This window comes from Rothia mucilaginosa (genome assembly GCF_001061665.1).
Lineage (GTDB): Bacteria > Actinomycetota > Actinomycetes > Actinomycetales > Micrococcaceae > Rothia > Rothia mucilaginosa_A.
The window spans coordinates 1-57,671 of sequence record NZ_JVSP01000004.1 but is presented as its reverse complement, the minus strand read 5'-3'; the positions used below and the strand labels follow the sequence as shown (position 1 = coordinate 57,671).

Genomic DNA, 57,671 nt, shown 5'->3' with positions numbered 1-57,671 from the left:
GTCGCCAAGGTTCTGCTCGACGAAAGCACCAACGCAGAGACCGCCCGCAAGCGCGGCTCCAAGTACATTGTGGTGACTGCGGTGACCCCGACCCCGCTTGGCGAAGGCAAGACCGCGACCTCCGTCTCCCTCGCACAGGGCTTCGCACAGACCGGCCGCAAGGCTGCGCTGGCTCTGCGTCAGCCCGCAATGGGCCCGACCTTCGGCATCAAGGGCGGTGCCGCAGGTGGTGGCTACTCTCAGATTGTCCCCATGGAGAAGCTGAACCTGCACCTGACCGGCGACTTCCACGCCGTGACCGCGGCCCACAACCTGCTGGCCGCAATGATTGACAACCATCTGCACCACGGCAACGAGTTGCGCATCGACCCGCGCGCAATCGAGTGGCGCCGCGTTATCGACATGAACGACCGCTCCCTGCGCAACATCGTCGTGGGCCTGGGCGAGCGCATGGACGGTGTGGTCCGCGAGACCGGTTTCGACATCACCAGCGCCTCCGAAATCATGGTGATTCTCTCGCTGGCCACCTCCTTCAAGGATCTGCGCGAGCGTCTGGCCAAGATCGTGATTGGCCTGAACTACGACGGCGAGCCCGTCACCGCGGCCGACCTGAAGGCTGACGGCGCAATGTCCGTGATTCTGGCCGACGCCATCAACCCGAACCTGCTGCAGACCCTGGAGCACACCCCGGCCCTGATTCACGCCGGCCCCTTCGGCAACATCGCAACCGGTAACTCCTCCGTGGTTGCCGACTATGTGGGCCTGGAGTACTCCGACTACGTGATTACCGAGGCTGGCTTCGGCGCCGACATGGGTGCCGAGCGTTTCTTCAACGTCAAGTGCCGCGTCTCCGGTCTGAAGCCGGACGCCGCAGTGCTGGTCGTGACTGTGCGCTCCCTGAAGTCCCACTCCGGCCTGTACAAGATTGTTCCGGGCAAGCCCCTGCCCGAGGGCATGCTGCAGGAAAGCCCCTCCGATGTGGAGAAGGGCGCGGAGAACCTGAAGAAGCACATCGAGATTGTGCGCGACTTCGGTGTTCAGCCGGTCGTGGCCATTAACGCCTTCCCGACCGACTTCGAGTCCGAGCACGAGACGATTCGCCGTATCGCCGAGGAGGCCGGCGCTCGCGTGGCCATCCACCACGGTGTGGCCGAGGGCGGTAAGGGCACCATCGACCTGGCGAACGTTGTGGCCGAGGCCTGCGACGACGTTTCGGACCTGAAGTACACCTATGATCTTGAGGACTCCATCGAGACCAAGATCGAAAAGGTCGCGACCAAGGTCTACGGCGCGGACGGCATTTCGATTGCTCCGGCTGCCGCTAAGCAGCTCAAGCGCTTTGCGGAGCTGGGCTACTCGCACCTGCCCGTGGTCATTGCGAAGACCCACCTGTCCATCTCTTCGGATGCATCGCTGAAGGGTGCACCGACCGGTTGGACCCTGCCCGTGCGCGAGGTTCGCCTGGCTGCCGGTGCCGGCTACGTCTACGCAATCTGCGGCACCATGCGCACCATGCCGGGCCTGAGCAAGAGCCCCGCGGCTGAGCGCATCGGCTTCGACGAGAACGGCGTGATGGTCGGCCTGTCCTAAGACGGCTGTTTCAGCTAATCTGTAGCTGGTAGAGGCGGCGTTCCTTCCCTAGAGCGGGGGAGGGGCGCCGCCTTTCTGCGCGCCGTGTGCCGATATGGGGTCTGCCGGGTGGTGATCTAGCCCCGTCGGTGATGCTGATTCGTCGGTTGTTTTCGCCGCTCGTCGTCTGTGGAGAGCTCCGCTAGGTGGCTTGAAGACCACCCTCACTATGAGCTGGAGGGTTTATTTACGGGGTGATATACGGACTGTAAGGGGTTGCCATGAGGGGCCCTTTCGGGGTCTGTAAATCTTAAATTGGTCTGTATGTGTTATTTTTCCTCCTTGATATTCGCTTGAGCCTTATCTTTCATTAAACACCCTCTGGAGGTTGATTTTTAAGCGAGTTGTACACCTGCATTTTGTGAAAATACGATCTTGACTAGTATTTTTTCTTTTTTGTGAAAATTTTCGAGGTTGCACTTTTGGGGTCGCGGAAGAGCGGAGGGTGAGGCCCTCGTTCATAAAAGCATTAGCGAATGGGATGTTTTCGGGGGTGGAACGGACCAATAAGATTTTCTGTCGGAGGCCTTTGTGGGCTGTTCTGTGGCGGGCAATGCGAGGGGATGTGATCAAAACGAGGTGAAAAGTAGTTGCTTCAACTAGAAAGTTTCTTTAGGTTTAGGTTGATGTTCCGCGGAATATCAAGGGAAAACGGGGTATTTTACTTCCGCGCATGTCTCACTGAAGCCCACTGAGAAAGATGCATCCGAGTGCCAAATTAGAGCAAAGCCAAAAATTTTTTTCAGTGATATGGCCCACTTATTGGAGCTGAAAAATAAAATTGGTACGTATGGATATCCTAAAAAACGGGTGTAATTATTACAGAACGGTTACAGTGAGGCTTCGGTCACTTAAATTGGCACTCCGTACCAAAATGGCCCGCCGGACAGGGTGAAAAAACTCCGCTATGATGGATGCATCAAGTAATCGTGAGATTTCCAAAGTCCTCGGGTTGCTTGTGTTTGAGTGAGTGATAGATACCCCTGGGTGTCATGAGAAGCGACTGTGTATCGATGCACGGTCGCTTCTCTGTTTAACTTTTAAAATTCAAGCGGTGCCTCGGCTGGAACCTCATCCGAGCTGCACCCGTCCCGGGCAAAGGCTGTGCGTTCAAAGTCGAGCGCACCCAAGAAACCGCCGAGGCGCATCCCGCAGGGGAGTATCCCGACACCTCCTCAACCGGAACACCCTCTACACTGGAAGTATGACTACATACCCCGAATCCACCCTCATCTTCGAGAACCCCGAACTGACCGTGCGCGCCCTCAGTGTTTCCGAGATGGACAATAGCGTCTACCTCATCACCATGCGCGCCACGGGCGAACAGGTGCTCATCGACCCGGCCGCAGAAGCCGAGGAGCTCTACGCCTTCACCCTCGATGCACTACTTCAGGACTGCCCGCAGCTGGAACTCACCGATGCCGAGGACCGCCGCGTGCGCGTCATGGAGAAGGAAGAAGACTTTGATGCCCTCAAACCCCGCGCAATCGGCCTGACCGGCATCCTGGTTACCCACGGCCACTGGGACCACATTCGCGCCATTGCCGAGCTCGAGAAGCTCACTGGCGCAATCACCTCCGCCGGGGATGCCGATGCCGACGCCATTAAGGAGCAGGAGAACTTCGAAGTGGAGGAGCGCCTGCACGGTGGTGAGGTCTTCGATTTCTACCTCTCCGACACCGTGGTGCGCGCCCTGCATGTGCCCGGCCACACCCCCGGATCCATCGTCTACGTGCTCGAAACCGCGTGGGAGGACGGCACCCCCGCAACCCTGTTGTTCACCGGCGATGCGCTCTTCCCCGGCGGCGTGGGCAAAACCGACTCCCCGCAGCAATTCGGCGAACTCTTCTCCAACGTGCTCGAAAAGCTTTTCGGAGGCTTCGAGGACGATGCAATCGTGCTGCCCGGCCACGGTCGTTCCACGACCCTCGGTGACGAGCGCCCGCACCTGGAGGAGTGGGGTACCCGCGGCTGGTAGCCCGGCCCCGGCGCGCTCTCGCCGCCACGCGAATTTGGAATGTCTCTTCGTGCGTGCGCGATGCCCCTCCTTCCGCGCGTTTTTGCGGATACTTCGCGCTTGCCGTGCGGCTTCGCACTGCACCCTTACGCCCCGTACGCCGGCAACTTAATCCCGCCGGCTACGGGGCGCTAAGGTGTAGAATTTAAATTCGAAGATAAGACGAAAGGATTTTCGATGACACCCCGCCCGGCACACGGTAGCACCGCACTCAAAGCGAACGACCTAACCAGTATTCGTGTGCAGGGTGCCCGCGAAAACAACCTTAAGAACGTAGACCTGACCATCCCGCGCGATGCGATGGTCGTCTTCACGGGCCTCTCCGGCTCCGGCAAGTCCTCCCTCGCCTTTGACACCATCTTCGCCGAGGGTCAGCGCCGCTACGTCGAATCGCTCTCCTCCTACGCCCGCATGTTCCTAGGCCAGGTCGACAAGCCCGACGTCGACTTCATCGAGGGCCTCTCCCCGGCGGTGTCTATCGACCAGAAGTCCACCTCCAAGAACCCGCGCTCAACCGTCGGCACCATCACCGAAATCTACGACTACATGCGTCTGCTCTGGGCGCGCATCGGCCACCCGCACTGCCCCGAATGTGGCGAGGAAATCACCCAGCAGACCCCGCAGCAGATCGTGGACACTCTGCAGGAGTACCCCGAACGCACCCGCCTGCAGATTCTCGCGCCCGTCGTCAGCGCACGTAAGGGCGAATTTGTGGACCTCTTCAAGGACCTGCTCACCCAGGGCTATTCGCGTGCCCGCGTGGACGGCGAAACCGTGCAGCTCTCCGACCCGCCCAAGCTCGCCAAGCAGTACAAGCACACCATCGAGGTGGTCGTCGACCGCATCGTCATTAAGGACGGTATTCACCAGCGCCTGACCGACTCCATCGAAACCGCGCTCAAGCTCGCCGACGGCCGCGTGCTCATCGACTTCGTGGACCGTGAGCAGGACGACCCCGAACGCACCCGCTCCTTCAGTGAAAACCTCGCCTGCCCCAATAACCACCCGCTGCAGATTGACACGATCGAGCCGCGCGCCTTCTCCTTCAACTCGCCGTTCGGTGCGTGTAGCGCCTGCGACGGCATCGGCTCGCGCCTGGAAGTCGACACCGAACTGCTCGTACCCAACCCCGATCTAACCCTCGGCGAGGGCGCTATCGCCCCCTGGTCGCAGGGCAAAGCAACCACCGAATACTGGCTGCGCCTGCTCGCAGGCCTGGGGGAGGAGCTCGGCTTCGACCTGAACACCCCCTTCAAAGACCTGCCCGCCAAGACCCGCGCCGCCATTCTGGACGGCAAGGACTACAAGGTTGAGGTCTCCTACCGCAACCGATTCGGCCGTGAACGCCGCTACACCTCCGGATTCGAAGGCGTGAAGGCATACATCAAGCGCAAGCACGAAGAAACCGAATCGGACTTCGCCCGCGACCGCTACGAACAGTACATGCGCCAGGTCGCCTGCCCCTCCTGCGGTGGCGCGCGCCTGAACCCGACCATCCTCGGCGTGAAGGTCGGTGGCCAGTCCATCGCAGACATCACCGACCTGTCCCTGGCCGACGCGCTCGCCTTCGTGCGCGGCCTGCAGCTCAGCGCCCGCGAAGCCAAGATCGGCGAGCAGGTCCTCAAGGAAATCGACGCGCGCCTGCAGTTCCTGCTGGACGTGGGTCTGGACTATCTGACCCTCTCACGCTCCGCCGGTACGCTCTCCGGCGGTGAGGCCCAGCGCATCCGCCTGGCCACCCAGATTGGTTCGGGCCTGGTCGGTGTGCTCTACGTGCTCGACGAGCCCTCCATCGGCCTGCACCAGCGCGACAACCGCCGCCTCATCGAGACCCTGACCAAGCTGCGCGATATGGGCAACACGCTTATCGTGGTTGAGCACGACGAAGACACCATGCGCGAAGCCGACTGGATCGTGGACGTAGGACCCGGCGCCGGCGAGCACGGCGGCGAAATCGTGCACTCCGGCAGCTTCGAGGACCTGCTGAAGAACACCCGGTCCATCACCGGCGACTACATGGCTGGCCGCCGCAGCATTGAGGTGCCCGCCTCCCGCCGCCCCGTGGACAAGAAGCGACAGCTGATCGTGCGCGGCGCCCGCGAAAACAACCTCAAGAACGTGACTGTGTCCTTCCCGCTGGGCGTGTTCACCGCGGTGACCGGTGTGTCCGGCTCGGGCAAATCCACCCTCGTCAACGACATTCTGTACACCTCCCTGGCGAACAAGCTCAACGGCGCCAAGCAGGTGCCCGGCCGCCACAAGAGCATCGACGGCCTGGAACACCTGGACAAGGTCATTCACGTGGACCAGTCGCCCATCGGCCGCACCCCGCGCTCGAACCCCGCCACCTACACCGGCGTGTTCGACCACATTCGCAAGCTGTTCGCAGAGACCAGCGAAGCGAAGATGCGCGGCTACACCCCCGGCCGATTCTCCTTCAACGTCAAGGGTGGCCGCTGCGAGGACTGCTCCGGCGACGGCACCCTGAAGATTGAAATGAACTTCCTGCCGGACGTGTACGTGCCCTGCGAAACCTGCCACGGCAAGCGCTACAACCGCGAAACCCTCGAAGTGCACTACAAGGGCAAGACCATCGCCGACGTGCTCGAAATGCCCGTGGAAGAAGCCGCCGAGTTCTTTGCCGCGTTCACCCCGATTGCGCGCCACCTGAACACCCTCGTGGACGTGGGCCTGGGCTACATTCGCCTGGGCCAGCCCGCAACCACCCTCTCCGGCGGTGAAGCGCAGCGCGTGAAGCTCGCAACCGAACTGCAGAAGCGCTCCAACGGCCGCTCCATCTACGTGCTGGACGAGCCGACCACCGGCCTGCACTTTGAAGACATCCGCAAGCTGCTCGCCGTGCTGCAATCGCTGGTTGACAAGGGCAATAGCGTCATCACCATCGAGCACAACTTGGACGTCATCAAGTGCGCTGACTGGATTGTCGACATGGGTCCCGAAGGCGGTAGCGGCGGCGGCACCGTCATCGCCGAAGGTACCCCGGAGCACGTGGCGACCGTCAAAGGCTCGCACACCGGCGCCTTCCTGGCGGAAATTCTGAACTAGTCGAGAACTTGAACTAAAGGAAAGTTACGTGACCGACACTCAAGGAAACACATCTGCTCAAGGAGTTGCCCGAGGCGCTACGAGCTTTGGCGCGCGTCGGGGAGTCGTGAATCGCGGTGCCGTGACCACTCTGGACCGGGCGCGGCACATCCTGCACACCCAGCTTGAGGCGGACTTCTGCCAGGCGCCCGGGTCGATTAGCCGCGCCCTTCAAGAGATGCGCGACTATCCTGATGCCGAGAGCCTGCCGCTACTCGCCACCGTGCAGCCTCCCTCGGAGAAGATGGGGGCCGCACGCCGCCGCAACGACGATATCTGGGAGTTGCGCGTCGCCAACTACGCGAGCGTAGGCATTCTCTGCGCCAAGCATCCGCGCGTACTCGAAAAGGCCATCGACTACATGCTCGGCGACCAGTCGAACTGGCTGGGCGACTATGCACAGCTTCGCCAGCTCAACGAACTGCTCACCCCCTACACCCAGCAGGTTAGCGGCACGAGCATCTACTATACGCCCGGCCGCGCCCTGCTGAACTCGGTCGTACCCGAGGGCGTGCAGGCGCAGGAGGTCAAGTGCGCCGTGCCCGGTGTGGGTATGATGCGCCGCGTTGACCCCGCCGAGCTGAAGGCGGCACTGCTTGCCGAAATCACCGGCGAGCGCGTGGTCCGCAGGGAGGCGAACGCCTCCGCTGGGGCGCTTGAGGTTGCCCCGGAGGATACGGAAGCGCGCGTAACCCGCCTGCGCGTGGACCTGCTGAGCGAAGAGCAGATCGAGTCGTTCCGCGGGGATAAACGCTACTCGAACGCGCTGGGCTTTAGTGAACGCCGCCCGGATGTGCTGGTTCTGGCCGCATACCCGGTGGATGAGAACGCATCTAAGGCACCTGATGCACCCGCAGCGGGGGAGAGCCCCGCGCTCGCAGACCCTATCGCTATGGTTGGTCTGAGTGACGATTCGCCGATTATGCGCCAGATTGGTATTGATGTGCTGCCCGCCTTCCGCGGTGCGGGTATTGCGAGTGCCCTGGTGCGTGATGCGGCACGCCTGACCCTGGCGGAAGGGTACCTGCCGTTCTACGGTACGAGCCCGTCGCACATGCTGTCGCAGCGGGTTGCGTTGAACGCGGGGCTGGTGCCGACCTGGTGGGAGTACGTTTCCACCAGCATGAACGACCTGCCCCTGGACTAGAATTGCCCGCGCTGGGTATAACGGACAATAGGTACGCAGCATGTGCGCAAGGCCCCCGAGATTCTGCATCTCGGGGGCCTTTTATGTACTGAGTTTCGCGTGCTAGTTTCGCGGGGGTAGAACCTGACCGGTTATAGCTCCGCGCCGTTGCTGGCAATCACCTCGCGGTACCAGTGGAAGGACTTCTTGCGGTAGCGCGCCAGGGAGCCGGAGCCGTCGTCGTTGCGGTCCACGTAGATGAACCCGTAGCGCTTGGACATCTGCGCGGTGGAGGCGCTAATCATGTCGATGCAACCCCAGGTGGTGTAGCCGAGCACGTTCACGCCGTCCTCAATCGCCTCGCGTACGGCGTGCAGGTGCTGGCGCAGGTAGTCGATGCGGTAATCATCTTCCACGGTGAGCTCGCCATTCACCTCGACCAGCTCGTCGCGGGCGCCCAGGCCGTTCTCCACGATGAACAGCGGCTTCTGCCAGCGGTCCCAATACTGGTTGAGGACCACGCGCAGGCCGGTCGGGTCAATCTGCCAGCCCCATTCGCTGGCGGGCAGGGTCGGGTTCGCCACGCCGCCGAGGATGTTGCCTTCACAGCGTTCGCCTCGTGCCGGGTCGCCGGTCGCGCAGGTGGACATGTAGTAGCTGAACGACACGAAATCCACGGTGTTCTTCAGATCCTCGCGGTCCTGCTCGGTGATGTTCAGCTCCACGCCCTTCTCACGCAGAGCACGCATGAAGTAGCCGGGGTATGCGCCGCGCACGTGCACGTCACCGAACGCGAAGTTCGCCTGTTCCGTCTGCATGGCGGCGAGTACGTCGGCGGGGTCGGGGGTGAGCGGGTAGGTGGGCATGGCAAGAATCATGCAGCCGACCTGGGCGCCGGGTGCCAGTTCGCGTGCCGCAGCGGTAGCGCGTGCGGAGGCGACCAGCTCGTGGTGCATTGCCTGGTACAGGTCTGCGTCGCTGAGCTGATCTGCCGGGGTGTTAATGCCGCCGGACATGAACGGCAGGTGCAGCATGGAGTTGATTTCGTTAAAGGTCAGCCAGTACTTTACACGCTTGCCGTAGCGGGCGAACACGGTGCGGGCGTAGCGTTCGTAGAAGCCGATGAGCTCGCGGCTGGTCCAGCCGTTGTACTGCTCGACCAGGTGCAGCGGGGTTTCGTAGTGGCTGAGGGTGATGAGCGGCTCCATGCCGTGCTTTTCGAGCTCGTCGAGCACGCGGTCGTAGAAGGCGAGGCCCGCCTCGTTCGGGGTTTCTTCGTCGCCGCGGGGGAAGATGCGCGACCAGGCGATGGAGAAGCGGAAGACCTTAAAACCCATCTCCGCGAGCAGGGTGATGTCTTCACGGTAGCGGTGGTAGAAGTCGATGCCTTCCAGCTTGAGGTTGTCCTCGGTGGGTTCTGCGGTGCGCGGGTACAGGCCGCCGGCAGGCAGCACATCCTGCAGGCTGGGGCCCTTGCCGTCTTCGTTCCAGGCGCCTTCGAACTGGTTGGCGGCGGTGGCGCCTCCGAAGAGGAAGCCGTCAGGGAACGCGCCGAGCGGCTGCGGCTCGGTCAGTGCCGGGTTGGAGTTGGGCAGAGCGGTGGTCTGGGCGGTGATGTGCTGGTCCTGATGCACGGCGTCCTCCAAGGTGCTTTGGGTCTTTCTTCTACCCTAGCGGAGGGGGTGGGGGATTACTAGGTTTTGCGCTGTTTGGGACGCTATCGGGCATGCGAAAGCCCGGCGTCCTCACACGAAAATTCACATGAGAATACCGGGCTTTTACGCGGTGCTGCTATACAGCGCTTTTACGCTGAGCTAGGCTTTTACGCTGATCTAGGCCGCCGCGGGGCCTGAGCCGCTAGTTGGCGAAGCCGAGCGCGAACAGCCACGCGGTACCGACCGCACCCCAGACGACGAGGTTCACGATAGCCGCCATGAAGCCGATCTTGAACCATTCGCCCACGCTGAAGTAGCCGGAACCGTAGTACACGCCCGCCGGGCCGGAGGCGTAGTGGGTGATGCCGCCAATCAGGTTACCCATGAAGCCGAGGAACAGAGCCGCAAACATCGGCGGAACACCCGCCGCGACGGCCGCACCGAGGAACACAGCGTACAGGGCCACGATCTGGGCGGTGTTCGAGGCGAACATGTAGTGAATGAAGAAGTAGGCCAGAACCAGCACGGTGAAGGCCAGGGGCCAGGCCATGCCGCTGACGCTGTGGGCGGCCTGCTGGCCAATCCAGTCCACGACCTTGAGCTTCTTGAGGTGGTCGGCCATGCCGACGAGCACGGCGAAGAAGATGAGGGTGGACCAGGCGCTGGAGTTCTTCGCCATGTCCTTCCAGGTCAGAACCTTGGTCACCAGCAGAATACCGATGCCGAAGAAAGCGGCGCTGGTGGCGTCAATACCCAGTGCGGTACCGGTCACCCACAGGATTAGCAGCAGCATGAAGGTGCCGAGCATAATCCATTCCTTCACGCTCATGGGGCCCATTTCGTGCAGTTCCTGGCGGGCATGCTCGGGTGCGTCCGGGGTCTTCTTGATGGTCGGCGGGTAAATCTTCGACATGATCCACGGCATGACAATCAACGCGGCAAGACCGGGAACGATGGCGGCCAGGGCCCAGGTACCCCAGTCGAGGTTGATGTTGTGGTCGTGCGCGAACTTCTGCGCCAGCGGGTTACCCGCCATAGCGGTCAGGAACATGGCGGAGGTGATGGTGTTGACCTGCGCCTCGGTCATGAGCAGGTAGGAGCCGAGCTTACGACGCGATTCGGGGGTTTCGTTGGTGGAGCCGTTGACCTCGGAGAGGGAACGGATAATCGGGTAAATCACGCCACCGGCACGCGCAGTGTTGGAGGGAGTGGCGGGGGCGAGCACCAGGTCGGTGATGGCCATACCGTAGGACAGGCCCAGGGAGGACTTGCCGAGCGCACGCACGAACAGCAGCGCGATGCGCTTGCCCAGACCCGTAATGAGGAAGCCGTCGGCGATGAAGAAGGCGGCCACGATAATCCAGATGGAGGAGTTACCGAAGCCGGTCAGCGCCTCATTCTTGGCGGCCATCGTGCCGGTAATCATGGCGACGGCCAGGCCCACGAGAGCCACGGACGGGGTGGGCAACGGCTGGAAAATCAGGCCGAGAATGGTACCGACGAAGATGGCGAGCATGTGCATGCCGCGCGGGTCGACGCCTTCGGGGGCGGGAACGAACCAGATGGCGAGGGTGACGGCTACGATGATGGCAACCTGCACGATAAGTTTCGTGCGCTTGGACTTCGCCGCCTTCACCTCCTCGGCGGATGCGGCGGTGGGCGCCGCTGCGTTGGCGGGGGTGGACTGTGTCATGGTCCGATCTCCTTTGCGAAACGTACAGGTTGGCGCGCTCGGGGAGTGGTTCTCACCGGGCGCGGAGTGCGTTTCTTCTGCGTTGTCATGCTGTGTCTATGTGCTCGGTGCGGCAGTGTGGGGTGCCGCACTATAGCACCTTTAATCTTAGCGTTTGGGGGTGCCATGCTAAAGGGGTAAGCCGGCGCATTTGAACAGGTGAGCATTTTTCTGCGCGGGCGTTTTCGCCGCCGCCGGTAAGATAGAAAACGTGCAGATTATTCGAGAAACCACACCCGAGTCGGGTGATATCCTCATCCACCACGAGCAGACGGTGCAGATGCTCCGCGAGGTCGCAAGCGGTCAGCGCGAAGCGACCCTACGCATGTACCAGCCGAACCCCACGGTGGCGTTCGGCCGCCGCGATGAGCTGAACCCCGGATTCGCCGATGCCGTGGCCGCGTGCGAGGAGCACGGCTTCAGGACCCTGGTGCGCAAGGTGGGCGGTCACGCCGCCGCGTACCACCGCGGATGCCTGGTGGTGGACCACTTCCAGCCGGCCACCGACGCCCGCAGCGGCAATACGGTACGCTATCGGCTCTTCGGCTCCATGTTCGCCCAGGCCCTGCGCGAGGTCGGCGTGGATGCGCGCGTGGGCGAGATCCCGGGGGAGTACTGCCCCGGCGAGTACTCGGTGTACGCGCAGCTTCCCGAATCCGCCGGCGGCGGGCGCATCAAGCTGGTCGGCACGGCCCAGCGCGTGGTGAGCGGCGGCTGGTGGTTCAGCACGGGCATCGTGGTCTCCGATTCGGCTTCGCTGCGGGCGGTCACCGCGGACGTGTACCGCGCCCTCGGCATGGAGCTCAACCCGGCGACGGTGGGCGCGGCGCAGGATGCGAACCCGAGCCTGCTCATGGAGGACCTTGAGGACGCCATCGTGGAGGCCTACGCGAGCCACGGCTTCAAGTAGGCGGCCCGAGGGGGAGCCCCGGAACATCCGTACACAGTAAACGCACTAGAGTAAAGCAAAGGAGCGCATATGCGTTGGGGTCAGATTAAAGACGAGAAGGGCAGCCGCGCCGTCTGTTTCTTTGAGGAAACGGTCTACGAGCTGCCGGCTAAGTTGAGCCCTCTGCTCAATTTCTACAGCCGGTTCCGCCTGAACTTTGGCGACCCGAAGAACGCGCTGTCGATTCTGAAGGAGAACGGCGCGACGGTCATGGGTCACGGCGAGCAGCTCTGGGAATCCCTGCCCTTTGTACGGCCGCTGGATAAGCCCGGCAAGGTCGTGTGCGCCGGCCTGAACTACCGCGACCACGCCGAAGAGATGAACCTGCCGGTGCCCGAGTACCCGGCGCTCTTTGCGAAGTTCTCGAACGCGCTCATCGGCCCGAATGATCAGATTCGCATGCCCGCCGACGACGGCACGGGTAGCACGAAGGTCGACTGGGAGGTTGAGCTGGGCCTGGTGGTTGGGGTGCGCCTGCGCAACGCCACCGAGGAGCAGGCGCTTGAGGGTCTGATGGGTTACACGGTCATCAACGATGTGTCGGTGCGTGACTGGCAGGGGCGTTCTTCGGAGTGGTTCCAGGGTAAGAACTGGGATGCGATGACTCCGTTCGGCCCGGTCATCGTGAGCGCCGACGAGGTGGATCCGCTTGCCGGCCTGGAGCTGACCTGCGCGGTGGACGGTGAGGTGCGTCAGCGCGGCTCGACCGCGGACATGCTGTTCAGCCCCGCGTACCTGCTGTCGTATATTTCGCGGTTCATGACCCTGGAGCCGGGTGACCTGGTGGCCACGGGTACGCCCGCCGGCGTGGGGCTTTCGTTGCATCCGCGCCGGTGGCTGAAGCCGGGGCAGGAGGTGCGTACCCGCATCGAGGGCATCGGCGAGCTGGTGAATGTCTGCTCGGAGGCGGGCGCGCTGTAGGGGAGTGCCTGCAGGATAGGGACGATGCGGGATCGGTTCGGCCGATACGGTTTCGTGCCGGTTCCTACTGGAAGGCCCGGATTGCAGCCCTTCGCACGGGTCTCTCGAAGGCCTTCAGAACCGAATACTTATGCATCCCATCCGTGTCGGCAGGGCGCGGGTGGGATGCCTTTTTATGTCTTATCTGCCTAGTGGAAACCGCGCAATAGAGATTACATTTCAGGGTAAGAAAAATTGCAGGGATGAATGATTACTCTGTGCGTAAGAGCGGGATTAGGGTGTAAAAACCTTCACCCTTTACCCCGATTTCACCCTCGCGCGAAGGGGTTCGAGGTGTTTGTGGCGGGGTGGCTACGGGGGTGCGATGGGGCAGGAGTCCCAGGATGTGGCCGAGTGTGAGAAATTCAACATTTGTCATGTCGGGGGTCACAGTGGGCTTGTTTGGTGCACCATTTCGGGGAAGGGTGCGGATTTTTTGTTTTTCGTCGGGAGTTTCCTCTGACTAGGAGGAAGGCTTAGACACTCCGGTGCAAATTCTTTTGAATCGAACATCGGTAAATACATTACAGTGCAGTGATAATTCACCCTGAACCTGAACCTTTAGCGACTATATGAGTGGTTGTTATCACATTCTCGTTTTGCGCTTACCCCTCGGGAATCGGTAGGGTATGGGGATTGTCTGAGAGTTTCCTGGGAATTCCTGCCAGTTTCTCGGGGCGTCGCAACGCACTCGCAGACGAATATTTCACTCACGTCCGTGTTTGTTCATACAAACGCACTCACTCAAACAAGCCGACACGAACGGAAGAAAAACGCATGACCATTACTGCACCCAAAAACCAGGTACAGAACCCCGCGGTAGCCACTGCTGAGGCCGCCGCGCAGAACTTTACGCAGGCCCTCGCGCTAACCTCCGCGACGGGTCTGGCCGCCGGCTCGGCGCAGAACGCGAACCCGCGCTTTGCCGGCCGCCGCCGCGCATCCCTCGCCGTTACCGCGGCACTGGCCACCGCCATCACCGGCGCCAACCTGCCGGCAACCTTCGCGGCTCCCGCCGCTTCGACGACCACGCAAGGCACCTCCAGCGAAACCAATTGCGTTGAGGCCGGCCAGAAGAACGTGCCGACCCTCGCAACCCTCACCTCCGTGGCACCCGGCCCCACCTGCTACTGGAACGAAGACCAGCAGGCAAAGACCATCAACACCCTGGCACCGGTGAACTCGTCCCTGACTCGGGAAAACCTGATTACCACCGAGAACACCTCGCCCCTGAGTGGCAAGCTCGCCAGCGACTCCTTCGCCGCGCAGAAGCTCACCGGCACCGAAGCCGTCGCCCCCAACAGCAGCGAGATCAGCCGCACCTTCCTCGAGTACAGCGCAGACGCCGGTAACCACCCCGTCACCACCGCCATTAACGCGGGTACCGTCCGTAAGGACCGCTCCCAGACCGTTGGCGCCCACGAGAACATCCCGACCCTCGCGGTGAACTCCGCCAACCCGCACCAGGAGTACGTCGAGGTCGTCTCCCGCGATCAGCGCGTTAACGCCAAGGCCGAGAATAAGCGCATCCTGACCGGCGGCGTGCCGATTCCGGGCTGGCTGGCCGAAGACCACGGCCTCTCGGGTGACCAGTCCCTCGCCCTGTACGACGAGGCGACCGGCATCTGGCGTTCCTACTTCAAGTTCGTGAAGGACGCCGACGCCCAGACCTACACCAGCACCGCCCGTGTGCAGGTTGGCGGCGGCAACGCCTCCACCCCCAAGAGCGCGAAGATTCAGTACGAGACCGTGGGCCGCGGCAACGCCGGTCAGACCGTGACCATCAAGGCCCCCGTAAGCATCGACGTGAAGTCCGGTAGCGCCCGCACCTCGTACCCGATTGCGCGCGGCGCCAAGTTCCGCCTGGCCAAGAACGTACCCGGCGCGTCCATCAACGAGACCACCGGCGAGATTACCTACAAGGTGCCTGCAGGAACCCGCGGCACCGTGGATATTCCCGTGGCAGTGGACTACCCTGCGACCTACCACGTCTCCTCGGGCGGCTACATGCTCGCCAAGCCCAACTTCGAGGGCGTGGGCGAGGACAACTACTGGCTGACCCTCAAGAACGGCACCTCCTCGGTCGTGGGCATGGCCAACGAGCTCACCCAGATTGGCGTGGACGAGCTGAAGGCCGGCAAGATCAACCACATGGTCTCCATTACTGCCGCCGACTACGCCGCCATGAGCGCCTCCTTCCCCGCGAAGGGTACCGACGGCAAGCTGGACCTTTCCAAGTACCCGAACGCACCGCGTGCCGGCCAGCGTGGCTTCCTGCCCGCCAGCTTCGACGTGGAGGAGTTCCTGGCCAACACTGGCCACGCGGACGACCAGCTCACCCGCATGATCCTGACCGCGATGAAGGAATACGGCTTCATCCTGACGGACCACAACCTCTTCACCAACGCCTTCAACCTGGAGGCTCCCAGCTCCTACGCGCCCTACGCGCGCCAGGGTAAGAACGTGTACAAGGAAGACCCGCAGCTGGCCGCCATGTTCGCGAACTTCGTGCCCAGCGGCTTTACGGGCAACCAGTTCCCGTGGCAGCAGGTGCAGTGGATGCCGGTGAACTACACCGAGTCCGCAGAGAACGCCGCCCGCCGCGAGGGCCTGCAGGTTCCCGAGACGAACGCCGCCGCCGATGCGAAGGCAGTCACCAACAACGCGGCAGATAACGCTGCCGATAAGGATAAGCAGGGCGCCGCGGAGAAGATTGCACGCCCCGTGACCGCACGCAGCCTGCGCGTTCGCCGCGCCACCGTGCGCACCCCGGATGCGCCGCGCATCAGCGACGCCGACAGCCAGGCGACCGCGGTGAACCAGGCCTCGGGCGCCGTGAAGTTCAGCTTCCCCGCTGACTCCTACGGCAAGACCGGAACCGGCTCCGGCGTGATTTACCAGCCGGCAGAGCATCACGCCACCGTCTACTCGGGTGAAACCGCCGTGGCGCAGAGCGTGCACCAGAGCCACAAGGTCTCCCCGAACTACCGTTACGCCCGCGACTACAACTTCCAGGAAATCGAGCAGACCCCGAACTTCCGCCCCAGCCGCTGGGTGAACAAGGAGAAGGTCAACACCGCTGGTGGCCAGTTCTCCAGCGCTGAGACCGGTATTCGTTTTGCCTCCAACGGCAAGACCGGCACCTACTCGATTGATCTGAACACCCACGAGGTCACCGGCACCACCTGGGATCTGCGTCGCGATAATGGTTCGAAGATTACTGTGAACCGCACCGGCAAGGCGCCCGCACGCATGTCCGACGTGAAGGCGAAGAGGGGCTCCGCCGCGCAGCTGTACTCGATCCCGCTGAAGGTGCACGTTGTGGATAAGAACAGCCCGATTGCCCGCGAGGATTCGGTCTCGCTGTACTCGGGTACCACCCAGAACGTGGCGGTGCTGAACAACGACGAGGCTTCCTTCGGCGCGTTCAGCCGCGGTGAGACCGTGAAGAAGCTGGAGCTGCTGAACCAGCGCGGCCAGGTCGTCAGCTCCTACAGCGACGAGTACGGCACCTACCGTGTGGTGAACCTGCCCGACGGCACCCAGGGCATTGCGGTGACCGCCAAGTCGAAGCAGGGCTTCGCGCCGCTGGTTCGCTACCGCGCGGTGACCGACAAGGGCGTGAAGTCCTCCGAGGGTTACCTGCAGGTGGCAGTCGCTAACCGCTAGCCGGACGCACCAGCAGTATTAGCGCGCATAGGGGAGAGGGGCACGTCAAGAAAGCACGCCGCGCAGGCGTAACTTCCTTGACGTGCCCCGCACCTGTACATAAGGTGAAAATACTATGACTAGCCACCACGAAGACCACCACGAAAATTCCGCCGAAGCTAACACCCACCACGCCGCCAACCACGCTACCGGGGCGCCCGCCTCTGCGCCTCTCTTTGAAGGGCGCGGCCCCAAGGACTGGGAGGAGCAGTTCGGCCCGTCCGTGGCGATCTTCTCGGCGCTCGCGAACCCGCTGCGCCTGGCCATTGCGCACCACCTGGTGCACCGCCCGCACAGCGTGAGCGAGCTGCACACCTGCCTGGGTATTTCTCAGCCGCTGGCCTCGCATCACCTGCGCATCCTGCGTGAGGCGCACGTGATTGACCGTGAGCAGCACGGCCGCACCACGATTTACCGGCTGAAGGACCATCACATTAGTCACATTGTGACGGACGTTCACGAGCATACGCGTGAGCATCATGCGGACTAGTCCGCCCTCAAGCTGAGCGTTGGCTGGGAGCCGTTGTAAGATGGTGTGTGTCCGTGCACCAGTACAGTGCGGAATAGTATGCGCACCCGCGGCGCCCCGAGCGGCCGCGAGCGCCTGAGTTAAGGAGACTTATGTCTGCCGCTGATTCTTCAGCAATTGTTATTAGCGTTTCCGGTGAGGAGCGCGAGGTCACCGCGAAGACTGCCGCTGAGCTGTTCGCAGACGACCCGAAGATCGTTGTGGCACGCGTGAACGGCGTGCTCGTTGATCTCTCCCACGAGCTGTCTGCTGGCGATTCCGTTGAGCCGGTTTTCATTCACGAACCGGACGGCCTGAACGTGCTACGCCACTCTGCCGCGCACGTGATGGCGCAGGCGGTGCAGGAGTACCGCAAGGACGCCAAGCTGGGCATTGGCCCGTACATTACTGACGGCTTCTACTTTGACTTTGATGTGGCTGAGCCGTTCACCCCGGAAGATCTGAAGAAGATCGAGAAGTCGATGATGAAGATCATCAAGTCCGGTCAGCTGTTCCGCCGCCGCGTGGTCACCCACGACGAGGCTGTCGCCGAGATGGCGAACGAGCCGTACAAGCTGGAGCTGCTCTCCCTGACCCAGGGCCCCGGTTCTGGTGCGGATGCTGCCGAGGGCGCATCCGTGGAGGTCGGCGAGGGTGAAATCACCATCTACGACAACGTGCACCCGAAGACCGGCGAGACCGTCTGGAAGGACCTCTGCCGCGGCCCGCACCTGCCGAACACCAAGCTGATCGCTAACGGTTACGCCCTGATGCGTGCCGGTGGCGCGTACTGGCGCGGTTCTGAGAAGAACCCCATGCTGCAGCGTATTTACGGTACCGCATGGCCGAGCAAGGACGAGCTGGTCGCCTACAAGGAGCGCATCGCTGAGGCGGAGCGCCGCGACCACCGCCGTCTGGGCCGTGAGCTGGACCTATTCTCCTTCCCGAAGACCATTGGCCCCGGCCTGCCGGTCATTCACCCTAAGGGTGGCGTGATTAAGCGCGAGATGGAAGACTACGTGCGCACCCGCCACATTCAGGAAGGCTTCCAGTACGTCAGCACCCCGCACATTTCGAAGGAAGACCTGTTCTACACTTCCGGTCACCTTCCGTACTATGCGGACGGCATGTTCCCGCCCATGGAGCTGGACAACGGTCATTACCGTCTGAAGGCTATGAACTGCCCGATGCACAACGAGATTTACCGTTCTCGTGGCCGTTCGTACCGTGAGTTGCCGCTGCGTTTCTTCGAGTTCGGCACCGTGTACCGTGACGAGAAGTCCGGCGTGCTGCAGGGCCTGACCCGCGTGCGCATGATTACCCAGGACGACTCGCACTCGTACGTGACCAAGGAGCAGGCACCGGACGAGGTGCGTCACCTGCTGAAGTTCATGCTGAGCCTGCTTGAGGACTTCGGCATGACCGACTTCTACCTTGAGCTGTCGACCCGCGACACTGAGGGTGATAAGAAGGATAAGTTCATCGGTACTGATGAGCAGTGGGAAGAGGCTACCGCGGTTCTGGAGCAGGTTGCGAAGGAGACCGGCCTGGAGCTCGTTCCGGATCCGGGTGGTGCTGCGTTCTACGGCCCGAAGATTTCGGTTCAGGCGAAGGACGCGATTGGCCGTACCTGGCAGATGTCGACCGTGCAGTACGATTTCAACCAGCCGAGCCGTTTCGGTCTGGAGTACCAGGCTGCGGACGGCACCGTGCAGGAGCCGGTCATGATTCACTCGGCGAAGTTCGGCTCGATTGAGCGCTTCTTGGGCGTGCTGACTGAGCACTATGCGGGCGCGTTCCCGGCATGGCTGGCACCGGTCCAGGTCATTGGTGTGCCGGTGGCTGAGGCGTTCAACGACTACATGACCGAGATCGCGGACAAGCTGCGCGCGCACGGTGTGCGTGTTGAGGTGGATTACGGTTCGGATCGCTTCACGAAGAAGATTCGTACCGCGTCTACTGAGAAGGTTCCGTTCATTCTGATTGCTGGCGGTGAGGATGCGGAGCACGGCGCTGTTTCGTTCCGTTTCCGCGGTAACAAGCAGGAGAACGGTGTGCCCGTGGATGAGGCTGTGGCACGTATTGTGGAGCATATCCGCAACCGCGTGAACGAAGACCCCAAGCCCAGCACTGAGGCTGCTGAGTAGTACTAGGCTTTCTGGTCTAACTCATATATAGAAAACCACCCCCTTTGCGGCGACAAGCTGCGGAGGGGGTGGTTTCTATACCTAGAATAATGTAATGTGACATATAGACTATACGTCAGTGTTGGGTCAAATATTATATACCTAACATTTGATACTTATCTTGGGAAAGGAGATATTTATGACATGGGGTAAAAATCTAAAAAATACATCCCTTAATGATGGAGCTGCCATAGAGGCACCGTCGGGTGATTTGTATATCAAAACTAGCAAAAAAATTTGGTATATCTTGAAGGAACATAAAAATAATTTAGATTTAAATGCTGAAAACTTAGAAGAGGTTTTGGAAAAATCTGAATCAGAATTTGTTTTTGATATTAGCTGGGTGGAGTCCACTCTTTATGCACAGAGATGGCTGCAGAGAATTGATGATTGTCCCTCAAACTGTTCCCAGAAGGCTATAATTTATCTTCTTAAAAAGCATGATTATAATCATCTTTCATTTATAACCAACAATACACCCCGAGTCTTACTGGATGAGGTAGAGAGCATTATCTGTCCAAAATGTCGTGTAAATGCAGGGATTCTGGCATATTATTCAGAGACTTTGAGCGCAGAGAACCTAATTAGAAGAGGATACTTTAGTAAATTCTTAAATAAATTTGACGGGTATAAATATATTAGCAAGGAGAAGTTTTTAGAAAATACGGATGGGTGTACATATTATAGTTGTAGCACAGGAAGCGCTGTGAATTTTGCATTTAACAGTATTCATGCAGATACTGAAATATTAGGTGGAATATTTAATTTTGATAGGTTTTTTGAATGGGTTAGTGCCCGTAAGGAAGAATATTTCTGGAAAGAAAGTAATGGCGAGAGTAATGTAGAAGCCGTTAGAGAGTGGACAACTCCTATAATCTACAACGCCCCCGATATTAATAGTGGGCGCAAGGAATATAAACTACCTAATTTATTTTCTTATGCAAATATGGTTTATTATATCGACGCTAATAAAGATAAGATTATTGATATCTTCCTTGAAAATGGTAATTCAATATCAAAATTTTTTGATTGCCCTATCTATAGCAATCAGGTTAAAAACGAGATTAAGCTGTCTTTGCTTCTTGGTTGCAGTAAAAGGCGGGCAATTGAATTGCAAAATTTTCCTGATTCTATTTATACCCATAGCTTGGAATGGGCATTGGGAGGAAAAGTGGAAGCAAAGAAGAGTATCGGTAGAAAGAAAATCGATGGCAATTTAAAGATGGGTAGGGATTTTGACGTTTTATTGCAATCTTCGCAAAATGGAGAAACTCATGGTATTCCCTGGGGAAGCACAGCAAGCCAAGTTATAGTTGAAATGTATATGTGTAAATTGGATAAAGCCCTACTGGATAAAGGTGTGGTTTCGTTTGCAAGAGATTTCGATAGTATCATATTCTCATATAATACAGAATCTGATTTAGTGGATATCGAAAAAAATGTTCGCGATACATTGGGTGAATATAATCTTGGGCTAAATAATGCTCATACCAAGGATTTTATGTTCCCAGTTATTGAGCTCTCGGGCAAGGAATCCATCATTAATTACTTTGATGGAGTTCCTCTTTGCTCTAATTTGGATATTGAAAGTAAGAATATTAATAATATTAATCTTTCTATTAGGGAGAATGTATATAAATTTATTGACTACTGCTCCCTGGAGGAATGCAAGGGAAATGAAGGTAGTCTGGGGCTGATGATTCCCACCCTTATTGAAAATATTATGAATGGGCAGATTGACTCCTTGCTGAGTGCAGTATGCTCCACTCCTGCAGGTAAGTATGAGTCTGTCCTTAATATTATTTTAAATCCTGATCCCATTTCGAACTTGAGTATTTTTGAGAAGATTCTAGACCTATGTCTTATGTACCCAGAAATGACTCAAGAATTTATAGATTTCTCAAGATATGTATTCTATGTAATGAAAGTTAATGGTGTGGGTCATCATGCGAGAGAGCAGATTGTTGCGAGGGTTCATTCATATTTTTCTAAAATGAATGGAAGTTTGGGAAATAGAATTCACCATCTATTGCGGCGAAAAAATAGTCAAGAGCTACATTCGCTGTTGATACTAATAATTATCTTTGACTATGATATCCTTTATCAAGGAGAAGAAGATGTTAAAGAAATTTGCAAATTGATTATTGAGTCTGGAATGGATGATATTAGCCTGATTCTTGCTACAATTATTTATTATCGCAAATGTAATAATTTTAATGATTTATTAGATATTTCTGCAAAAGTTCTATGGATGACTCATCGTTTAATCTGCACCCAGGAGGATATGGATTATTCCGAAGATGATAGTTTGTGGTATACGAAACTTTGTTCCTGTGGAAAAGAGTTTTCCGGTGAGTTATGGATGTATAGGTATTTTATGTACTCATTGAATAGCGATAATGGGTATGAGGCAACAGAATCTTCGGGGAATAAAAATATTCATGAATCATTTCGGGAATCTTTAAGTGTAATTAAGCGTGAAAAAAATATATCCCTAGAGAATCATTTTAAATTTAGATTAACAGAAGAGGAGGTTAAGGAAAGGGCTGATAATAGAAAAAATGGCAAGAAGCTTGGCATGATTGTTCATATGTTCTATAGAGAAATGTTGGATGCGGGCATTAGGTTTGTGAATCCTGGAAGTTGGGGGATGATATTTGAAGGTGGTGAAGTGATTGATGAACCATTTGGTTACAGATATGGATTGTATTAGATTTGTGAATATCTATTTATATTAAATAATTTATTTTTCGTGGCAAATTACATGTTTTTGAACGGGATACTTGATTCCGTTCGGAGTTATTTAAATATTTTTATTTACTTGGTTTGTTAATTTTTCAGATAATTGGAATGTTGGCAAGTATTGAGATGGTAAATTAGTAACCATAAAATGCTAGTCGCCATCTATCTGTTTGTTGTAATCTAGAGTATCGGAACCTCTTAAACTGCAAAGAAGGGACCCGGCGGGCTATCTATCAGATAGCCCGCCGGGTCCTCCTTTATGCATCTTGGGGAACAAATTAGCCCTGAGAACTCTCAAAGTTCTGTAAGGAGCTATCTAGCAAATAACCTGGCCAACAGTTGCACGTCATGAATTTATGATTCTCAGGTAGCTGACGCTGTTTTCCACAGGTCGTCTTTTTCTTTCTTCCGAGACTAGTTTTCCACAGATTGCTGATAATCATGCACGCTCCTCAAAATCACGGTAGGGTTCATTTACCCACATGAAGGAGCGACAACCATGGCGAAAAGGAAACGCCTCATATCCGGCGAGAAATTAAACTGCCGGTATCCACGTTGCGTTGAAATCTGGACACATCCTCCCATTACCTCATATGTTGACATTGAAAACCAATTTCTCAGGTTATGAGATATCCGCAACCGCGTGAACAAAGACCCCAAGCCCAGCACTGAGGCTGCTGAGTAATAAGGGTTTAGGCTTCTACCTAGCTTTATAGAAAACCACCCCCTTTGCGGCGACAAGCTGCGGAGGGGGTGGTTTTTTACGTTTTATGGCGGTTGGACGGGGGAGTGCGGTTGGGTGCAGAAAGTTGTGTCGTGGGCTAGTTTTTAGTCCCAGAGTGCTAGCGTGGTAGTAAGGCGAACGTCCATAGTCATTCAGAAAATGGGTAGCTGGATGGTTCTGAAAATGATGTATCGCTGTTGATTATTGAGGGAGCACGAGTGTATGAAGTCGAATAAGTATGTTCCTGTTGGGATGCTGTTCTTGATTCTGGCAATTATCTTGAACGTAGTGTCAAATGTCAGCGACCTGGTGCTTGGAATTCTCTACGGCATCTCGATAGCAGTATTGATTATTGGACTATTTAATAGTCGAAAATAAGTGCTGCAACAGACGAAAACGGACCCGGCGTGCCATCCATATTGGATAACCCACCGGGCCCTTTCTGGGTGCAGGGGATCGGATTAGCTCTGAGAGTCCTCAAGGTTTTGCAAGAATGCACCCAGCGAAACGCTTGGATCGCTCTCCAAAACCCAATCAGTATTGCCGTTCGATGCGCTACCCACGACAAACTTCGATGCCGCCGACTGGCTTGTAAACTCAATCGGCTTTACGATCTTCAAACCCTCAAGATGACCGGCGGTAGCCTGCTCGCTGCGGGTGACCTCCAAGGACTCCAAATCCTTCAGATAGCGGGCCTCAGCCTTCTTCGGCGCACGCACCGGCAGAACCTCACCCTCAAAAACCTCGACGTTCACGCGTGCCCCAAGGTTACCCACGATTCGCGCACGAGCGGGGACCGCCAGATTCTTTCGCTTGATACGGAACACCGCCTCGGCAAAAGCCGGATGAGATTCCGGGCGAGAGTCATCGGAAAATGGGGTTGTACCAACAGAAGTCTCGGTAGGTTGGTTCTGCTGTGTGTTCTGTGTTATTTCCGGCTGCGAACTAGCAACGGTGGGAGTAATATTCTCCGAGGTAACGGGTTCAAACATATAGTGTCCGCTTGCGCGAAGCATCAGAAGAACCTCATGGACTAAGGGGCTGAGAATGGCCTTCTTGACCTTCGCAATATTTCCCGAGAATGGGATATTGCCGTTCTCCAATGCATAGCGATTGGCCTTCTGAGCCTGACGGCAGAACGCACTTTCCAGGTAGTTCAGTTCCGTCGCCTCCCAAGAATTATCGGTAGGTGCAATTAGATACGCAGTATCCCAAAAGTCCTTCTGGCGGTCGTGCTCACGAATGCGACCCATGAGCCCATTACCGTTCACTCGCTTTGCGGCCTGACCAATATAGATACGCGGATTATCAGTCGAAGAATTCGTGAGGAAATAGATACCCGAGAACTGCAGCTCATCCTCATCCTTATACTTATCCAGCAGGGTGCGCGGAAGCTTGTCAATTGTAATGTTGCGGTTATACAGCTGATAGGTGATGCGCTCGTTAACATCGCCCTTCCAGAGGGTCGTATGTAGCTGAACAGTAGCCGGGGTGATAGACACGGTGCTCCTTCGCTGCCGTTGTGAGTGAACAATCGAGATGAGACCCTCATAGGGGTCCTGACTAGCAATAATACAGGGTTATCGATTCCTGCGAGATACTTCAAGTCATCAAAAAGACCCGGCTGGCTATCCATCAGATAGCCCGCCGGGTCCTCCTTATGAATTCATGGCCCAAAGGTAGCTTGCACTGTTTTCCACAGGTCGTCTTTTTCTCGATTTCGAGGCTAGTTTTCCACAGATTGCCGAACAAACGCCCACGCTCCTCAAAATCACGGTAGGGTTCATATACCCACGTGAAGGAGTGAAAAGCATGGCGAAAAAGAAACGCCTCATATCCGGCGAGAAATTCTACTGTCGGTGCCTCAGCTGCAGCGAAACCTGGGATTACCCACCCGTTATCTCATACCTCGACGATGAGAACACCCTCCGCATCACAGACCGCCACACAACCTGTACCGCTACCGACCCGGCTCGAGACATGGCATACAACTTCAGCATTGCCCTATCCTGCCGCAACGAAGAGACACTGGATAAGTACTGGCAGGTGATTCGTGGCTGCTCCTCCCACCGGAACTTCCACTACCACCGCTACAAGTACCGCAGTGACCGTTCCGTAGTCGAAGAGAACCGACCCCTGAATAGTATTATGGAAAGCAACGCCGCTTACGAAGAAGCAACAGCCTTTATCGTAGAAGGTGCATTTGAAGGGATTGAAGAATGGCAAGCATTGAAGTGATGAAAGAACGAGCTCGCATCGCGGGACGCTTCAACCTGTCTGCCCGCCGCGATCCAGAACACCGCGCACTCGTAGCCCTAGCAGCTCAACGCGCCGGGGGAGAATGCCACGTCATCCCCGCTGCGCCCGGCGAGAAAGTCGCTGACGTCTTCCGCCGCTCCCGTAACGTCGCCGGAGAATCAGCCGTTATCATCGTCACCGAAATCAACGGAACGCTCTACGCCCAAATCATCCAAGCCGAACGTGTGCGTAACCTCGGACAAGACTCACGAGGCGTAACAACCGTTGCGAGCGCATCCGGCGTTACCCAGCCAGAAACCGCACACGAAGACCTGACAATCGGCACCTTCTTGCAGTACGCACAGATGATTCTGAACGGCTCAGTTGTCCTAGAAAGCGACCTGAGCCCGGTGCAGGCAGTTGCACAGAACGCGCTAGGAACCCACCTGGTCACTGCCTAAAGACAGCCTAGAAGGAAACAAGCATAAAGGGACCCGGCAGGCTATCCATCAGATAGCCCGCCGGGTCCCTTCTTTATGCCGCTATGCGCTCAACCCTAATTAGCGGGTGGTGCGTTCCAGCAGCTGCAGCACGTTCTGGTAGCTGTGGCCGGTCGCCTCGGTCATACCCTGCTCACAGGTACGGTTAGCCGAAATGTATGCGGCAAACTCCTTCTGCTCGCTCAGCTCAGAAGCCTCAGCCTCCGTAGCGCTCGCAGTCAGCTCGGGGTGCAGCATACCGCGGTCACCCGCGTAACCACAGCAACCCCAGTGCTTCGGCACGTACACGTCGTCACTCATCGCGTTCGCAATCTTCTCAAACGCAGGCTGAGTACCCAGGTGCGTCATGGAGCAGGTCGGGTGCAGTGCAACCGACGGCAGGGGAGCAGACACGGTCAGCTTGTCCAGCATGTTGTCCGCGGCGAACTGCACCGCGTCGTACATGCGCAGACGCGAGTAGTCCGGCTCACCCGGCTTCAGGCCGTTCACGATCTTGTGCTCAAGCGCCTTAATAACCTTCTCGCGCATCACCTCAAGGCCCTCAGTACAGGACGAAGCGTCACACACGACCGGCAGGCGGCCACCGTCAGTAGCCTCCCACAGGGACTTCAGCACACGGTCACTCATGATCGAGTAGCCGTCGGTGAAGCCCTTCGACTTCCACGGGGTGGAGCAGCACATTTCACCAATGTTGTCCGGGATGCGGTACTTCACGCCCGCACGCTCACACAGGCGGATGAACGCCTGAGTTGCGTTGACCGGGTCGTGCTTGCCGTCGCCGTCCACACCGCCGAACATGGAGTTCACGCAGGCGGGGAAGAACACAATCTCAGCGGTTGCGTCCTTGTGCGGCTTACGCGCCGGGCCACCAACCGGCAGGTCCTTCTTGTAGGAAGGAACCATGTCGTCACCCATGACCTTGCGGGCGATGCTGGTGGTGCCGTGCACCACGGGGAACGGCAGCTTCTTAGCCACAGTCAGGGACTTACCAGCGACCTTATCCATGATGCCCCACTGCTGTGCGGCAATCTTCCAGCCGGTAGCGGCCAGCTTGTCCTGGTTCTCAGAACGCAGGCGGCGAATCAGGTCACCGGTGTTGATGTTTACGGGGCAGCGGGTCTGGCACATGCCGTCCACAGCACAGGTCTCAATGCCGTAGTACTCGTACTCCTTACGCAGGCGCTCAGCGAGCTCGTGATCGCCGTTCGCCTCAGCGGCAGCAATCTCACGGCGCAGCACAATACGCTTACGGGGGGTCAAAGTCAGGTTGCGGGAGGGGCAGACCGGCTCACAGTAGCCGCACTCCACACAGCGGTCGACTTCTTCCTCGACGGTTTCGGCGACCTTTAGGTTGGTCACGTAGTCGGTGTCCGGCTCAACCAGCAGAACGCCCGGGTTCATGAAGCCCTTCGGGTCAATGAGGCGCTTAATCTGGCGCATCACGTCGAAGAGCTCGTCACCGAACTGGCGGCTCACAAACGGAGCCATGATACGGCCGGTACCGTGCTCAGCCTTCAGCGAGCCTTCGTTACCGAGAATCAGCTGAACCATTTCTTCGGTGAACTCGCGGTAGCGATCCAGCTGCTTCGGGTCGCGGAACTGCTCGTTCAGCATGAAGTGGATGTTACCGTCCTTCGCGTGGCCGAAGATCACGGAATCCTTGTAGCCGTGCGATTCGAACAGCTTGGTCAGGTCGCTACAGGTGTTACCCAGAACCTCAACAGGAACAACCACGTCTTCGAGCAGTGCGTTGGTGCCGGAACGGCGGTTACCTGCAACGGTGGTGTACAGGCCACGGCGGGCAGCCCACAGTGCGTTACGCTCAGACAGCTTGCTGGTCATCGACACGGGCGACGCCACGGGCAGGCTCTTAAACATGGGTGCTGCGGCGGCAGCCAGGTCGTTCAGCTCCTGCTCGGAGTTGCCCTGGAACTCAACCAGCAGGGCGGCGTGATCCTTCACGTCAATGGCGGCGAGCGCCTCCGCAGCCTGGCCGGTACGCTGAGCCACGCGGATGCTGGTGGCGTCCATGAGCTCGACGGTGGCCAGCTTGTTGGCAACCAGCTCGGGTACGGAGCGTGCAGCATCAATCAGGTTGTTGAACACCAGCAGGCCGGTGGAAATGTTCTTCAGAATCGGGCGGGTGCGGTAGGTTGCCGAAGCAACAAAACCGAGGGTACCTTCCGAACCGATCAGCAGGTGCTGCAGAATGTCCACGGGGGTTTCAAAGTCGACCAGGGAGTTCAGGCCGTAACCCATGGTGTTCTTCATGGAGTACTGCTGGCGAATCTTCGCCATGGATTCGGGGTTCTCGGTGACGCGCTTGCGCAGGCGCAGCAGGCCCTCGTGAAGTTCAGGTTCGAGGGAGCGTAGCTTCTGGTCGGCGTCGGGCTCAGCGGTGTCGATGATGGTGCCGCTGGGGAGTACGAACACCATGGAGTCCAGGGTGTTGTACGTGTTGTAGGCGGTACCCGAAGACATACCGGAGGAGTTGTTAGCGACCACGCCACCGATGGTGCATGCGGACCAGGATGCCGGGTCCGGGCCGAGCTTGTAGCCGTAGGGTGCCAGGTAGTTGTTGACCATCATGATGGTCGCGCCGGGCTGCACGCGAACCTTCTTGCCGTCTTCAAGGACCTCGATCTTCTTGAAGTGGCGGCGGGTGTCGACCATCAGGCCGTCACCGCTGGACTGGCCGGAGAGGGAGGTACCGCCGGAGCGGAAGGTCAGGGGCAGGCCGAGTTCGCCTGCAGCGCGGAAGATGTTTGCGACGTCTTCGGCGGAGTCGGGGCGGACCAGGCCGGCGGGCACGAGCAGGTAGTGGGATGCGTCGTGGGAGATTGCCAGGCGTTCGAGTTCGGAGACGCTGGATTCGACTGCCTCGGCGCGCGCGTCAGAGAGCAGGCGCTTGAGGGTGTCCGCGTAGGGGGACTTGAGTGCTTCGGACGTGTTTGACACAACGGTCATAATCTTGAGCTTCCTTACTGGTGAAGAGCGTAATGCTGTCCTTGTATCCAGTATCTTCCTTTGAGCAGCGTCTTTTCTTCTTAGCGTTGGCTAAGCTTGGAGACTATCTGTCACTATATGGGGCGCCGGGTATGCGCCGGGCATCGATGTGGTTTTCCCTTGTAGCTATTGGCATTCCGTGGGTTTTTGTGTGCACCCGGGGGAGGTGCCTACGCCGCATATGGACCGATTCGGATTTTTTAGATTCCACCCGCCGGGCGCTGTAACAATTCGGCAGGCGGCGGCCATCGCGCTTTCGGGGCGCGAACTGGGTGCGAGCTGAGAGGGCGAAGCTCAGAATGAGAGGTATTTTCTCTTTCGGTTCGCGGCGCTACAAAGCGGGGGAGTAGGGAACGGAGAGCGGTAGGTATTATCGACGGTTTAAAAAGCGCGTTAAAAAACGCGGGGCGGAAAGCTGCCTGCCTTCCGCCCCGCGCCGGTGCCCCCCTGCCGCAAGGAACTGAAAGATTTAGGACTCGTCGAAGAAATCCTCGTCTAAGCGCGGGAGCTCAGCGTCGTGAGGGTCCAGCGGGCCGATGCATCCGAGGCCACCACACCGCACAGCAGCGGCGACTTACCCGCCGCGCGCACCCCCAGATCATCCAGGAAAACACGACCGCCGGAGGGCACGCTCCGCTCCTGGGGAGTGGGCCCCGCGCAGTACACCCGAATCGGTGCGTCCGAACGGTTCTCCACGGCGGCAGAACTCGTTCGGCCCGTCGCATCGTGAACAAAACCTCGCGTGCCCTGCTGAACAATATCGCCCGAAGACAGCGTCTGGCTCACGAGCGCCAGGCCCTCCGGGGCGGTCAGCTCGCCAGAAGAATCAACGCCCAGCGAGCGCACCGACACCACCCACTGCGCGTCATCGGCCAGGTTCGAGGTGGAGGCAGTCACCCGCGTCGCGCTCAACGACACCCCGGAACCACTCGCGCTCGCGGAAGGAGCCTCCGCGGTATTGCGAACCCACACGCCGCCCATTTCACCCGACTCACCCGCCGGGAACTCCACTGAGGTCCCACCCTCATCGCGTAGGGAAACGCGCATGGGGGCCGTCGGCTCGCCGCGCCGCTCAAACTCAATATAGGAGTACGAGCCGGCACCCGAGGGGCCCTCGAACACGGCCTCATCGACGGGGCCTCGACCCGAGAACAGGCGGTAGCCCTCACGCTCCTCATTAACGGGGGCGACCCCGCGGCTGACCGCAAGCGAACCGTCCACGCTGGCCGAAGCTGAGGCGGAAGAATCCGCGTTCGGCGTGGCGCACCCGCTCAGGGGCACGACGAGGACCGCAGCCAGGGTCAGCGCGATGCCGCGGGTCCGTGCACGGCCCCCGTGCAGGCCGTGCACGGGAAGAGTCGAGGGCGTGGCGGGAAAGGCGGGGGAGAGGAAGCGTGAAGGGGTCATGGGGCACTCCGGTGTGGACTCATAGTCGGAAGGTATCGGCGACGCGCGCTCGCATTTTCTGCTGATGCATGCACCACACATTGTGCCAGTTTTGTGCATACGGTGCAACGAAACCTCGCCGCGTCGGTACCCGCAGAATCAACCCCGCGGGCCTGCCAATGCACTCGGGGACGCTTGGGAATGTTTCGGGACACTCGGAGGCGCTCCGGGGCCCAAAGGGCGCAGAGTATCATGTCTCCTAGAGTATCATGTCTCCTATGGATAGGACGGCACAGAATCAGGCACAGGACCCCGCGGACAACGACGCGTACGATCCCGCGCGGGACGAAGACTATGAAGAGGTAGTCGAAGAGTACGCCACCAGCGACGAACCCGATGGCACGCACCGCGAGAGCCACCGCATTACCCGCACGAGCCACCACCCGCACACGCAGGGTATTCCCGTCATGCCCCGGTCCGCGCTCGGCATCGGCTCCGCCGAGTCCTCCGCCGAAACCTATACCGACACCCGTACCGAAACCGCCCGCGAGGTGCGCGAACCCGGAACGCAGACGACCACCATCCGCACGGTCACCCGCACCGAGACGCACCCCGAGGCCCCGGCACACACTCCGCGAACCCGCCTCTTCCGCCGCCTGAGCGCGTACCGCGGCGAGAAGAACCTGGCCGCGTGGGAAGACCGCACCTCTACGCCCATGTTCGTGGCGTCCGTGCTGTACCTGCTTGCGTTCGCCGCGCCCATCATGAGCACGCGTATTCAGGAGCCGTACGATGGGTACCTCAATATCATTCAGATGATTCTGTGGGGCCTCTTCGCCGCCGACTACTGCGTGCGCCTGTACCTGGCGCCGCGGCGACTCTACTTCATCACGCACAACCTGATGAACCTGGCCATCGTGCTGCTGCCGGCGTGGCGTATCGTTAGCTTCCTGGCCATGATTCACCTGACCGCCAACCGCCAATACAAGAGGCTCTCCGAACTGGGGATGAAGCTCTTCGGCTACACCGCGATCTTCATCATCATGTTTGCCCTGTCGATCTATTCGGTGGAGTCCTCCGAGCCGGGCGCGATGATTCGTGACCTGCCCACCGCCTACTGGTGGATGTTCACGACCCTCGCCACGGTCGGCTACGGAGACGTTTACCCGGTCACCGGTATCGGCAGGGTCATCGCCGTGATCGTCATGCTGTACGGCGGGGGCTTGGTCGCGGTTGCTACCGGTGCGCTCGCCAGCTGGATTATCGAAAAGTTTGGTGGCAGGGAGGAGCAGGAGTACCCCGCAACCAAGGCTGACGTGGACGATCTTCGCCAGGAGATTTCTGAGCTGCGCGCCCTGCTAGCTCGTGAGTATGCACGTCGCGATAACCCGGCCTACACGCTTCGGGAGGTGGTGGACGAGGACGGTATTCACCCGGTACCCGCGGCGACGGATGTGCCCGCCGCTGGTTGGGGTGGCGGTTCGGGAGCTGAAGGCCCGAGTGAAGAGTGGGCTGGATTCAGCCGCCGGGTTGCCGCTGACCGCGCTGACTCTGGTGCCGAGACCGGTCGCGCTACCGGTAGCGAGGTTGCGGTGCGCGAGGATGTGTCCGAGCAGGAGCCCGTAGCTCTGCTGGAGGAAACCCGCCAGACCTTCACGATTATTCGTGAGAAGTTCTCATTCCGTTCCCGCAAGTAGCTTCGGGAGGCCCTGTTTCGAGGGCCCTGTCTCGAGGGGTTTGGGAGGGTACGAGCAGGTGCTCCCCTCAAAACGTATCGAAGCACCTTGAACGCACTTAATCCAACGGCAAGCAACATTTAATTTACAGCGCATCAAACCCTCATTGTGGCCGCGAGACACCCCGGGTGGTTAGCTCGAAACTATTCCCCAAAAAGTCATAATGTGAGGAAACTATCACTCAAGATGCCTAGTAGGTCTACACAACAGGTCGTCACTGCGGATACACTATCTACGTGCTGGCGTACGAAGACACCCTGTAGCCCGCGTGCTACGGGGTGTTGTTTTATGTTCGTTTCGTTCCGGCATGCACTCACAACTCTCACTCAAACACTCATATCAATAGGAGCAATCCGTGGCTTCTAAAACCACTCTGGGCGTGCTGGCTCTGACCGGTGCGCTCACCCTGGGTATGTGCGCCTCCGCAACGGCCGGCGCTTCTAGCTCCTCGAATGGTGCATCCCTGGCCGCCCGAACGGTCACCGTCGATGACGCCTCGTTCGCCTCCGCTCGTGCCACCCCGTCCGGCGCGGCAACCTCGGAAATTCAGATTATCTCCGAGGTTCCCTCCTCCAGTTCCGAGACCTACGTTCCGCGCGATGACGCATCGCAGACGGAGAGCACGTGGCTACAGCTCGGTGATACCGAGAACTACGTGGCTGCCGTGGTGCGCGGCAATAAGATCACCGTGACCTACCACCTCAACTATGAAGAGGTGGCCACGGTCGTCTGGGTCGGAACCTTCGAGGCCGGTCAGGGGGATTACAGCTGGACCTCGGTCGGCGACCGCCGAACGATGGACAGCAACCCGCTGGCATCTTCGGAATCCGAAAAGGAATTTGCCGTGCGCGACGGCATGCTGACCTTCTCCCTCACCTTCCGCGGTGAGACTCGCACGGTGCAGCTGACGAAGTTCGAGGGCTAGGGCCCGCAGTGTTGAGGGGCGCCGGTTTCGTTCTGGTGGACGGGACCGGCGCCCCTTTCTATTCCTATCGCGGGGCTCTCAGCCGGTCCGCACTGCCGACCCGTGGACACCCCTGGTAGGAACGTGAAAACGCTATAGAATGGGACTATGAGCGAGAACACGACCCCCGAGACCGCCGCACCCTCGGTGCAGGATTCCTTCGAGCTACCCGGCGCACCCGACCAGTTCCAGCGCCTGTGGACCCCGCACCGCACCGCCTACGTGAGCGGCGGGCAGAAGGACTACACCGAAAAGACCTGCCCGTTCTGCACCGCCCCCGGCCGCAGCGACGAGGAGTCTCTAATCGTGCACCGCGGCGAGCACGCCTTCGTGATTCTCAACCTTTACCCGTACAACCCCGGACACCTGCTCGTGTGCCCGTACCGTCACATTCCCTTCTACGACGACGCGACCGAGGCGGAAACCCTTGAGATCGCGCAGCTGACCCAGCTCGCCATGAAGGTTCTGCGCGAGGTGTCGCACAACGACGGCTTCAACATTGGTATTAACCAGGGCAAGGTGGGCGGCGCGGGAATTGCCGACCACCTGCACCAGCACATTCTGCCGCGGTGGAGCGGCGATACCAATTTCCTGCCGATTATTGCCCAGACCAAAACCATGTCGCGCACCCTGGACGACATGCGTTCGGCGCTCGCGGAGGGTTTCGCCCGCCTGAGCTAGGTCGGCCCGTACTTCTTATCTCTCGGGCTCGCGGCGCTTTGAGAGCGTTCTTTCGCGGCGCCCCGCCAGGCCGGCTCTTTGCTGCTCTGCAGCGCTGCTCGGGCCGTTCAAACCGCTAGAGTTGATAGTCATGGATTACCCCAATCTGCTTGAGAACGCCTTCCTCGAGAACACCCTCGACGGTGCCGAAGCTTACTCCGCCGAACCTGCCGCCCGCGTTGGCGGCGAAACCGCTCCGCGCGCCCTCGTGTGGCGGCAGTTGCGCTGGGTGGACCGCCGCCCCGTACTCGAGCTAGAGGCCGTCGAGGCCGAACCGGGCCAACCCGGACCGAACGGGGCCGGCCCCGCGGAAGCCGAACTGCCAGTGCGCCCCGCGGGCCGACGCCTCCGGGTGCCGCTAACCCCCGGGGCCTACCTGGGTCTGCGCGTGGCCCTCGACGCATCCGGCGCGCCGTACCGCTTCTGCTCCGGCTACACGACCGGCTCGACCGACCCCTGCGCCCCCGGAACCCGCCGTCACCCGTGCCCCGAGGCCGCTCGCATCGACCGGGGCCAGCAGTGCCCCCGATGCGCCGCCCGCGACGAATTTACCGCCCTGCACAGCGCGCACCTTTACCCCGGAACGCTCACGGACTCCATGCGCGCCTACGCCATGCTGGAGCACCGCCTCTACATCGCCACGTTCCCAGACGGCACCCACAAGGTCGGCACGAGCTCCCTGACCTCAACCCCGCGACGCCTCGACGAGCAGGCCGTCGCCACGGCCACCTACATTGCGCTTGCCCCGGACGGGCTGACCATACGCCGCGCCGAGGATGCCGTGACCGCCCTCGACGGAATCGGCCAGGTCAAACAGGTGGCGAGCAAGTACCGCGCCTGGACGCATCCGCTCCCGGGTGCTCAGCTGCGCACCGCCCACGAGGATGCGGTGGCCCGCGCCCGCGCCGCCCTCACCGAGTTCCTGGCGAGGGAGCCCGACCTGCAGCTATCCGCCCTGGATGAGCCGTGGGTTCCCTCCCTGGCGATGAACCGCCCGTACGCGGCCCTGCGCGCGCGGAACCCGGAACCGCTCGCACCGTGCGACTCGACGCTGGACGGCAGTACGGCCGGGTTCTTCTGCACGGGTGCGGCGGGCCAGTTTGTGAGCGCCCACGTGGGTGATCCCGACGCCGCGTTCCTCGTCAACACCGCCGAGTGGCGCAACCTGCTGGTGGTTCCCGACCGGGGATTCACACGGGTGAGGATGCAGGGCTCGCTCTTCTAAAACCGCCCGCCCGGCAGGGTTCAAACCCACCGCGGTCCGTTTTGGCTTGAGCGAACGCCCCCGCCGCACCCTTCAGCGGCACCGTGCGCGTGTACTAAAATGGTAAGCATGTCCAAACCCCTCATTCGCCTTCTGGGTCAGGGCGTGCGCTACGCGACTAAGCTTCGCGGTGGCGGCTCCGCGTTCCCCGGCCTCGTCATGGAAAAATTGCACCCGCAGTTCGTAGCCGAAGAGCTCGCGAAGCTGCCCTACGGCGTGGTCGTCGTCTCCGGCACGAACGGTAAGACCACCACCACGAAGATGGCCGTTCAGCTACTCGAAGCGCAGGGCCTGAAGGTCTTCACCAACCGCACCGGCTCCAACTTCGTGCGCGGTGTGGCCGCCGCCCTGCTGGGCGAGATGACCCTCACCGGCAAGCTTGAGGCCGACATCGCCGTGCTGGAACTCGACGAGGCGCACGCCGTGCACTTCGTCAAGGCCGTCAAGCCCGACTACGCGCTGCTGCTGAACGTTCTGCGCGACCAGCTGGACCGCTTTGGCGAGATTGACACGACCCGCCGCATGCTCGCGACCGTGGCCGCCGCAACCACCAACACCGTGGTGCTCAACCGCGAGGACCCGCGCATCCGCTCCCTCGCCGAGAACGTGCAGCCGGGCGTGAAGGTCAACTACTACGGTCTGGATGAGTCCTTGCGCTCGTACTTCCCCTCGGACGACGAGATGCGCGGCGGCACCGTCGCGAAGGCAACCCTGCCCGAGGCAGACGTCACCCTCACCGCGTTCTCCGGCACCTCCGCAACCTTCGATGTGGCGGGTGCGGAGCGAGTCGGTGAGATTAACCTGTACGGCATTTACAACATCTTCAACGCCGCCGGCGCGATGGCCCTGACTCGCGCCGTCATGGGCGAGAAGCTCAATGAAGATAAACTCATCGCAGAGTTGGCGAAGATTACTCCCGCCTTCGGTCGCGGTGAGACCTTGAACGTGAACGGCCGCCCGCTGCAGCTGCTGCTCGTGAAGAACCCCAGCGGCTTCCGCCTTTCCCTGGCGAGCGCAAACGCTGACGACTACGCCACCATGATTACGATTAACGACCAGTACGCTGACGGTCGTGACGTGTCTTGGCTGTGGGATGTTGACTTCGACGGCCTGCGCGGCACTGGCGTGCAGATGGTCTCGGGCGTGCGCGCCTGGGACATGGCGCTGCGCCTGGAGCACGACGGCGTGAAGGTCGGCGAGGTCGACGAGAACCTGGCCGATGCGCTCAAGCAGTTCATCGCCTCCAGCGGGGATGCCCCCATGCGCATCTTCTGCACCTACACCGCCATGCTGGCCCTGCGTGAAGAGCTGGCAAAGATTACCGACGTTGAGAAGGTCTCATAATGACGGCAACCCACACTTTTGAGGGCACCCCGGCGCCCGGCCCGAACAACGGCAAGACGCTGCGCATCGTGCAGCTCTACCCGCTGGATATGAACATCTACGGCGACTGGGGCAACACCCTGGCGCTGGCCCGCCGTGCGCAGGCACACGGCTTCGACGTGCAGATTCTGGACCACAACCCCGGCCAGCCCTTCCCGGAAGATGTTGACATCATCCTCGGCGGCGGCGGCCAGGACTCGGGCCAGTCCGTGATTCAGGACGACCTGCACGCCATCGGCGGCACCCTGCGCTCGCTGGCCGAGGACGGCGTGCCCATGCTCGTCATCTGCGGCCTGTACCAGCTGTTCGGCAAGGAGTTCCGCACCCGTGAGGGCGAGGTGCTCAAGGGCATCAACATCTTCGATGCGCACACGGTCGGCGGCGACGAACGCCTGATTGGCAACATCGTGGAGGAGTCCGAGGAGTTCGGCACCGTCATCGGTTTTGAGAACCACTCGGGCCTGACCTACCTGGGTTCCGGATGCACCCCGCTGGCTACCGTGACCAAGGGCGAGGGCAACAACGTGACGGACTCTTACGAGGGTGCGCGCGTGCATAACGTCATCGGCACCTACCTGCACGGCTCGCTGCTGCCGAAGAACCCGAAGATTGCGGACTACCTGATTGAGCAGGCCGCAATTCGTCGCTTCGGCGAGTTCACTCCGAACGCGATTGACGACTCGCTGGTGGAGAAGGCGCGCGCCTCGGCCGCGTCTCGCCCCCGCTAGCGGTTCACTGACGTGCTATTCCGGGCGCTGGCGTGCACTCTAAGAGGTGGTGTGCGCCTCCGCTACGGTATAGTTGATTGAGTTATAGTACAGTGCGCGGGGCGTTTCGCCGTGCCCGCGCAGAGGTTTTGACTAAGGGAGATACGAATGTCGGGTCACTCTAAATGGGCGACTACTAAGCACAAGAAGGCCGCTATCGACGCTAAGCGCGCGAAGGCTTTCGCGAAGTTCATTAAGGCAATTGAGGTTGCGGCACGTATGGGCGGCGCTGATATTGCCGGTAACCCCGCTCTTGACCTTGCTGTGTCGAAGGCGAAGAAGAACTCCGTCCCCAACGACAACATCGACCGCGCTATCAAGCGTGGCGCCGGCCTGACCGGTGAGACCATCGACTACACCGAAATTATGTACGAGGCACGCGGTCCGCAGGGTACCGCCCTGTACATCGAGTGTCTGACCGATAACCGTAACCGTGCAGCGTCTGAGGTTCGCCTGGCTGTGACCCGTAACGGCGGCACCATGGCTGACCAGGGTTCGGTTGCGTTCCTGTTCGAGCGTAAGGGCGTTGCTGAGGTCACCAAGACTGATGGCCTGACCGAGGACGACGTTCTGATGGCTGTTCTGGATGCCGGCGCCGAAGAGGTCCTGGACGAGGGCGATATCTTCACTGTCATCTCCGCACCGACCGACCTGCCCGAGATTCGTAAGGCTCTGGACGAGGCCGGCCTGGAGTACAACAACGACGACCCGGTCTTCCGCCCGACCATGCAGGTCGACCTGGACGCCGAGGGCGCCAAGAAGTTCCTGAAGCTGGCAGACGCCATCGAGGAACTGGACGACGTGCAGAACGTCTACTCGAACGCTAACGTCTCTGACGAGGTTGCTGCTCAGCTGGAAGCCGAGTAGTCACCGCCCGAGCACGCCACTTCTGAGCGTGCACTGAAGCCACTTCCCGGCCGGCCCACCGCGCGTGGACCCGGCGGGAGGTGGCTTTTGAACGTTATGCCGGTCGGCGCCCGATCTAAACGCCCGGCCTAAACAATCGGCCGTGTTCCGGCTGGTGGTCCCGCGAACTGCGGTATCGCAGACTTTACCCCGCGAAGGCTCCGCGAAGACCCAGTGAAGACCCCGCGAACTTTGGAAAGCGAACTGTGGAAGGAAAGCACACGTGAACGCTGCATCCGCCGCGCGCGATAGCATGCGCGAAAACCATACGGTCGCCGCCGTGGACCGCGTGCCGGGGGCGACCCGCATCATGGGCGTGGACCCCGGCCTCACGCGTTGCGGCTTCTCAATGCTCGACATGACCGCCGACCGTAAGGCGCACTTCGTGAACGTGGGCGTGGCCGGCACCGACCCGGCCCGCACGCTGGACCAGCGCATCCTCTGGATTTTCAACGCGGCCTCGCACTGGCTGGACACCTACCAGCCCGACGCCCTAGCGATTGAGCGCGTCTTTGCGCAGGAGCAGGTGAACACGGTGATTGGTACGGCGCACGCCTCGGGCGCGGTGATTTCTGCCGCGGCGATGCGCGGCGTGCCGGTGTTCTTCCATACGCCCTCCGAGGTGAAGGCGGCGGTGACCGGCAGCGGTCGCGCGGATAAGGCCTCGGTGGGCCGCATGGTGACCCGCATTCTGGGCTTGAACGCCATGCCGAAGCCCGCGGACGCGGCCGATGCGCTGGCCATCGCCATCTGTCACGGCTGGCGCGGCGGCGGCATCGGTTCGGGTATTAACATGTCGGCCCAGACGCAGACGCACCAGGGATCGCGGCCCGCGAAGGCTCGCCGTGCGGGTTCGCTGACCCCCGCGCAGCGCGCCTGGATGGAGGCGGAGGCTAAGGCCCGCCGCTAGGGGTGCCGACTCGTTACCCTTCGAGCAAACCCCTTCGAACGTACCGGGAGCCGGATTCGCTAAAGAATTCGAATATCCCTTGATTTCAGAAGAAATATTCTAATATACTGATAGTATCTTCCCGCGGCATACCCGCCGGCCCCGATGCGCGCCGGCGGCACAACAGGCCGCGGGGGAGTGCTGTATCGTTCGCCCCGGCGCGGGGCGTTGAAAGGTGGAGAGAATGATTGCATCGCTGACCGGCCGCGTGGCCCAGGTGGGGCTTGACCACGCGGTGATTGACGTTAATGGTTTCGGCATGCTGGTGCACGCCACCGCACGCACTCTCTCTAAGCTGCGCACAGGGGAGGAGGCCACCGTGCTGACCACCATGATCGTGCGCGAGGAATCCATGACCCTCTACGGCTTCTCGGAACCGGCCGAACGCGAGGTCTTTGACATGATGCTCTCGGTCTCGGGCATCGGCCCTCGCATCGCCCTGGCGGTGCTGAGCGTGCACACCGCCGCGGAGGTGGAGCGAGCCGTGGCCACCGGTGACGACAAGGCCTTCACGAAGGTTCCGGGCATCGGTCCGAAGGGTGCCCGCCGCATTGTGCTGGAGCTTGCCGGCAAGCTGATTCTGAGCGACGGTCAGACCGATGAGCTGCCGCTGAGCCAGGGCATCGTGTGGAAGCCGCAGGTGCTGGATGCGTTGACCTCCCTGGGCTGGAGCGAGAAGGACGCCTCCGCCGCCATCGACGCGTACGTGAAGCACAATCCCTCCGCCGAGAGCGAGCCGGTGGGCGTGGCTCTGCGCGGCGTGCTCGCATCCCTGGGTACGCAGAACACGGTGGGTCGCCACTAGGGCCGCTCGCCGAGCCCTGACTGACCCCGGCCGATTTTGGCGCGCCCGTTACCTTGCGCCTCACTCACTCCACGAAAGAAGAATTTTATGACCCAGAACCCCTACGATTCGCAGGCCGCGGTATCCCCGGTTTCCGGCGGGTATTTCCCCGGTCAGGTGCCCGGCGTCCCGGGTGCGCCCGCGCAGCGCCTGGTCGCGATGGAAGAAGAGCCCGAAGAGAAGATGATTGAGGCGGCCCTGCGCCCCAAGTCCCTGGACGACTTCGTGGGTCAGCGCCGCGTGCGCCAGCAGCTTTCCCTCGTGCTGGAGGCCTCGAAGATGCGCGGCCGCAGCGCCGATCACGTGCTGCTTTCGGGCCCTCCCGGCCTGGGTAAGACCACCCTGGCCATGATTATTGCGGCCGAGATGGACGCGCCCCTGCGCATCACCTCCGGCCCCGCGATTCAACATTCCGGGGATTTGGCGGCGATTCTATCTTCGCTGACCCCCGGCGAGGTGCTGTTCCTCGACGAGATTCACCGCATGAGCCGCCCGGCCGAGGAAATGCTCTACATGGCGATGGAAGACTTCCGCGTGGACATCGTGGTGGGTAAGGGTGCCGGCGCGACCTCCATTCCGCTGGAGCTTCCGCAGTTTACCCTGGTGGGCGCAACCACCCGCGCGGGTCTGCTGCCCGGGCCTCTGCGCGACCGCTTTGGCTTTACCGGTCACCTGGAGTTCTACTCGGTTGAGGAGCTGGAGTTAGTGCTACGCCGTAGCGCCGGCCTGATGGACATGCAGATTACCTCCGAGGGTTTCACGGAGATTGCGGGTCGCTCCCGCGGCACGCCCCGTATCGCGAACCGCCTGCTGCGCCGCGTGCGCGACTGGGCCCTGGTGAACGGCGTGGACCGCATCAACGCGCGTGATGCCGCGACCGCTCTGGACATGTACGAGGTAGATTCGCGCGGCCTGGATCGCCTGGACCGCGCCGTGCTGGAATCGCTCATCCACAAGTTCGGCGGCGGGCCGGTTGGCCTGTCCACCCTCGCCATTGCGGTGGGGGAGGAGACCGAGACCGTGGAGACCGTGGCGGAGCCCTACCTGGTGCGCGAGGGCCTGATTGGTCGCACCCCGCGCGGTCGCGTGGCCCTGCCCGCAGCCTGGGAACACCTGGGTCTGGAGGCCCCCGAGATTCAGCTCTAGAGCCGCACCGGCCAAGACATACAGCAAGTAGCCCGTGGGAGGTATCGCCCTTCTCGCGGGCTCTTCTACGCGTTCGCAACAGCTCTTCTGCAGGTTCTGTTGGCGTCGCCGAGCCTTGCCGGCGACATAAAATTACGCCACGGGCTGGATAAAACTCAGGTAAACCTCACAAAAACGCTGGTTCGGTGCGCTAAAGCTCCTGCTCTCGCGTAGGATGGATACGTACTGTATCTACGATTCCACGCCTTTTAGCACGCTCAACCCGCGCGGTGAGCGGCGCGGGTGCGGATGTGAAAGTGAGACCATGGATTTTAACCTCCTGATTATGATTGCCATGATGGCGTTCCTGGCATGGATGATGTTCTCCGCCCAGAAGCGTCAGCGTAAGCAGATGGAGGAACTGCGCGCAATGCAGCAGTCTCTCGTCCCCGGCACTCAGGTTATGACCGGTTCCGGCTTCTACGGCACCGTCGTCAGCACCGATTTCGATGACAATAAGATTCAGCTGGAGCTGGCCAAGGGCGTTGTTATCACCGTGGCGCTGAACGCAATTATGAGCGTTGTTGAGGACGAGGCCCCCGCCGCACCCCTGACCGAGGACGTCGAGCCGGCATCCGCGGAATCTCAGGCTCCCGTGGAAGGCGGCGTCTCCGAGGACTCCTCGAAGACCGCCCAGTAACTTAAGACCGAACGACCCGGCGCCGCGCACTCGGCGTCGGGTTTTCGCGTCCGCTAAGGAATCTGTAGAACACCTAATCTACACACGAAAATACTCATAGAAGGAACATTATGGCTAAGCGTTCACCGCTTGCAGCCGCGCGAGGGGCGCTCCTCTCGATGGTCCTGCTCATGGTTGTGATGGCTGCCGGCATCTTCGGCAGCACCTACTCGGGAGGCTCCTGGGCACCGAAACTGGCCCTGGACCTCTCGGGTGGTACGCAGATGATTCTCTCCCCGAAGGTCAATGGATCATCGGACGGGAACGTTACCCAGGAGCAGCTGAACCAGGCGGTTGAGATTATTCGTCAGCGCGTTGACGGCGCCGGCGTGTCTGAGGCGGAGGTCACCACCTCCTTCGGCTCGGGTAACAACGTGGTCGTCTCGGTTCCCGGCACGATTAGCTCCGAGACCCGTCAGCTGATTCAGGCATCCGCAAATATGACGTTCCGCCCGGTCCTGGTGGCCGGTGAAGGCGCCGCGGTTGCCGAGGGATCCCGCACCGCGGACGACAAGCTACCCAAGCCGACCGCCGAGCCGACCGACGGTTCGGACCGCAACTGGATTACCGCCGACCTGTACAAGCAGTACGAGGCGAAGGACTGCACCGCGGCCCGCAACGAGGACACGGATAGCGCCGACCCGACCAAGCCGATGGTGGCCTGCTCCGCCGACGGCAAGGAGAAGTACATCCTGGGTCCCGTGGAGCTGAATGGTAGCGATATTTCTACCGCGAGCCACACCCAGGAGACCAGCGGCCAGGGTGTGACCACCGGTCGTTGGGCTGTGACCATTCAGTTCAACGATGCCGCCCGCGAGAAGTTCCAGAACATCACTTCCCGCCTGAACGCGATTCGTGCCCAGAACTCTTCTGATGCGCGTGCTCGCTTCGCGATTATGCTGGACGGCAAGGTGCTGTCCGCCCCGATTTCGCAGGCCGTGATTTCTGACGGTAAGCCGCAGATTACCGGTAACTTCACCGAGCAGGAGGCGAAGGCTCTTGCCGACCAGCTGAAGTATGGCGCCCTGCCGATTAGCTTCACGATCCAGTCGGAGCAGCAGATTTCTGCAACCCTGGGTTCGGAGCAGCTGCGCGTGGGTCTGCTGACCGGCCTGATCGGTCTGCTGCTGGTGTTCATCTACTCGCTGTTCCAGTACCGCCTGCTGGGCTTCGTGACGATTGCGTCGCTGGTGGTTGCCGGCATCATTTCTTACGAGGCGATTGCCCTGCTGGGTTGGGCCCTGAACTACCGCCTGTCCCTGGCGGGCGTGGCCGGTCTGATCGTGGCGATTGGTGCGACGGCCGACTCGTTCATCGTGTACTTTGAGCGTATCCGTGATGAGATTCGTGCGGGCCGCACGATTCCCTCGGCCGTGAACCACGGTTGGAAGCGCGCATCCCGCACGATTCTGGCCTCGAAGGCCGTGAACCTGCTGGCCGCCGTGGTGCTGTACGTGGTGTCTGTGGGTTCGGTGAAGGGCTTCGCGTTCACGCTGGGCCTGACCGCAATCGCCGACCTTCTGGTGGTGTACCTGTTCACCCACCCGGCGCTGACCCTGCTGGCGAACACTCGTTACTTCGGCGAGGGTCACCGCCACTCGGGCCTGTCGCCTGAGTCGCTGGGTTCCACGCCGCTGTACCGCGGTGCCGGTCGCATCCGCACCCCGGAGGAGAAGCAGCTGAGCATCGCCGAGCGTCGCCGTGCGGAACGTGCGGCTGAGGAGTCGGCCTCCGACGACGCTGCTTCCGCTTCGGACGAGAAGAAGGAGAGCTAGGCATGGCTACCGATGTGAAACCTAATGCTTTTGCCCGCTTCGGTAACGACCTGCACTCGGGCGCCCGCTCGTACCCCTTCGTGGGTAAGCGCCGCCTGTGGCTGGCCCTGGCCGCGCTGCTGATGGCCGTCTCGGTTCTGATTCCGGCGGTTGGCGGAGGCTTCAACCTGGGTATTGACTTCCGCGGCGGTTCGGAGTTCGTGGTCTCGAAGACCGCGCACGTCGATGTCGCAACCGGCGAGCGCGTCATTCACGAGAAGGCGAAGGACGCCTCCGAGGTTCACGTGACCAATATTGCGCCGGGCACGATTCGCGCGCAGATGAGCAAGCTCAGCGACGACGAGACCCTGCAGGTGAAGAAGGCCCTGCAGGAGGCGTACGGTGTCTCTGAGAATGACGTGACCTCCTCGTTTGTGGGCCCGACCTGGGGTGCGGATGTGACTCGACAGGCCTTCTGGGGCCTCGTGGTGTTCGTAATCCTGGCCCTGGTGGGCATGGCCTTCTACTTCCGCACCTGGAAGATGTCGCTGGCGTCTATCGCGGGTCTGTTCTTCACCGTGGTGGTGACGGTCGGCCTGTACGCCGCGTTCGGCTTTGAGATTACTCCGAGTGCAATTATCGGCTTCCTGACGATTCTGAGTTACTCGCTGTACGACTCGGTGGTGGTGTTCGACAAGATTCGTGAGAACACGGACGGCGTGCTGGAACGCCGCGACACGACCTTCGCCGAGCAGATTAACCTGGCCGTGAACCAGACGCTGGTCCGCTCGATTAACACCGCAATCGTGGGTGTTCTACCGGTGGGCGCGATCCTGTTCATCGGCGCGTTCATGCTGGGTGCGGGTACGCTGCAGGACCTGTCGCTGTCGCTGTTCGTGGGTATTCTGGTGGGCATGTTCGGTACGCTGTTCGTGTCTGCCCCGCTGTACGCGACGCTCCGCCTGGGTGAGGCTAAGATTCGTGAGCACACCGCGAAGGTTGAGAACGGCGACTTCAAGGACGATGAGGAGGCTGAGGAGTCTGACTCTGAGGGCTCCGAAGACTCTGGCAATGAGGGCTCCGAGGATTCCGCGGAGGCGCCCGCCAAGAAGTCGGTCAAGAAGCCGGCCCGCGCGACGATTGAGATTCATCGCGTGAACGTAAGCGAGTAGCCCGCGTTCTCGCCGATGCTGGGGGAGTCGATACCGAAAGGTGTCGGCTCCCCTTTAGCGTGCCTGGTTTAGCCTGCCCGGGCGTGTGCGGTTGGGGCGTGTCAAAACGCCGCATAGTTTGGTGCCTTCCGGGCCGCTGGGTACGATAAGAGTAGAAGAAGCTGTGCGCCCGCGTGTGAGCCAGCCAACCGGCCCGGTGGTAGCTTTCAACGATGAGGAACCCGAGCGTGCGGCTGATTATCGTGAGCCCGAAGGAGCCTGGAATGAGTGCAGAACCTGCCGTGAACGCCAACGCTGAGACCCCCGCGCCGAACGAGGCTGCCCAGGTGAAGCCCTCCCAGCCCGCGTCGAATCGGGCTGACGCTAACCGAGCGGAAGCACACCAGAACACCGCGGCGCATCCTGCTGCGGAAGCCGAGGACAAGCCTGCGGTTCGCCCCGCCGGCCCGATTCCCCTGCCCGAGCCGGATGCATCCGTCGCGAAGAAGCACCGCGGCTCGCACCGCGTCATGGCCGCCGGTGGACGCAGGCCGAACCGCCTGGTCTTCGGCGGCCGCACCACCATGCAAACCTCCGACGCGAACGGCGAAACGATTCATTTCTCGCCCATGATCGCGCCGGTCGTGCGCGCGGTGCGCCGCTACCACCCCGACGAGGATATCCGCGTGCTGCAGCGCGCCTACGAGGTGGCGAACCACTACCACGAGGGTCAGAAGCGTAAGAGTGGCGACCCGTACATCACCCACCCGGTGGCTGTGACCGCGATTCTTGCGGAGATGGGCGCGACCGGCCCCGTGCTCGCCGCCGGCCTGCTGCACGACACGGTGGAAGACACCGACTACACGATGGAGCAGCTCACCGAGGAGTTCGGCGAGGAGGTCGCCTACCTGGTCGATGGCGTGACCAAGCTGGATAAGATGACGTACGGTGAGAACGCCTCCATCGAGACGATTCGTAAGCTCGTGCTGTCCATGAGCAAGGACATTCGTGTGCTGCTCATTAAGCTTGCCGACCGCCTGCACAACGCCCGTACCTGGCGTTTCGTGCCGCAGGCTTCCGCCGCGAAGAAGGCGGAGGAGACCCTGAAAATTTACGCGCCGCTCGCGCACCGCCTGGGCCTGAACACGATTAAGTGGGAGCTGGAGGACCTCTCCTTCGCCGCCATGAGCCCGGAGATTTACGCCGAGATGGTGCGCATGGTCGGCGAACGCACCCCCGCGCTCGAAAAGTTCCTGAACGAGGCACGCACCAAGATTACGGAGCGTCTGAAAGAGGTGGGCATCGACGCGACCGTGACGGGCCGCCCGAAGCACTACTACTCGATTCATCAGAAGATGAAGACGAAGGGCCGCAGCTTCGACGAGATTAACGACATCCTTGCCGTGCGCATCATGGTCGAGGAAGAGGCGGAATGCTACACCGTGCTCGGCCACGTGCTGTCCCTGTGGCCGTCGATGACGGGCCGTTTCAAGGACTACATTAAGAACCCGAAGAACAACAACTACCAGTCGCTGCACCTGACCGTGTACGGTCCGGGCAACCTGCCGCTTGAGATTCAGATCCGCACCTACAAGATGCACGAAGAAGCTGAGTACGGTGTGGCGGCGCACTGGCGCTACAAGGCGGCGTCGCGCGGCGAGAAGGTCGCAGCTCGTGGCGGCGCGCCCGCGAAGGACCCGAAGGAGCCGGGCACCCAGACTTCGGCGATGATGAACGTCGGAATCCTGCAGTCTATTGCGGAGATTTCGAACTCCAACCCGGAGTCGGAGAAGTTCTACGAGTCGCTCGCTGACACCCTCGACACCGACGAAATCGTCGTTCTCACCCCCAACGGCGAGGCAATCGCCCTGCCCAACGGCTCCACCCCCGTGGACTTCGCCTACGCCATCCACAGTGAGGTCGGCGACCGCACCGTCGGCGCGAAGGTCAACGGCCGCCTCGTGCCGCTGCACACGGTCCTGCCCACCGGCGCGACCGTGGAGATTATGACCACGAAGAACGAAGACGCCGGACCCAGCGAGGACTGGCTGAAGTTCGTTCGCTCCTCGCGCGCTCGCACGAAGATCCGCCAGTACTTCGCGAAGGAACGCCGCCTGGAGGCGCTGCTCGCCGGCCGCGAGATGCTCACCAAGAGCATGCGCAACAGTGAGCTGCCGCTGCAGAAGATGATGAGCCCGGAGATTATGACTCAGGTGGCTCAGCTGCTGCACAAGAACGATGTGGCGTCACTGTACCGTGCGATTGGTGAGCACGAGATCGCGCCGAAGCAGGTCATTGACACCCTCGTTGAGGTGCACCGCGGTGACGAGCCGGCACCCGAGGTTGAGGTCAGCGACTTTGATGAGACGTTGCTGAAGTCGACCCGCAAGGCGATTGGCGATAACGGCGTGATTGTGCCGGGTGCTGAGGGTGTGCTGACGAAGATTGCGCGCTGCTGCACCCCGGTCCCGCCGGATGACATTATCGGTATTGTGACTCGTTACAACGGCATTTCGGTGCACCGCCGTGACTGCCCGAACATGCGTAACGCTGACGAGGAGCCGCGCGTGACGACGGTTGAGTGGGCGTCTTCGCCGACCGCTACGTACCGTGTGCAGATTCAGGTGGAGGCGCTGGACCGTAAGGGCCTGCTGAGCGACCTGATTCGCGCGATTTCTGAGTCGGGCGTGAACATTCTGGATGCGCGTGTGCACACTTCGGAGGATCGCACCGTGGTGGACCGCTTCGCCCTGGAGCTGGGTGACCGCTTCATGCTGGAGCACGTGCTGAACGTGGTCCGTAACGTGACGGGCGTGTACAAGGCGTACCGCCTGACCGGCGCGAAGCCCTCGGAGGCGTAGGCTCTTTAGAAATATCCTTCATGTGTTGATTTTTGGGTGCTGGTTTTTGTACTCTTGAGTTAACCGTTCGGCCCGCTACTCTTGATGGAGTAGACGGGCCGGATTTCTATGTGGAAGGTCATATAGCATGGGTGCACAGGTTAAAAACGCTACGACTCTGAACGAACAGATAACACTACTGCGTAATCGCGGTATGGCGGTTGATGACCGACTCGCTAGACAATGGTTGTCTAATATTTCTTACTACCGACTGTCTGGGTATTCTTATCCATATCGTGTTTTACAGCCTACAGATGACCCGAAGAAACCGTTTCGCGAGGATAGATTTGTTCAAGGTACTTCTTTTGAAGAAGTTGCTCAGCTGTACGAATTTGATCGGAAATTACGTACCTTAATTCATGATGCAATTGAGCGTATAGAAATAGCTTTACGTACGCGTATCGGCGAATGGGTTGTCTCTCACGGACCGCTGGCTTACCAGGACTCTGATTTGTTCCGCCCTGATTTTGACCATGCTGGGTGGCTTGATAGAGCAATGGGACGTGTGGAGCGTGCTAAAAAGAGTAATGCTGCAATTCGTCACTACTCAGAGAACTATGATGGTTACCCTTTCTGGGTGCTTGCTGAGACGCTAGATTTCTCAGATATATCTATTTTGTATGGTGGGTTGTCCGTACCTGTCCAGCATGAGATTTCGACTGCCTTCGGGTTTAAAGTTGATGCTACAGCTTTGCTAGCTCGACACAAGAAAACATACTATCGACAGGACCCGTTAGCGAGATGGTGTGAACAGCTGAGCATTGTGCGCAATGTGTGTGCACATCATGGGCGTTTGTTTAATAGGCGTTTTACTCCTGCTTCGACTAACGTGTTTCGTACTATCCCTGGGCTGTCCTCACTTCCGCGAGGACAGAGTGAAAGATTGTATGGAGCTCTCTTAGTAATAGCGTTTATGCTGAGAAGCGTCTCCCCGGGTACGACGTGGACGGACAAGCTCATTACCCTGATTAAGTCTGACTATATGCCGCTTAGACTACGTCATGTGAGCGAGATGGGGTTCCCTGAAGATTGGGAGACTCATTTGAGAATGATGATGTCCAGTCAAGAATAACTCCGCCCCAGAAGCCACATGTGTTTCGAAAAGCCACTTCTTTGGTGGCTTCTCGAAACACATGTGGCTTTTCGCTGTCTATGGGGAAGGGTCGGGGCTCCTTCGATAGGTTAGTGTCTTCGCCGTGGGTCTTTAACCCGCAGTGAAGACACTAACCTATCGAAACAACCAGTGGCTCGGCGATGACGAACCGGCGCGTGCGGGGTCGGGGGAACCCGTATACTGAAAGAGTTCGCGCCGCCGGGTACGAAATGGCTTGTGGAAGCTATGAACGCTCCCACGGAGTACAGCATCTAGACCCGCGCTGGCGCATGTGTACGACCGGGACCGTATGGGTCCCGAATATTTGACGTTTCTTCGACTGTAGAAACGATTACTAATGAGAGGTTGACCGCCCCTATGACGACGCAGTCTACGGATTCTTCCGCTACTACTGACGAGCACCGTAACCGTAACGCTGAGCGTGCGCAGCTGCACTCCACGATTTGGCGTATCGCTAATGATTTGCGCGGCTCGGTAGACGGCTGGGACTTTAAGCAGTACGTGCTGGGCATGCTCTTCTACCGTTACCTCTCTGAGAGCCAGGTGCGCTTTGTTGAGAAGAAGTACGGTCTGGATCAGGCTTTTGAGCAGATTCCTGATGAGGCTTTTGACGAGGATACTCGCCGCATGCTGGTGGAAGAGCGCGGCTTCCTGCTGTTGCCCTCGCAGCTGTTCTCTGTGGTGCACGCGAAGGCTCGTCAGGACCAGAACCTGAATGAGACCCTGGCGAACGTGTTCAAGGCGTTTGAGGAGTCGGCGCGTGGCACCGAGTCTGAGAATAACGTGAAGGGCCTTTTCGATGACTTCGTGCTGGATTCGAACAAGCTGGGTGTGAGCCCGGCGGCTCGTCACGAGAACCTGCTGAAGCTCATGGACGCTGTGGCGGACATGAACTTGGATAAGGGCTATGAGGATAGCGAGAATGACGCCTTCGGTGACGCCTACGAGTACCTGATGGGCATGTATGCGGCGAATGCGGGTAAGAGCGGCGGCGAGTACTACACCCCGCAGGAGGTTTCGGAGCTGCTGGCGAAGATTGCCATGGATGGCCGTGATGCTGAGCAGATTCGTACCGTGTATGACCCGGCGTGTGGTTCGGGTTCGCTGCTGTTGAAGTTTAAGCGTGAGCTGGGTAAGAACTCGGATGCTCTGCGTTTTGTGGGTCAGGAGATTAACCTGACCACCTATAACCTGTGCCGCATGAACATGATGCTGCACGGTGTGCCGGTGGATGATTTCAGCATTGCGCACGGTGATACTCTGATTGACCCGAAGCACCGCGGTGGTGCGGGCGGCGATTTTGAGGAGCCGTTTGGTGCGATTGTGTCTAACCCTCCGTATTCGACGAAGTGGAAGGGTGACGCCGACCCGACTCTGATTCACGATGACCGTTACGCCCCTGCGGCGGTGTTGGCGCCGAAGTCGAAGGCTGATTTGGCGTTCACGATGCATATGCTGGCGTCGCTGGATGAGGCGGGTACGGCGGCTATCGTTGAGTTCCCGGGCGTTCTGTATCGCGGTGCTGCGGAGCGTAAGATTCGTGAGTACCTGCTGAAGCAGAACGTGGTGGATGCCGTGATTCAGCTGCCCGCCAACCTGTTCTACGGTACGAGCATTGCGACCTGTATTTTGGTGTTGAAGAAGGGCCGCCGTAAGGACCATTCGGTGCTGTTCGTGGATGCTTCGCAGCTCTTTGATAAGGGCACGAACCAGAACATTCTGGGTAAGTCGCACCGTGAGAAGATTCTGGAGGTGCTGGCGGCTCGTGAGGAGCGTGAGCATTTCTCGGCGCTGGTTCCGGTGGAGAAGTTGCTGGAGCAGGAGGCGAACCTGGCGGTGTCGAGCTGGGTTGAGCCGGAAGATACGCGTGAGCGTGTGGACATTGTTGAGTTGAATTCCCATATTGAGGGTATTGTGGCTCGTCAGGCTCAGCTGCGCGTGGAGATTGACGCTATTGTGGCGCGTCTGGAAGGCGGCGAGTAGTCGTGGCTGAGGTGACGAATTATATTGACCGCCTGGTGGCTGAGCTCTGCCCGGATGGGGTGGAGTACCGTCCGCTAGGCGAGGTAGGTGAGTTTATTCGGGGTAATGGATTGCAGAAAAAAGATCTTTTTCTCGAAGGTATGCCTGTTATTCATTACGGTCAGGTTTTTACTCATTATGGTGCATTCGCATCTAAGGCTAAGTCTTATACAGATTTTGAGTTGTACTCAAAGCTTCGAAAAGCAGACCCCGGAGATCTTGTTATTGCCACTACAAGTGAAAATGATGAAGATGTCTGTAAGGCGGTTGCTTGGCTAGGGGAAGAGCCTGTTGGGGTTAGTGGTGATGCATATATTTATCGCCATTCGTTTAATGCAAAATATATCGCATATTTTTTTATGACCCATAATTTTCAGCGACAAAAAATTCGTTATATTACAGGGACCAAAGTACGTCGCGTGTCAGGTAAGAGTCTTGAGACTATATTGGCTCCTATGCCGCCAATGGAGATTCAGGAAGCGATTGTAGAAATTCTCGACAAATTCACGAACCTGGAAGCGGAGCTGGAAATACAACTGAAAGCGGAGCTGGAAGCGCGTACTCTGCAATACGAGTACTACCGTGATTCACTCTTCGAAGCCCTCGACTGTCCCCGTGTTTCTCTAGGTGAACTGGGCAAGTTCTACGGCGGACTTAAGGGAAAGACCAAGAATGATTTTGGCTCATCTGGTGCGCGCTACATTTCTTACAAGAATGTATATGAAAACATTTCAGCCGATTTCACTTGGCCTGACTTCGTGCAGGTAAAAGAAGGAGAGAATCAGCTTTCCCTAATGAAGGGCGACATTCTTCTGACTGGATCATCTGAAAATATGGAAGAATCAGGTCTTTCATCTGTTGTTACGAAGGAACCTGACGAGAAAACATATTTGAATAGTTTCTCAATCTGCTATCGCCTCAATGATCCGAGCATTCTTAACCCCGAGTTTTCTAAATATCTTTTTAGGAGCCGTTTAGCTCGTAAACAGATTATCCGAACTGCTCAAGGAGTTACGAGGTTCAACGTCTCCAAGAAGAAGCTGGCTAATGTGTCTATTCCTATCCCCAACCTGGAAGAGCAGCAGCGCATTGTCGATATTCTCGACCGCTTTGACACCCTGACCACCAGCCTCTCCGAGGGTCTACCTGCAGAGCTCGCGGCGCGTCGCAGCCAGTACGAGTACTACCGCGACCAGCTACTTTCCTTCCCCCGCAAGGGCGAAAACCAGTAGCCACCCGCGCATCAGACCGCGCATCACGCGCGAACCCCGTGCAGGGGTAGTGGCCACCCACCACCCCTGCACGGGCCGCTAGACCTCAACCACATACCTCAACCACACTCAACAACCCAAACCCAACTGGCCGGGCTCACTAACCCCGAGCCCAACCATCCACACACTCAACCCCTACGCAAAGGAGCACCCCGTGGAAACCGTACCCAACCACCCCCGCCCCGCCGAAGGACGCACCGAAAGCATCCTCAGCTCAGACGACTTCACCGTCATCGCCGACCGTAGCAAAGCAACCGGCTACGACGAATGGGAATCCCAGCACAAAAATAAGCGTGAACACCAGAGCGAAGCGCAGCTCGAAGCCGAACTCATCGAAACCCTCAAAACCCAAGGCTACGACTACCTGCCGCGCCTCACCGATGAAGCCGCGCTCATCCGCAACCTGCGCGAACAGCTCGAACGCCTCAACACCCGCCCCGAAGAAGGCGCATACGGCCCCAACAGCGGCTTCCACTTCACCGACGAAGAATTCAACCGCCTACTTACCGAACACATCGCCCGCTCCAACGACGGCATCCTCGAAAAGGCCAAGCTCATCCAGGAAGAACGCTTCATCGACTTCCGCCTCGAAGACGGCGCCCTGCGCAACATCATGCTCATCGACGCCGCCTACCCCGCACGCAATCGCATGCAGGTCATCAACCAGTACCGCGTACCCGCCCCCAACGGTAAGGTACTCAACCGCTACGACGTGACCATCCTCGTCAACGGCCTGCCCCTCGTGCACATTGAACTCAAGAAGCGCAACGTGAGCATCCGCGAAGCCTTCAACCAAATCGAACGCTACCAGAACGAAGGCTTCCAGCAGGACCAGCACCGCCTCTTCGAATACGCCCAAATCTTCGCCATCAGCAACGGCTTCGAAACCAAGTACTACTCCAACACCGTGCGCCACAAGCACGTCGAAGACCAGCAGAAGGCCGGCCGCAAGACCGCCTCCGGCGGCTCCGCAGGCAAGAGCTTCGACTTCACCAGCTACTGGTCAGACGAACAGAACAACCGAATCAACGACCTGATTCTCTTCGCGCGCACCTTCCTCACCCGCCACACCCTCGCAAACGTCCTGACCCGCTACTGCATCTTCACCGTAGGCCAGGACCTGCTCGTCATGCGCCCCTACCAGATCGCGGCAACCGAGAAAATCATTAAGCGCGTCGAAATCGCCAACAACAACCCTAAGATTCTCGGCACCAAAGAAGCCGGCGGCTACATCTGGCACACCACCGGCAGCGGCAAGACCCTCACCAGCTTCAAGACCGCACGCCGCCTGGCAGAAACCGGGCTCGTCGACAAGGTCATCTTCGTCGTGGACCGCAAGGACCTCGACTACCAGACCATGCTCGAATACAACAACTTCCAGGCAGATTCCGTCAGCTCCACCGGCAGCACCCGCGAACTCAGCGAACGCCTCGCCGACCGCGGAACCAACATCGTAGTCACCACCATCCACAAGCTGTCCAACCTCATCACCGCCGACTCCGAACACCCCGTCTACGGCCAGCGTGTAGCCATCATCTTCGACGAATGTCACCGCTCCCAGTTCGGCCGCATGAACACCGCCATCAAGAAGAGCTTCAAGAAGTACAGCATGTTCGGGTTCACCGGCACCCCCATCTTCGAAAAGAACTCCGCAGGCGGCCCCGGCACCACCACCGTCGAAGTCTTCGGCGACTGCCTGCACACCTACACCGTCGTTGACGCCATCAACGACAAGAACGTGCTGAAATTCCACCTGGAATACACCAACACCAGCCCCCACTTCGCCGAACTCGAAGAAACCTCCTACGCAGAAGAAATCGCCGCCGAACACGCCGAAACCCCCGACTCGAAGGAACTCGCCAAGTTCGCAAAGAGCAAGGAAGTACTCGAAAGCCCCGAACGTATCGAAGCCGTAGCCACCTACATCCTGGACAACTACGACCGCAAAACCAACCAGAGCGCAGCCACCAGCTACGACATCAAAAAGACCCGCACCATCAACGGCGTCACCAAACACTACGTAGAGCGCGTGCGCGGCTTCAACTCGATCCTGGCAACCTCGTCTATTGATGCTGCCTGCACCTACTACGACACCCTCAACACCCTGCAGGAAGAACGCATCGCAGACGGCACCCTGCGCCCCGAACAGAAGCTCAAGGTAGCCATCATCTACTCGCAGGGCAACGGCGGGCAGCTCTTCGACACCTTCGGCGATGAAGAAAACTTCACCTTTGCCACCGAAGGCACCGGCAGCCGCATGGACGGCTTCCTCGAAGACTACAACACCATGTTCGGCACCAACTTCAGCACCGACGGCGACTCCTTCGACAACTACTACAAGGACGTCTCCCGCAAGATGAAGATGCGTGAGCTGGACCTGCTCATCGTCGTCAACATGTTCCTCACCGGTTTTGACTCCAAGACCGTCAATACCCTCTGGGTCGACAAGAACCTGAAGATGCATGGCCTGGTGCAGGCATACAGCCGCACCAACCGAATCCTCAACTCGCTCAAGCCCTCCGGCAACATCGTGTGCTTCCGCGACCTCGAACAGGCAACCAAGGACGCCTTCACCCTCTTCGGCGACACCGAAAACAGCAGCGGCCAGTCTGCCCTCGACATCGCGTTCACCCGATCCTACAAGGAAGCCTACGCCGCATACGACAAGGCTGTGTCCGACCTGCGCGAAGAATTCCCCATCGACGAGGGCGGCTCCATCACCGTGGACACCACCGAAGACAAGGCCCGCTACATCGAGCTCATGAACCAGGTGCTTAAACTGCAGCAGGAACTGCGCGTGCACGACGAGTTCATCCGCGACGGCGGCAACGAACTCATCAGCGACTACGACATGCAGGGCTACACCGGTGTCTACAACGACATCTACGAAGAAGCCCGCGAACTGCGCCGCGAACAGGAAGAAGCGAAGGACAGCGCCGACAGCGAAACCGGCGAAGGCGAAGAAAAGCCGACCGCAGTTGACCTGTTTGATCGCGTATCCTTCCTGACCGAACTGGTCAGGCAGCAGGAAGTCGGTGTGCTCTACATCCTGGAGCTCGTCAAGGCAGCCCGCGCCGCACGCCACGGCAAGGCGGCAGGGGAGAGCGGCACCTCCGAAACCGCGCAGGACAGCGTGGAGCACTTCCGCGACCGCGTGCGCCTCGCAATTCGTAACGACGCCGACCTGCGCGAAAGCGGCGATATCATCGAGGACTACTTCGACACCTACCTGAACGAGTCCGAAGACCACGACGTGCAGGAACACTTCCACCACTACGTGACCGACCGCCGCACCCGCGAAGAAGACACCATCGTGAAGGACGAAGAGCTGGACTCCGCCGAAACCCAACGCGTCGTCAACCGTGCCCTCAAGGAAAACCGCCGCACCATTCCCGGCAAGATCAGCCGCCTGGTCAAGGGCAAGATTTCGCTCTTCGGCGGCAAGCTCGGCGGTGCGAAGACCGAGGATGCAGCAACCAAGGCGAAGCGCGTGAAGCAGAAGCTGGAGAAGCACATCGTCCGCTTCATGCCGTTCCTCGGCGGAGAATAACCCGCGGTGACGTGCTGTAACCGGCGGTAGCCTGCGGTAATCCGCCCAGAGGTAATCCGCCCAGAAGCCACATGTGTTTCGAAAAGCCACTTCTTTGGTGGCTGCTCGAAACACATGTGGCTTTTCGCCGTTCATGGGAGGAGCCTTCTCGGCAGGGTAGCAGTCTTCACCGCCTCATCTCCGCGAAGCGTATGCGGGCGGTGGGGGGCGCCTCCAGAACATCCCTCGTCACACAATATTTTTGTGTGTTTTCTCCGGCGTGGGGCGGTGCAGCCCCTTATCTTGTCAGGGGTGCCCCGTACCTTTGGTGGTAGAGAACAAGGATGCGTTCTCATTCCTCCATCGAACGACCAAAGGAGAAACCCATGTACACGGATGGCTACTACAGCGATGAAGACTTCCGCGCCTTCTGCTCCGGTCAGGACGCCGCCAATATTGACGACTTCTTCACTGACAACGGCGAATACCTCATGGAACACCTGCCCGAAGTCACCGACCGCGAGTTCCTCGCCGGCCTCTGCTACGGTAACCGCTGCGATGCTCTCTGCCAGAGCGGATACGCCTTCGACGAGGCAGAAGATGCCCTCCGCGACATGTACGCGCTCGCCGTCTGAGCCAGGATGCGGCGGAGCCGCCGGGGGAGTAGGGCCCTGCATTTTGGCGATGTGATGGCCTGACGGAAGTGGCTTCGTTGCCGTAAGAGTATAGGCATCGTTGCGGTAGGCAAATGTTGTTTGATAGCGAAAATAATGTATTGCGGTTTTTTGACTGTCATAAACCGCAAAAGAGTGCAAACATGGCTAAATTTCCTGTAGGGTGGTTCTGGGACTCATAGCAATGCACCGGTGCATCGATAATGCGAGGTACCTAGTCTGGGCGCTTTTGGATACGTTGCTGTACCTAAAGAAAGCTTCTCGACTAGCACATACACACCATCACCGACGATTGGAGCACCCCTAATGGGACCTGAATCCGTTTTGACCCGCCGCACCCTGCTGAGCGGCGGCGCACTCTTCGGCCTGACCGGCCTGCTCGCGGCGTGCGGTCAGCAGGCCGCTAATGAGGCTGCCGGCTCGACTTCTTCCGGCGCACCGAGTGAGACTGCTTCGGCCTCTGCGGCAGCATCTGACGCTGCTTCTGCATCAGCTACTCCGAGCCCGCGAGTAACTCGCGGCTACTCCGGTGGCTCGAAAGCCCCCGATGGCGAGTACCGTAAGGCAGACGGCTACGGCCCTGCGCAGAACGTCCCCAAGCCCCGTAATGAGCCTGCTCAGTATCCTGAAAACGAGGAGGGCCTCATTCATATGATGGAGGACTGGGTTGTTGCTCATAACTACGGTATTCAGACCGGCGACTGCTCATACGCCAAAAAGTACGTTTCTGAGAGCACTGAAGAATACAAGTTCTACGAATACCTTGAGGGGCTCTACCAGCGTGGAGGTTGGGTAATCGAAGGACTTGACTCATATCAGCAGGAGAGCATACCTGTTTACGATGAGAAGCAGAAGATTTACCGTATGAAAATTCGTGTTTTTTGGAGTATTGCAATGTATATTGAGCCTGACGGAAAAATTACAAAGCAAGCAAACACCAACAAAGATGATGATAAATTCAATTTCTTCTTCAGCTACTCTAATGGTTATTGGAAAATTATTGGCAGTGGAGATGGAGATGAGCTCAAAGATGAATAGCGGTATCAAATATATTGGAATATTCTGCGTATCAGTTTTGTCTGCTTCTCTGATAATCCCTACAACTGCATATGCTGAAGAATGCACAAATCCTGATTCTAACGGTCATTGCTACAAGGTTCCGAACCCACCGAATCGCCGATCAAGAACAGCAGATAAAAATAAAGAGGAAAATTCTGAAGTCCCTAGCGATTCCTCAAATACTTCCCAGTCTATCAACCAAGAATATTTTGATTATGAAACATGGTTTAAAAATAACTACCAAGAAATAAACGATGAGACCGGCGTTAAAATGTATGCTCGCAAGACATCAAAACGCCGCCCCGGCGAACCAGAATGCTACTCCGAAAACGAGAGACCAGGAAAATACACCCGCATTCGAGAAAAACCCATCACGTCCGACGACACCGCAACATACACAGTCTCCTGCCAACCTAACGACACTAAAACCCTCACCCCCACCAACCCCAAAGAAACCCCCAAGGGACCCACNNNCGAAGAAATGCTCCAAGAAATCGAGGACCAATTCGCTAACACCAATATCCAGGCCCCTGTTTTGAAGCAGTCCTACAACCTCGGCACCGGCCTCGGCGAAAACAACCCCAACGTCTACAAGAACCAAGCCGTCAACTTCTACGTCGACGCACCCA

At 59.2% G+C, this 57,671-nt stretch carries 37 protein-coding genes (1 of these 37 running past the window's edge); 32 read left to right on the top strand and 5 right to left on the bottom strand.

Features of this window, described 5'->3' with window-relative positions; all coding sequences use genetic code 11:
• The 4 genes from ADJ95_RS03145 to ADJ95_RS03130 all read left to right on the top strand — a co-directional run.
• A protein-coding gene (locus ADJ95_RS03145; protein WP_049332486.1) for a formate--tetrahydrofolate ligase crosses the window boundary here: on the top strand, positions 1-1,590 show its 3' portion. 123 nt of this gene lie to the left of the window's left edge; the window shows 1,590 of its 1,713 coding nt (coding positions 124-1,713); its start codon lies off the left edge, out of view; the stop codon is at positions 1,588-1,590.
• A 1,243-nt stretch (positions 1,591-2,833) separates the two neighbouring features.
• Positions 2,834-3,607 (top strand): MBL fold metallo-hydrolase, encoded by a 774-nt coding sequence (locus ADJ95_RS03140; protein ID WP_049332485.1) that lies wholly within the window; start codon positions 2,834-2,836, stop codon positions 3,605-3,607.
• A gap of 216 nt (positions 3,608-3,823) precedes the next feature.
• On the top strand, positions 3,824-6,712 hold the full coding sequence (gene uvrA, locus ADJ95_RS03135) for an excinuclease ABC subunit UvrA (RefSeq protein ID WP_049332484.1): 2,889 nt from the start codon (positions 3,824-3,826) through the stop codon (positions 6,710-6,712).
• A 121-nt stretch (positions 6,713-6,833) separates the two neighbouring features.
• Entirely contained in the window at positions 6,834-7,898 is a 1,065-nt protein-coding gene (locus ADJ95_RS03130) for a GNAT family N-acetyltransferase (RefSeq protein WP_239662762.1), read from the top strand.
• A gap of 131 nt (positions 7,899-8,029) precedes the next feature.
• Here ADJ95_RS03130 and ADJ95_RS03125 read toward each other — a convergent pair whose 3' ends face one another.
• Positions 8,030-9,511 (bottom strand): glycoside hydrolase family 1 protein, encoded by a 1,482-nt coding sequence (locus ADJ95_RS03125; RefSeq protein ID WP_049332549.1) that lies wholly within the window; start codon positions 9,509-9,511, stop codon positions 8,030-8,032.
• Positions 9,512-9,734: 223 nt separating this feature from the next.
• Positions 9,735-11,225, bottom strand: coding sequence for an anion permease (locus ADJ95_RS03120; protein ID WP_049332479.1), 1,491 nt, complete (start codon positions 11,223-11,225; stop codon positions 9,735-9,737).
• A 250-nt stretch (positions 11,226-11,475) separates the two neighbouring features.
• Between ADJ95_RS03120 and ADJ95_RS03115 the strand changes: the two genes are divergently transcribed.
• From ADJ95_RS03115 to ADJ95_RS03090, 6 genes are all read left to right on the top strand, one after another.
• Positions 11,476-12,174: a lipoate--protein ligase family protein gene (locus tag ADJ95_RS03115; RefSeq protein ID WP_049332478.1), complete on the top strand. Its 699-nt coding sequence runs from the start codon at positions 11,476-11,478 to the stop codon at positions 12,172-12,174.
• 69 nt (positions 12,175-12,243) lie between these two features.
• The gene (locus ADJ95_RS03110; protein ID WP_049332476.1) at positions 12,244-13,134 is read left to right on the top strand and encodes a fumarylacetoacetate hydrolase family protein; all 891 of its coding nucleotides are present in this window, start codon (positions 12,244-12,246) and stop codon (positions 13,132-13,134) included.
• A gap of 816 nt (positions 13,135-13,950) precedes the next feature.
• On the top strand, positions 13,951-16,842 hold the full coding sequence (locus tag ADJ95_RS03105; protein ID WP_239662761.1) for a Rib/alpha-like domain-containing protein: 2,892 nt from the start codon (positions 13,951-13,953) through the stop codon (positions 16,840-16,842).
• A gap of 115 nt (positions 16,843-16,957) precedes the next feature.
• Positions 16,958-17,371, top strand: coding sequence for an ArsR/SmtB family transcription factor (locus ADJ95_RS09480; RefSeq protein WP_049332473.1), 414 nt, complete (start codon positions 16,958-16,960; stop codon positions 17,369-17,371).
• A 131-nt stretch (positions 17,372-17,502) separates the two neighbouring features.
• Complete coding sequence (gene thrS / locus ADJ95_RS03095; protein WP_049332471.1) at positions 17,503-19,536, top strand: threonine--tRNA ligase; 2,034 nt, start codon at positions 17,503-17,505, stop codon at positions 19,534-19,536.
• 178 nt (positions 19,537-19,714) lie between these two features.
• On the top strand, positions 19,715-22,288 hold the full coding sequence (locus tag ADJ95_RS03090; protein WP_152691695.1) for an RNA-directed DNA polymerase: 2,574 nt from the start codon (positions 19,715-19,717) through the stop codon (positions 22,286-22,288).
• A 1,214-nt stretch (positions 22,289-23,502) separates the two neighbouring features.
• Here ADJ95_RS03090 and ADJ95_RS03085 read toward each other — a convergent pair.
• Positions 23,503-24,543: a GIY-YIG nuclease family protein gene (locus ADJ95_RS03085; protein WP_049332467.1), complete on the bottom strand. Its 1,041-nt coding sequence runs from the start codon at positions 24,541-24,543 to the stop codon at positions 23,503-23,505.
• A gap of 310 nt (positions 24,544-24,853) precedes the next feature.
• Between ADJ95_RS03085 and ADJ95_RS03080 the strand changes: the two genes are divergently transcribed.
• The gene (locus ADJ95_RS03080) at positions 24,854-25,279 is read left to right on the top strand and encodes a hypothetical protein (RefSeq protein WP_049332465.1); all 426 of its coding nucleotides are present in this window, start codon (positions 24,854-24,856) and stop codon (positions 25,277-25,279) included.
• A complete protein-coding gene (locus tag ADJ95_RS09475) occupies positions 25,261-25,740 on the top strand; it encodes a hypothetical protein (protein ID WP_239662760.1) in 480 nt (159 codons plus the stop codon). The genes ADJ95_RS03080 and ADJ95_RS09475 overlap by 19 nt, the downstream gene beginning before the upstream one ends.
• A gap of 99 nt (positions 25,741-25,839) precedes the next feature.
• On the opposite strand, the gene ADJ95_RS03070 is transcribed toward ADJ95_RS09475, so the two are convergent.
• Positions 25,840-28,746 carry an FAD-binding and (Fe-S)-binding domain-containing protein gene (locus tag ADJ95_RS03070; protein WP_049332463.1) on the bottom strand — a complete coding sequence of 969 codons (2,907 nt, stop codon included), beginning with the start codon at positions 28,744-28,746 and terminating at the stop codon, positions 25,840-25,842.
• Positions 28,747-29,280: 534 nt separating this feature from the next.
• A complete protein-coding gene (locus tag ADJ95_RS03065; protein WP_049332461.1) occupies positions 29,281-30,192 on the bottom strand; it encodes a hypothetical protein in 912 nt (303 codons plus the stop codon).
• A gap of 248 nt (positions 30,193-30,440) precedes the next feature.
• Here ADJ95_RS03065 and ADJ95_RS03060 point away from each other — a divergent pair, with 248 nt between their 5' ends.
• The 20 genes from ADJ95_RS03060 (at position 30,441) to ADJ95_RS02960 (ending at position 57,021) form a co-directional block, all read left to right on the top strand.
• Positions 30,441-31,868 (top strand): potassium channel family protein, encoded by a 1,428-nt coding sequence (locus ADJ95_RS03060; protein WP_239662759.1) that lies wholly within the window; start codon positions 30,441-30,443, stop codon positions 31,866-31,868.
• Between the two features lie 394 nt (positions 31,869-32,262).
• Positions 32,263-32,832: a hypothetical protein gene (locus ADJ95_RS03055; RefSeq protein ID WP_049332459.1), complete on the top strand. Its 570-nt coding sequence runs from the start codon at positions 32,263-32,265 to the stop codon at positions 32,830-32,832.
• A 147-nt stretch (positions 32,833-32,979) separates the two neighbouring features.
• Positions 32,980-33,552 carry an HIT family protein gene (locus tag ADJ95_RS03050; protein WP_049332458.1) on the top strand — a complete coding sequence of 191 codons (573 nt, stop codon included), beginning with the start codon at positions 32,980-32,982 and terminating at the stop codon, positions 33,550-33,552.
• 130 nt (positions 33,553-33,682) lie between these two features.
• Positions 33,683-34,816, top strand: a complete 1,134-nt coding sequence (locus ADJ95_RS03045; RefSeq protein WP_049332457.1) for a hypothetical protein — start codon at positions 33,683-33,685, stop codon at positions 34,814-34,816.
• Between the two features lie 99 nt (positions 34,817-34,915).
• Positions 34,916-36,199: a Mur ligase family protein gene (locus ADJ95_RS03040; protein ID WP_049332455.1), complete on the top strand. Its 1,284-nt coding sequence runs from the start codon at positions 34,916-34,918 to the stop codon at positions 36,197-36,199.
• Positions 36,199-36,966: a type 1 glutamine amidotransferase gene (locus tag ADJ95_RS03035; protein ID WP_049332453.1), complete on the top strand. Its 768-nt coding sequence runs from the start codon at positions 36,199-36,201 to the stop codon at positions 36,964-36,966. The genes ADJ95_RS03040 and ADJ95_RS03035 overlap by 1 nt, the downstream gene beginning before the upstream one ends.
• Positions 36,967-37,113: 147 nt before the next feature.
• Positions 37,114-37,872: a YebC/PmpR family DNA-binding transcriptional regulator gene (locus ADJ95_RS03030; RefSeq protein WP_012903452.1), complete on the top strand. Its 759-nt coding sequence runs from the start codon at positions 37,114-37,116 to the stop codon at positions 37,870-37,872.
• A gap of 292 nt (positions 37,873-38,164) precedes the next feature.
• Entirely contained in the window at positions 38,165-38,821 is a 657-nt protein-coding gene (ruvC, locus tag ADJ95_RS03025) for a crossover junction endodeoxyribonuclease RuvC (protein WP_049332541.1), read from the top strand.
• 223 nt (positions 38,822-39,044) lie between these two features.
• Positions 39,045-39,665, top strand: coding sequence for a Holliday junction branch migration protein RuvA (gene ruvA / locus ADJ95_RS03020; RefSeq protein WP_044150401.1), 621 nt, complete (start codon positions 39,045-39,047; stop codon positions 39,663-39,665).
• 198 nt (positions 39,666-39,863) lie between these two features.
• Positions 39,864-40,850: a Holliday junction branch migration DNA helicase RuvB gene (gene ruvB, locus ADJ95_RS03015; protein ID WP_192830500.1), complete on the top strand. Its 987-nt coding sequence runs from the start codon at positions 39,864-39,866 to the stop codon at positions 40,848-40,850.
• 304 nt (positions 40,851-41,154) lie between these two features.
• Complete coding sequence (gene yajC, locus ADJ95_RS03010; protein WP_049332448.1) at positions 41,155-41,529, top strand: preprotein translocase subunit YajC; 375 nt, start codon at positions 41,155-41,157, stop codon at positions 41,527-41,529.
• 110 nt (positions 41,530-41,639) lie between these two features.
• Entirely contained in the window at positions 41,640-43,343 is a 1,704-nt protein-coding gene (gene secD, locus ADJ95_RS03005) for a protein translocase subunit SecD (protein ID WP_049332445.1), read from the top strand.
• Between the two features lie 2 nt (positions 43,344-43,345).
• Entirely contained in the window at positions 43,346-44,494 is a 1,149-nt protein-coding gene (gene secF, locus ADJ95_RS03000; RefSeq protein ID WP_049332443.1) for a protein translocase subunit SecF, read from the top strand.
• Between the two features lie 263 nt (positions 44,495-44,757).
• On the top strand, positions 44,758-47,334 hold the full coding sequence (locus ADJ95_RS02995; protein ID WP_414706033.1) for a RelA/SpoT family protein: 2,577 nt from the start codon (positions 44,758-44,760) through the stop codon (positions 47,332-47,334).
• A 127-nt stretch (positions 47,335-47,461) separates the two neighbouring features.
• The gene (locus ADJ95_RS02990; RefSeq protein WP_049332441.1) at positions 47,462-48,445 is read left to right on the top strand and encodes an Abi family protein; all 984 of its coding nucleotides are present in this window, start codon (positions 47,462-47,464) and stop codon (positions 48,443-48,445) included.
• 399 nt (positions 48,446-48,844) lie between these two features.
• Positions 48,845-50,470, top strand: a complete 1,626-nt coding sequence (locus ADJ95_RS02985) for a type I restriction-modification system subunit M (RefSeq protein ID WP_049332438.1) — start codon at positions 48,845-48,847, stop codon at positions 50,468-50,470.
• A gap of 2 nt (positions 50,471-50,472) precedes the next feature.
• Entirely contained in the window at positions 50,473-51,741 is a 1,269-nt protein-coding gene (locus ADJ95_RS09020) for a restriction endonuclease subunit S (protein ID WP_204371128.1), read from the top strand.
• Between the two features lie 193 nt (positions 51,742-51,934).
• Positions 51,935-55,330, top strand: coding sequence for a type I restriction endonuclease subunit R, EcoR124 family (locus tag ADJ95_RS02970; RefSeq protein WP_049332436.1), 3,396 nt, complete (start codon positions 51,935-51,937; stop codon positions 55,328-55,330).
• A gap of 365 nt (positions 55,331-55,695) precedes the next feature.
• Complete coding sequence (locus ADJ95_RS02965) at positions 55,696-55,944, top strand: hypothetical protein (protein ID WP_049332435.1); 249 nt, start codon at positions 55,696-55,698, stop codon at positions 55,942-55,944.
• Between the two features lie 345 nt (positions 55,945-56,289).
• Complete coding sequence (locus ADJ95_RS02960; protein WP_049332433.1) at positions 56,290-57,021, top strand: DUF6318 family protein; 732 nt, start codon at positions 56,290-56,292, stop codon at positions 57,019-57,021.
• Positions 57,022-57,671 lie beyond the last annotated feature (650 nt).

Bases quoted from the DNA above. Each gene is read 5' to 3' on its own strand.
- ADJ95_RS03140 (WP_049332485.1), top strand. From the start codon at position 2,834: ATGACTACATACCCCGAATCCACCCTCATCTTCGAGAACCCCGAACTG.
- uvrA (WP_049332484.1), top strand. From the start codon at position 3,824: ATGACACCCCGCCCGGCACACGGTAGCACCGCACTCAAAGCGAACGAC.
- ADJ95_RS03120 (WP_049332479.1), bottom strand. From the start codon at position 11,225: ATGACACAGTCCACCCCCGCCAACGCAGCGGCGCCCACCGCCGCATCC.
- ADJ95_RS03110 (WP_049332476.1), top strand. From the start codon at position 12,244: ATGCGTTGGGGTCAGATTAAAGACGAGAAGGGCAGCCGCGCCGTCTGT.
- ADJ95_RS03105 (WP_239662761.1), top strand. From the start codon at position 13,951: ATGACCATTACTGCACCCAAAAACCAGGTACAGAACCCCGCGGTAGCC.
- ADJ95_RS09480 (WP_049332473.1), top strand. From the start codon at position 16,958: ATGACTAGCCACCACGAAGACCACCACGAAAATTCCGCCGAAGCTAAC.
- thrS (WP_049332471.1), top strand. From the start codon at position 17,503: ATGTCTGCCGCTGATTCTTCAGCAATTGTTATTAGCGTTTCCGGTGAG.
- ADJ95_RS03090 (WP_152691695.1), top strand. From the start codon at position 19,715: ATGACATGGGGTAAAAATCTAAAAAATACATCCCTTAATGATGGAGCT.
- ADJ95_RS03080 (WP_049332465.1), top strand. From the start codon at position 24,854: ATGGCGAAAAAGAAACGCCTCATATCCGGCGAGAAATTCTACTGTCGG.
- ADJ95_RS09475 (WP_239662760.1), top strand. From the start codon at position 25,261: ATGGCAAGCATTGAAGTGATGAAAGAACGAGCTCGCATCGCGGGACGC.
- ADJ95_RS03070 (WP_049332463.1), bottom strand. From the start codon at position 28,746: ATGACCGTTGTGTCAAACACGTCCGAAGCACTCAAGTCCCCCTACGCG.
- ADJ95_RS03065 (WP_049332461.1), bottom strand. From the start codon at position 30,192: ATGACCCCTTCACGCTTCCTCTCCCCCGCCTTTCCCGCCACGCCCTCG.
- ADJ95_RS03060 (WP_239662759.1), top strand. From the start codon at position 30,441: ATGTCTCCTATGGATAGGACGGCACAGAATCAGGCACAGGACCCCGCG.
- ADJ95_RS03050 (WP_049332458.1), top strand. From the start codon at position 32,980: ATGAGCGAGAACACGACCCCCGAGACCGCCGCACCCTCGGTGCAGGAT.
- ADJ95_RS03045 (WP_049332457.1), top strand. From the start codon at position 33,683: ATGGATTACCCCAATCTGCTTGAGAACGCCTTCCTCGAGAACACCCTC.
- ADJ95_RS03040 (WP_049332455.1), top strand. From the start codon at position 34,916: ATGGTAAGCATGTCCAAACCCCTCATTCGCCTTCTGGGTCAGGGCGTG.
- ADJ95_RS03035 (WP_049332453.1), top strand. From the start codon at position 36,199: ATGACGGCAACCCACACTTTTGAGGGCACCCCGGCGCCCGGCCCGAAC.
- ADJ95_RS03030 (WP_012903452.1), top strand. From the start codon at position 37,114: ATGTCGGGTCACTCTAAATGGGCGACTACTAAGCACAAGAAGGCCGCT.
- ruvC (WP_049332541.1), top strand. From the start codon at position 38,165: ATGCGCGAAAACCATACGGTCGCCGCCGTGGACCGCGTGCCGGGGGCG.
- ruvA (WP_044150401.1), top strand. From the start codon at position 39,045: ATGATTGCATCGCTGACCGGCCGCGTGGCCCAGGTGGGGCTTGACCAC.
- ruvB (WP_192830500.1), top strand. From the start codon at position 39,864: ATGGAAGAAGAGCCCGAAGAGAAGATGATTGAGGCGGCCCTGCGCCCC.
- yajC (WP_049332448.1), top strand. From the start codon at position 41,155: ATGGATTTTAACCTCCTGATTATGATTGCCATGATGGCGTTCCTGGCA.
- secD (WP_049332445.1), top strand. From the start codon at position 41,640: ATGGCTAAGCGTTCACCGCTTGCAGCCGCGCGAGGGGCGCTCCTCTCG.
- secF (WP_049332443.1), top strand. From the start codon at position 43,346: ATGGCTACCGATGTGAAACCTAATGCTTTTGCCCGCTTCGGTAACGAC.
- ADJ95_RS02995 (WP_414706033.1), top strand. From the start codon at position 44,758: ATGAGTGCAGAACCTGCCGTGAACGCCAACGCTGAGACCCCCGCGCCG.
- ADJ95_RS02990 (WP_049332441.1), top strand. From the start codon at position 47,462: ATGGGTGCACAGGTTAAAAACGCTACGACTCTGAACGAACAGATAACA.
- ADJ95_RS02985 (WP_049332438.1), top strand. From the start codon at position 48,845: ATGACGACGCAGTCTACGGATTCTTCCGCTACTACTGACGAGCACCGT.
- ADJ95_RS02965 (WP_049332435.1), top strand. From the start codon at position 55,696: ATGTACACGGATGGCTACTACAGCGATGAAGACTTCCGCGCCTTCTGC.
- ADJ95_RS02960 (WP_049332433.1), top strand. From the start codon at position 56,290: ATGGGACCTGAATCCGTTTTGACCCGCCGCACCCTGCTGAGCGGCGGC.